General features: G+C 70.6%; 50 protein-coding genes and 1 pseudogene (1 of these 51 running past the window's edge). 16 read left to right on the forward strand and 35 right to left on the reverse strand.

The features are described 5' to 3' along the window. The 4 genes from ACIHFD_RS39460 to ACIHFD_RS39475 all read right to left on the reverse strand — a co-directional run. On the reverse strand, nt 1-335 hold the beginning of the coding sequence (locus ACIHFD_RS39460) for a hypothetical protein (protein ID WP_397371293.1). Its footprint begins 2,368 nt before the window's first position; the window shows 335 of its 2,703 coding nt (coding positions 1-335); the start codon lies at nt 333-335; the stop codon falls past the left edge of the window. Between the two features lie 128 nt (nt 336-463). After that, entirely contained in the window at nt 464-1,417 is a 954-nt protein-coding gene (locus ACIHFD_RS39465) for a hypothetical protein (protein WP_397371294.1), read from the reverse strand. A 426-nt stretch (nt 1,418-1,843) separates the two neighbouring features. Then, nucleotides 1,844-2,482, reverse strand: coding sequence for a protein-L-isoaspartate(D-aspartate) O-methyltransferase (locus tag ACIHFD_RS39470; protein WP_397371295.1), 639 nt, complete (start codon nt 2,480-2,482; stop codon nt 1,844-1,846). 77 nt (nt 2,483-2,559) lie between these two features. After that, entirely contained in the window at nt 2,560-4,221 is a 1,662-nt protein-coding gene (locus ACIHFD_RS39475) for a DUF1996 domain-containing protein (RefSeq protein WP_397371296.1), read from the reverse strand. A gap of 354 nt (nt 4,222-4,575) precedes the next feature. On the opposite strand from ACIHFD_RS39475, the gene ACIHFD_RS39480 reads away from it, so the two are divergent. Beyond that, nucleotides 4,576-5,490 carry a CHRD domain-containing protein gene (locus ACIHFD_RS39480; RefSeq protein WP_397371297.1) on the forward strand — a complete coding sequence of 305 codons (915 nt, stop codon included), beginning with the start codon at nt 4,576-4,578 and terminating at the stop codon, nt 5,488-5,490. 60 nt (nt 5,491-5,550) lie between these two features. Here ACIHFD_RS39480 and ACIHFD_RS39485 read toward each other — a convergent pair whose 3' ends face one another. Beyond that, entirely contained in the window at nt 5,551-6,072 is a 522-nt protein-coding gene (locus tag ACIHFD_RS39485) for a hypothetical protein (RefSeq protein WP_397371298.1), read from the reverse strand. 334 nt (nt 6,073-6,406) lie between these two features. Here ACIHFD_RS39485 and ACIHFD_RS39490 point away from each other — a divergent pair, with 334 nt between their 5' ends. Beyond that, a complete protein-coding gene (locus tag ACIHFD_RS39490) occupies nt 6,407-6,886 on the forward strand; it encodes an ATP-binding protein (RefSeq protein ID WP_397371299.1) in 480 nt (159 codons plus the stop codon). 52 nt (nt 6,887-6,938) lie between these two features. Here the strand turns inward: ACIHFD_RS39490 and ACIHFD_RS39495 are convergent, their stop codons facing one another. After that, a complete protein-coding gene (locus ACIHFD_RS39495; RefSeq protein WP_397371300.1) occupies nt 6,939-8,342 on the reverse strand; it encodes an MFS transporter in 1,404 nt (467 codons plus the stop codon). An 81-nt stretch (nt 8,343-8,423) separates the two neighbouring features. On the opposite strand from ACIHFD_RS39495, the gene ACIHFD_RS39500 reads away from it, so the two are divergent. Continuing rightward, nucleotides 8,424-8,894: a winged helix-turn-helix transcriptional regulator gene (locus ACIHFD_RS39500; RefSeq protein WP_397371301.1), complete on the forward strand. Its 471-nt coding sequence runs from the start codon at nt 8,424-8,426 to the stop codon at nt 8,892-8,894. A 15-nt stretch (nt 8,895-8,909) separates the two neighbouring features. Here ACIHFD_RS39500 and ACIHFD_RS39505 read toward each other — a convergent pair whose 3' ends face one another. The 10 genes from ACIHFD_RS39505 to ACIHFD_RS39550 form a co-directional block, all read right to left on the reverse strand. Beyond that, the gene (locus ACIHFD_RS39505; protein WP_397371302.1) at nt 8,910-10,661 is read right to left on the reverse strand and encodes a hypothetical protein; all 1,752 of its coding nucleotides are present in this window, start codon (nt 10,659-10,661) and stop codon (nt 8,910-8,912) included. Between the two features lie 6 nt (nt 10,662-10,667). Beyond that, a complete protein-coding gene (locus ACIHFD_RS39510; protein ID WP_397371303.1) occupies nt 10,668-11,339 on the reverse strand; it encodes a polysaccharide deacetylase family protein in 672 nt (223 codons plus the stop codon). 65 nt (nt 11,340-11,404) lie between these two features. Continuing rightward, a complete protein-coding gene (locus ACIHFD_RS39515; RefSeq protein WP_350731117.1) occupies nt 11,405-12,103 on the reverse strand; it encodes a class I SAM-dependent methyltransferase in 699 nt (232 codons plus the stop codon). Between the two features lie 3 nt (nt 12,104-12,106). After that, nucleotides 12,107-13,318, reverse strand: a complete 1,212-nt coding sequence (locus ACIHFD_RS39520) for a glycosyltransferase (RefSeq protein WP_397371304.1) — start codon at nt 13,316-13,318, stop codon at nt 12,107-12,109. A gap of 109 nt (nt 13,319-13,427) precedes the next feature. After that, nucleotides 13,428-15,566: a hypothetical protein gene (locus ACIHFD_RS39525; protein ID WP_397371305.1), complete on the reverse strand. Its 2,139-nt coding sequence runs from the start codon at nt 15,564-15,566 to the stop codon at nt 13,428-13,430. After that, on the reverse strand, nt 15,563-16,783 hold the full coding sequence (locus ACIHFD_RS39530; RefSeq protein ID WP_397371306.1) for an acyl-CoA reductase: 1,221 nt from the start codon (nt 16,781-16,783) through the stop codon (nt 15,563-15,565). The genes ACIHFD_RS39525 and ACIHFD_RS39530 overlap by 4 nt, the downstream gene beginning before the upstream one ends. Further along, on the reverse strand, nt 16,783-17,808 hold the full coding sequence (locus ACIHFD_RS39535) for an acyl-protein synthetase (RefSeq protein ID WP_397371307.1): 1,026 nt from the start codon (nt 17,806-17,808) through the stop codon (nt 16,783-16,785). The genes ACIHFD_RS39530 and ACIHFD_RS39535 overlap by 1 nt, the downstream gene beginning before the upstream one ends. A gap of 16 nt (nt 17,809-17,824) precedes the next feature. Then, nucleotides 17,825-19,132, reverse strand: a complete 1,308-nt coding sequence (locus tag ACIHFD_RS39540; RefSeq protein ID WP_397371308.1) for an AMP-binding protein — start codon at nt 19,130-19,132, stop codon at nt 17,825-17,827. Beyond that, complete coding sequence (locus ACIHFD_RS39545; RefSeq protein ID WP_397371309.1) at nt 19,132-19,890, reverse strand: SDR family NAD(P)-dependent oxidoreductase; 759 nt, start codon at nt 19,888-19,890, stop codon at nt 19,132-19,134. The genes ACIHFD_RS39540 and ACIHFD_RS39545 overlap by 1 nt, the downstream gene beginning before the upstream one ends. Continuing rightward, nucleotides 19,865-20,113, reverse strand: a complete 249-nt coding sequence (locus ACIHFD_RS39550) for an acyl carrier protein (RefSeq protein WP_350731131.1) — start codon at nt 20,111-20,113, stop codon at nt 19,865-19,867. The genes ACIHFD_RS39545 and ACIHFD_RS39550 overlap by 26 nt, the downstream gene beginning before the upstream one ends. A 441-nt stretch (nt 20,114-20,554) precedes the next feature. Here ACIHFD_RS39550 and ACIHFD_RS39555 point away from each other — a divergent pair, with 441 nt between their 5' ends. From ACIHFD_RS39555 to ACIHFD_RS39565, 3 genes are read left to right on the forward strand one after another with little or no spacing between them, the layout of a single operon-like run. Next, nucleotides 20,555-21,112, forward strand: coding sequence for a hypothetical protein (locus tag ACIHFD_RS39555; RefSeq protein ID WP_350731133.1), 558 nt, complete (start codon nt 20,555-20,557; stop codon nt 21,110-21,112). Beyond that, complete coding sequence (locus ACIHFD_RS39560; protein WP_397371310.1) at nt 21,088-22,716, forward strand: hypothetical protein; 1,629 nt, start codon at nt 21,088-21,090, stop codon at nt 22,714-22,716. The genes ACIHFD_RS39555 and ACIHFD_RS39560 overlap by 25 nt, the downstream gene beginning before the upstream one ends. Before the next feature lie 59 nt (nt 22,717-22,775). Beyond that, nucleotides 22,776-24,662, forward strand: coding sequence for a glycosyltransferase family 2 protein (locus ACIHFD_RS39565; RefSeq protein WP_397371311.1), 1,887 nt, complete (start codon nt 22,776-22,778; stop codon nt 24,660-24,662). Here ACIHFD_RS39565 and ACIHFD_RS39570 read toward each other — a convergent pair. Continuing rightward, a complete protein-coding gene (locus ACIHFD_RS39570; protein ID WP_397371312.1) occupies nt 24,659-25,783 on the reverse strand; it encodes a DegT/DnrJ/EryC1/StrS family aminotransferase in 1,125 nt (374 codons plus the stop codon). The two genes, ACIHFD_RS39565 and ACIHFD_RS39570, sit on opposite strands and share 4 nt — an antisense overlap. Then, the gene (gene pseB, locus ACIHFD_RS39575; RefSeq protein WP_397371313.1) at nt 25,783-26,760 is read right to left on the reverse strand and encodes a UDP-N-acetylglucosamine 4,6-dehydratase (inverting); all 978 of its coding nucleotides are present in this window, start codon (nt 26,758-26,760) and stop codon (nt 25,783-25,785) included. Before pseB ends, ACIHFD_RS39570 begins: the two co-directional genes overlap by 1 nt. A gap of 104 nt (nt 26,761-26,864) precedes the next feature. On the opposite strand from pseB, the gene ACIHFD_RS39580 reads away from it, so the two are divergent. Next, nucleotides 26,865-27,593, forward strand: a complete 729-nt coding sequence (locus ACIHFD_RS39580; protein WP_397371314.1) for a cytidylyltransferase domain-containing protein — start codon at nt 26,865-26,867, stop codon at nt 27,591-27,593. Then, nucleotides 27,590-28,555, forward strand: coding sequence for a hypothetical protein (locus ACIHFD_RS39585; RefSeq protein ID WP_350731145.1), 966 nt, complete (start codon nt 27,590-27,592; stop codon nt 28,553-28,555). The genes ACIHFD_RS39580 and ACIHFD_RS39585 overlap by 4 nt, the downstream gene beginning before the upstream one ends. Here the strand turns inward: ACIHFD_RS39585 and pseI are convergent. Together pseI and ACIHFD_RS39595 are read right to left on the reverse strand one after the other, a co-directional pair. After that, nucleotides 28,536-29,579, reverse strand: a complete 1,044-nt coding sequence (gene pseI / locus ACIHFD_RS39590; protein ID WP_397371315.1) for a pseudaminic acid synthase — start codon at nt 29,577-29,579, stop codon at nt 28,536-28,538. The two genes, ACIHFD_RS39585 and pseI, sit on opposite strands and share 20 nt — an antisense overlap. Continuing rightward, the gene (locus ACIHFD_RS39595; protein WP_397371316.1) at nt 29,576-30,067 is read right to left on the reverse strand and encodes a GNAT family N-acetyltransferase; all 492 of its coding nucleotides are present in this window, start codon (nt 30,065-30,067) and stop codon (nt 29,576-29,578) included. The genes pseI and ACIHFD_RS39595 overlap by 4 nt, the downstream gene beginning before the upstream one ends. Before the next feature lie 147 nt (nt 30,068-30,214). On the opposite strand from ACIHFD_RS39595, the gene ACIHFD_RS39600 reads away from it, so the two are divergent. From ACIHFD_RS39600 to ACIHFD_RS39610, 3 genes are read left to right on the forward strand one after another with little or no spacing between them, the layout of a single operon-like run. Next, nucleotides 30,215-31,663 (forward strand): glycosyltransferase family 2 protein, encoded by a 1,449-nt coding sequence (locus tag ACIHFD_RS39600; protein ID WP_397371317.1) that lies wholly within the window; start codon nt 30,215-30,217, stop codon nt 31,661-31,663. 48 nt (nt 31,664-31,711) lie between these two features. Continuing rightward, nucleotides 31,712-32,539 carry a CDP-alcohol phosphatidyltransferase family protein gene (locus tag ACIHFD_RS39605; protein ID WP_397371318.1) on the forward strand — a complete coding sequence of 276 codons (828 nt, stop codon included), beginning with the start codon at nt 31,712-31,714 and terminating at the stop codon, nt 32,537-32,539. A gap of 20 nt (nt 32,540-32,559) precedes the next feature. Continuing rightward, the gene (locus tag ACIHFD_RS39610; RefSeq protein WP_350731155.1) at nt 32,560-33,597 is read left to right on the forward strand and encodes a sulfotransferase; all 1,038 of its coding nucleotides are present in this window, start codon (nt 32,560-32,562) and stop codon (nt 33,595-33,597) included. Nucleotides 33,598-33,617: 20 nt separating this feature from the next. Here the strand turns inward: ACIHFD_RS39610 and ACIHFD_RS39615 are convergent, their stop codons facing one another. The 8 genes from ACIHFD_RS39615 to ACIHFD_RS39650 all read right to left on the reverse strand — a co-directional run bounded on the left by ACIHFD_RS39615 (nt 33,618) and on the right by ACIHFD_RS39650 (nt 43,745). Then, on the reverse strand, nt 33,618-34,682 hold the full coding sequence (locus ACIHFD_RS39615) for a glycosyltransferase (RefSeq protein WP_397371319.1): 1,065 nt from the start codon (nt 34,680-34,682) through the stop codon (nt 33,618-33,620). Next, entirely contained in the window at nt 34,679-37,309 is a 2,631-nt protein-coding gene (locus tag ACIHFD_RS39620; RefSeq protein WP_397371320.1) for a CDP-glycerol:glycerophosphate glycerophosphotransferase, read from the reverse strand. Before ACIHFD_RS39620 ends, ACIHFD_RS39615 begins: the two co-directional genes overlap by 4 nt. A 109-nt stretch (nt 37,310-37,418) precedes the next feature. Continuing rightward, a complete protein-coding gene (locus ACIHFD_RS39625; protein ID WP_364243559.1) occupies nt 37,419-38,114 on the reverse strand; it encodes an SRPBCC family protein in 696 nt (231 codons plus the stop codon). A gap of 83 nt (nt 38,115-38,197) precedes the next feature. Continuing rightward, nucleotides 38,198-39,052 carry an FAD binding domain-containing protein gene (locus ACIHFD_RS39630; protein ID WP_397371321.1) on the reverse strand — a complete coding sequence of 285 codons (855 nt, stop codon included), beginning with the start codon at nt 39,050-39,052 and terminating at the stop codon, nt 38,198-38,200. Then, a complete protein-coding gene (locus tag ACIHFD_RS39635; protein ID WP_397371322.1) occupies nt 39,049-41,409 on the reverse strand; it encodes a xanthine dehydrogenase family protein molybdopterin-binding subunit in 2,361 nt (786 codons plus the stop codon). Before ACIHFD_RS39635 ends, ACIHFD_RS39630 begins: the two co-directional genes overlap by 4 nt. Next, a complete protein-coding gene (locus tag ACIHFD_RS39640) occupies nt 41,406-41,888 on the reverse strand; it encodes a (2Fe-2S)-binding protein (protein WP_397371323.1) in 483 nt (160 codons plus the stop codon). The genes ACIHFD_RS39635 and ACIHFD_RS39640 overlap by 4 nt, the downstream gene beginning before the upstream one ends. Before the next feature lie 71 nt (nt 41,889-41,959). Further along, nucleotides 41,960-42,163 carry a hypothetical protein gene (locus ACIHFD_RS39645; RefSeq protein WP_350731169.1) on the reverse strand — a complete coding sequence of 68 codons (204 nt, stop codon included), beginning with the start codon at nt 42,161-42,163 and terminating at the stop codon, nt 41,960-41,962. After that, the gene (locus tag ACIHFD_RS39650; protein ID WP_397371324.1) at nt 42,153-43,745 is read right to left on the reverse strand and encodes a PspC domain-containing protein; all 1,593 of its coding nucleotides are present in this window, start codon (nt 43,743-43,745) and stop codon (nt 42,153-42,155) included. The genes ACIHFD_RS39645 and ACIHFD_RS39650 overlap by 11 nt, the downstream gene beginning before the upstream one ends. Before the next feature lie 113 nt (nt 43,746-43,858). On the opposite strand from ACIHFD_RS39650, the gene ACIHFD_RS39655 reads away from it, so the two are divergent. The 3 genes from ACIHFD_RS39655 (at nt 43,859) to ACIHFD_RS39665 (ending at nt 47,192) form a co-directional block, all read left to right on the forward strand. Continuing rightward, complete coding sequence (locus ACIHFD_RS39655; RefSeq protein ID WP_350731173.1) at nt 43,859-45,067, forward strand: PspC domain-containing protein; 1,209 nt, start codon at nt 43,859-43,861, stop codon at nt 45,065-45,067. Further along, the gene (locus ACIHFD_RS39660) at nt 45,064-45,696 is read left to right on the forward strand and encodes a response regulator transcription factor (protein ID WP_185070757.1); all 633 of its coding nucleotides are present in this window, start codon (nt 45,064-45,066) and stop codon (nt 45,694-45,696) included. Before ACIHFD_RS39655 ends, ACIHFD_RS39660 begins: the two co-directional genes overlap by 4 nt. 521 nt (nt 45,697-46,217) lie before the next feature. After that, nucleotides 46,218-47,192: a L,D-transpeptidase gene (locus tag ACIHFD_RS39665; protein ID WP_397371325.1), complete on the forward strand. Its 975-nt coding sequence runs from the start codon at nt 46,218-46,220 to the stop codon at nt 47,190-47,192. A 68-nt stretch (nt 47,193-47,260) separates the two neighbouring features. On the opposite strand, the gene pcrA is transcribed toward ACIHFD_RS39665, so the two are convergent. After that, complete coding sequence (gene pcrA, locus ACIHFD_RS39670) at nt 47,261-49,480, reverse strand: DNA helicase PcrA (protein ID WP_397371330.1); 2,220 nt, start codon at nt 49,478-49,480, stop codon at nt 47,261-47,263. 125 nt (nt 49,481-49,605) lie between these two features. On the opposite strand from pcrA, the gene ACIHFD_RS39675 reads away from it, so the two are divergent. After that, on the forward strand, nt 49,606-50,325 hold the full coding sequence (locus ACIHFD_RS39675; protein ID WP_350731177.1) for a PIG-L deacetylase family protein: 720 nt from the start codon (nt 49,606-49,608) through the stop codon (nt 50,323-50,325). A 6-nt stretch (nt 50,326-50,331) separates the two neighbouring features. Here the strand turns inward: ACIHFD_RS39675 and ACIHFD_RS39680 are convergent, their stop codons facing one another. The 6 genes from ACIHFD_RS39680 to ACIHFD_RS39705 all read right to left on the reverse strand — a co-directional run bounded on the left by ACIHFD_RS39680 (nt 50,332) and on the right by ACIHFD_RS39705 (nt 54,382). After that, a complete protein-coding gene (locus ACIHFD_RS39680; protein ID WP_350731179.1) occupies nt 50,332-50,763 on the reverse strand; it encodes a PIN domain nuclease in 432 nt (143 codons plus the stop codon). After that, entirely contained in the window at nt 50,757-50,957 is a 201-nt protein-coding gene (locus tag ACIHFD_RS39685) for a type II toxin-antitoxin system VapB family antitoxin (RefSeq protein ID WP_364243537.1), read from the reverse strand. Before ACIHFD_RS39685 ends, ACIHFD_RS39680 begins: the two co-directional genes overlap by 7 nt. A 220-nt stretch (nt 50,958-51,177) precedes the next feature. Beyond that, entirely contained in the window at nt 51,178-51,861 is a 684-nt protein-coding gene (locus ACIHFD_RS39690; RefSeq protein WP_397371326.1) for a lysostaphin resistance A-like protein, read from the reverse strand. A gap of 111 nt (nt 51,862-51,972) precedes the next feature. Then, nucleotides 51,973-52,230, reverse strand: coding sequence for a WhiB family transcriptional regulator (locus ACIHFD_RS39695; RefSeq protein ID WP_192790004.1), 258 nt, complete (start codon nt 52,228-52,230; stop codon nt 51,973-51,975). Between the two features lie 101 nt (nt 52,231-52,331). Beyond that, nucleotides 52,332-52,976, reverse strand: a complete 645-nt coding sequence (locus ACIHFD_RS39700) for a neutral zinc metallopeptidase (RefSeq protein ID WP_350731185.1) — start codon at nt 52,974-52,976, stop codon at nt 52,332-52,334. Further along, nucleotides 52,973-54,382 carry a glutamate--cysteine ligase gene (locus ACIHFD_RS39705; RefSeq protein ID WP_397371327.1) on the reverse strand — a complete coding sequence of 470 codons (1,410 nt, stop codon included), beginning with the start codon at nt 54,380-54,382 and terminating at the stop codon, nt 52,973-52,975. Before ACIHFD_RS39705 ends, ACIHFD_RS39700 begins: the two co-directional genes overlap by 4 nt. 1,218 nt (nt 54,383-55,600) lie before the next feature. Here ACIHFD_RS39705 and ACIHFD_RS39710 point away from each other — a divergent pair. Continuing rightward, a pseudogene (locus ACIHFD_RS39710) lies at nt 55,601-56,396 on the forward strand (IS200/IS605 family accessory protein TnpB-related protein); the annotation flags it as partial.

The raw sequence follows: 56,396 nt of genomic DNA on the forward strand, positions 1-56,396 counted from the left end.
GCCTCGAAGCGGGGGAAGACGAGGGGGAGCCGGTAGGCGGGACGCGAGAGCCTGTGCGCGACGGCCCGCAATTCCGCCGCGAACTGCGACAGGTCGGCGTTCGGCGGGGTTGTGCACGGCTCGTTGATCGGCAGGACGCTCGAATACTCTTCGTAGTACTCCGCGGGCCACGATCGAATCGCCTCGAGGTCGGCCGCGTGGTAGTCCGAGGGCTCGCACTGAAGGACCAAAGGCCCGGTCCGGCGGCCGAAACGGACCTTCCTCCGGCGGAGCCGGCGGAGGATCACCAGCTCCGCCAGCGCCGCGTTCAGGTGCTGAGCCACCTCGGCCCCCATCGTCGTCATCCCTGCGCCAGCGAGTGGGTTGGACTTTAACCGGTCGTGACCACGTCGTCACTGGATTTGGAGAAATGCCGAGGTCCTGTACGGCGGCGCTCGCCGTACAGGACGAGGGTTATGCGGGGTCAGTTGGCTTTCTTGTCCTTGTCGGCGAGCGTGCCGCAGGTGAAGCCCTTTTCCCGGTCGGGATCGAGCTGGATGTCGATCAGGATCGTGCTCTCCGAGAACTTGCGGAAGGTCATCAGCTTGTCGCAGTCGTAGAAGGCGTATCCGCCCTCGAACTCGCCCAGCAGCATCATCCAGCGCCCGTCGTAGAGCGTCTTGCCGCTGCTGTCCTGGAGCCTGGCCCACTGGTCCTGGAAGCCGAGGCTGTCGAGCAGTGCGTTGGCCTGCCCGGTCTCCTGCACCTGCACGGCGCCGAAGACCATCTGGATGATGAGCGCGTATCCCAGCCCGACCCCCGTGAAGGCCCCGATCAGGACCTTCATCCCGGCGCGGCCGATCGACTTGCGGCGCAGCAGCCGGAAGGGCACCACGTAGGCCAGGAAGCCCAGCAGGATCGCGAAGACGACCTCACCACCCCCCAGGTGCTCTTCCACCGCGGTGTACACGTAATAGAGGAATCCCATGTAGGACAGACCGGCCCAGACCGCGGCGATCACGGCGACGATCCACGGGCGCTTCCGGACGGCCTGGAACAGGCGGCCGGCCCAGCCGCGGGTGACGAGGTTGAGCAGCCAGCCCAGGCTGATGAGCAGGCCGATACAGGAGGCGGCGATCAGCGTCAGAGGCAGCAGGGAGCCCAGGAGCCGCCCGAAGAGCACGGACTGGTCTATGCCGGCCTGCTCGGGCGTGATGCCGAAGACGCTGTACATCTCCTTGAAGCCCATGTACAGCAGCGCGTACAGGGTGACACCGGCCGGGACCACCACCGAGCCGATCTTCTCGAGTACGTCGAGGACGCCGCCGCTGTCCTCTTCGCCCTCTGCCGTCGCCTTGACGGTCTCGGCCGGGGGAGCGTCCGGCGTCGCCGGCTGAGCCGGAAGCGGCTGATCTAACGGGTAAGACTGATAAGTCATGATAAATCGGAATCCATGCCTGTTTGACGGAGTACGGGAGCAATTGCAAGATCATTGGCCGCTTGAGGGCAGTGCGGATTGACCCCATCCCGATCGCCCTAATGGCGATCCAGCACAAAGCCCTCAAAGCGGGCGGGCCAGGATCTCGGCAAGAGTAGGGGGACGCGGCGACGCCGCAGTCGTCACTTCAACTTCCTCGAAATGTTCCCCTGATCTTCGCTGATCGTCCGAGGTCGCCGCCTCGGCGGCGGCGCTCAGCCCCATACCGTAGCGGTCGAGGCGGCACAGCCGCGACAGAACCCCCTTGATGCCGATATGTGGCTGTAAGCCGCCCGACGCTGCCACAAGTGCGCGGCGTTTTTACTGACTCGCACATTTACCTGACCGGTCCTGTGGTCAGTTGGAGTCATTCGTGTCATCACGTATTCACCGGCCGGGTGTGTCGTCCGCGTGTTCGCCGATCAGGGGGACGAACCGGGCGGGTGTCAGCAGGCGCTCCTGGACCAGGCGGTCGTGCCGCTTGCCGAAGAGCACGACGGTCTCGTCCAGCTCCTCGTGGATCGGCATGACCAGCCGTCCGCCCTCGGCGAGTTGCTCGGCGAGGGGGGCGGGCACCGTCCGGGCCGTGGCGGACACGACGACGGCGTCGAAGGGCGCGTGCTCGGGCAGTCCGGCGGTGCCGTCGCCCACCAGTACCTCGGCGCCGGTCACCCCGGCCCAGGCGAGGTTGGCCCGCGCGTGCCGGGCCAGGTCGGCGTGGCGTTCCATCGAGTACACCCGGCGGGCCAGGCGGGCGAGCAGGGCGGTCTGGTAGCCGTACCCGGTGCCGATCTCCAGGACCGTCTCCGTGCCCGACAGCCGCAGCGCGTCGATCATCTGCGCGATCAGGGACGGCTGCGAGGTGGGCTGGCCGTGACCGATTGGGATCGGTTCGTCGAAAGGGGCGCGGTCGGCGTAACGCGGCGGCACGAACCGGTCGCGCGGTGTGGTGGCGAGGGCCGCCAGCAGCCGGGGATCTTCCACCCCGGCCCACTGGGCGGCCTTCACCAGCGTCTCGAACTCCATCGGCGGTCACCCGCCGACGTGCTGCTCCGAGCCATGCCCACCTGCTTCCCCACAGGCCGGGCTCGATGCTGTCGGTGTCAGCAGTTCTTGCCGCTGTTGACGCAGCGGACGACGGCGTTCATGAGCCTGTGCGACATCACGCCGATGGCGCCGGCGTGGTCGGTGCTCGGGTCGTTCTGCTCGCTCGCGGGTCCGTCCACCGCGAAGGGGACGTCTCCTGAGGTGGGCACGTCGTCGTAGGTCAGCGTCATCCGGAGCTGCGGCACGGCCTCGGTGCCGCTGGGGCAGGCGCCGGTCTCGTCAGGGAAGACGAGGTGCGTGCGGTGGTCGGCGCTGTCGAGGTTCTGACCGTCCCAGCAGCTGGGCATGTCGAAGACGCGGACCAGGTCGCTGCCGGAGGGGCAGATCGGATACTTGTCGGTCAGCCGGTCGGTGAAGCCCGTGCAGGTGAACGTCGGGCGGGCGTTCTCAGCGCCGTTGCTGGCCGCCCGGGCGTCGCCGGAGATCATCCTGAGGAACCGCGGCGCCGCCGTCACCTCCGAGGTGAGGTTCCCGCGGTATTCGAGCTTCACAGACGTCGGCTGTACGGGGGTGCCGACGTTGTTCGTGTCGTCCCCGGCCGCGGATTCGTCGTCGGATCCGCGTACGCGCAGGGTCGGCCAGAAGTAGGCGGACCGGTCGTCGCTGGTGCGGCAGGTGGTGTCCGCGGCGGCCAGGCTCTCGTTGGTCGAGAACGCGTCCGTGGACATGTTGCCCACGTAGTCCTGCCTGAGCTGGGCCCCGTCCGACATGCCCGGGGCGAGGATGAGGTTGTCGGTGTTGGAGTGACCGTCGCGGTTCGTGCCGCATCGGGAGGCGTACGTGCCCGTTGAGGCGTTCTCGCCTGCCTCTGGCTGCTCCGCCTTGGGGACGTCACGGATGTCGACGTAGTCGTCGGCCGTGGGCCCGGCGTCCGCCGGGTTCTGGGCGTCGTCGAGCGAGCAGGTGGCGAGTTCGTCGAGGCCGGTGGGGCGTTCTGCGACGCGTCCGATGGCTATGGAGATGCGGTCGATGGCGGCGGCGCGTTTGTCGGCGAGTGGGCCGAGGATGGCGTTCTGGACGAAGTTGGCGCCTCCTTCTCCTGCTGAGGTGGCGAGTCGGTCGTTGGCCTCCTGGAGTTGTTTGTCGAGTTGGGCGAGGTTGCGGTCCACCTCGGCCTTGGCGGCGGCCGGGACGTCGGCCAGCTTGTCCGCCACGTTCGGGCAGACGATGGTCTGCGCCGCCGGGGCCGCGGTCTGGCTGCCGCTGGGATCAGGCGTGGCGGAGCCGGTCGCCGGGGGTGCGGTGGTTTGTTCCGGTGGGGTGGCTTGGTCGGATGAGGTTGCCTGGTCGGTCGGGGTGGCTTGGTCGGTCGGGGTGGCCTCCTGGGATGGGGCGGCGGCGTCGCCGAGCGAGCAGGTGGCGAGTTCGTTGAGGCCGGTGGGGCGTTCTGCGACGCGTCCGATGGCTATGGAGATGCGGTCGATGGCGGCGGCGCGTTTGTCGGCGAGTGGGCCGAGGATGGCGTTCTGGACGAAGTTGGCGCCTCCTTCTCCTGCTGAGGTGGCGAGTCGGTCGTTGGCCTCCTGGAGTTGTTTGTCGAGTTGGGCGAGGTTGCGGTCGACCTCGGCCTTGGCGGCGGCCGGGACGTCGGGCAGCTTGTCCGCCACGTTCGGGCAGGCGATGCCCTCAGTCGCGACCGTGCTCAGATAGACATCCACCGCCCCGGTCTGCGCGTACGGCGGAGAGCCTGACAGGACGAGCGCGACGCTTCCGCTCAGGCAAACCGCCCCCAGCCACGGCCTGAATCGTCTTTCCCCCGATGGACTCCACATGCGACCACTCCCTCCGGTTTCGTCGTGGGCAAGGAAAGTCCGATCTTCGACAGGTACGGGGGTTCTTCCGGGAGGGTTCACCCGCATGCGTCCGGGAGGGGCCGCCAGACCGCCTCCTACCAGCGCGAATGCGTATTTATACATATTTGCGGATTGAACCCGGCGCGAGGCGCGGGTCGTACAACCGGGCGTCGAACACCGCTACGGGCCTCACCTCTGAGGCAACTGAAAGGTTCAATCATGACGAAGCGCATCCTCACCGCCTCCGGCCTCGCGCTCGCCACCGCGCTGATCGCCGCCTCCGTCAGCCCGGCCATGGCACAGGCGGACACGCAGTCGACCACCGACGTCTATCTGGCGGCGACGCTGCTGGGCAAGAACGAAGTACCCGCCCCCGGCGCGAAGGTGGGTGACCGGAACGGCAGCGCGATCGCCGTGTTCCGCATCCACGGACAGCAGGTCGACTATGCGATCCGGTGGCAGAAGGTGGCCGCGCCGACCGCGTTCCACATCCACCGGGGCAAGTCCGGCAAGAACGGCGACGTCAAGATCCCGTTCTTCGGCGCGGCCCTGCCCGCCTCGCTCAGCGCCGTCAAGGGCACCGTTACGGTCAAGGACTCGGGCCTGCTCGCCAGGATCGCGAACAACCCCAAGGGCTGGTACGCCAACCTGCACACGGGCGAGTTCCCCGGCGGCGCCGTCCGCGCCCAGCTGCACCGGGTACGCCCCGTTTCGCTCGACTCGGTGCTGGTCGCCGGCTCGTCCCACCACACGCTCACCGCGCCGGCCGACGGCCGCCAGGAAGTGCCCGCGCCCGGCACCAAGGTCGGCGACCAGGACGGGCGCGCCGCGTGGCTCGTCTGGGTGAAGGGCACCAAGGTGCACTTCGCCACCGCCTGGAAACGCGTCGCCTCGCCCACGAACGGCCACGTCCACCGTGGCGTGAAGGGCAAGAACGGCCCGGTGGTCGTGGACTTCTTCGCCGCCGCCAACGGCCTGCCGGCCGGCGTCAACGGCATCGCCGGCACCGGCACCGCCTCGGCCAAGGTCGCCGACGGCATCAAGCACCACCCCAAGGGCTGGTACGTCAACCTGCACACCGCGGAGTTCCCCGGCGGCGCGGTGCGCGGCCAGCTCCACAACGGTGGCTGGTAGCGGCGCGCACGAACGCGCCGCGCGGGATCTCGCCCGCGCGGCGCGTTCGCGTGTCCCGGCTCAGGCGCTGATCAACGCCACCAGGACGAGGATCGAACCGCCCATCACCACCGTGTGCCGGACGTTCTGCAGACCCGGCATCACCCAGCTCGGGAAGCCGCTGCCGGCCGCCTTCAACAGCGCCGGCACGTCGACGCGCCGGAGCATCGGGTCGCCCTTGCGCTCGAAGGCCTTCCGCACGGACGTGGCGGCGGTCAGCTGGCTGTAGAGGATGAGGACGTTGCCGACGAGCACGAGCGGCTGGAAGACCCAGGACAGGACCGGCCCCCAGTGGTTTCCCATCAGGTTGAGCACGGCCAGGGCCGTCATGATCAGCGCGACCGTGGCGGGCACGATGGTCTCGTGGCCGCTGGCGTCGAAGCTGATGTTGTTCTCTTTCAGGATGCGGGCGGGGACGCCTTGACGCTCCAGCTCCCGCACCGCGGCGACCCCTGCCTCGCGGCCGTAGCGGTGGCGTACGAGGGGGATGCTCACGAAGCCGAGAGCGATGAGCAACTGCAGAACGGCGGCGAAGGTCATCATGGCGGGGGCTCCTCATCGGGGGTGCTTCTCGATGAGGAAGACGATGCCGACCACCGCTGCTCCCGGGCTGACCGCGCGCTGTCACGGCCCCGCCGTCACGTATCAGCGCCGGCCCACCGGCACCCGGAGCCCCACCGTGCGCTGGAACCCCTGACGTGCAGCTACGTAGGTACCTACGTAGTCCGAAATAGGTGCCTGTATGGGGATTTTTCACCTCTTCTCCAGGGGGCCCGCCGAGGCATTCTCGTGGTGTGAGCAATTCACGCTCACCTGAAGAGAGGACCGAAGGGAACCGGACGGCAGCCACCTCAGCTGCCACACGGGGTGCAGGGCAATGAAGAGCGTTACGCGGACCAGCAGCCACACGACGGCCACCAGCCACAGCCCGGCAACACGCTGCACGGCTTCGTGGTGGCTGACGCCTGACCTCAGCTCGGTGCGTACCGCCCGCCGGCTGACCCGCGACAAGCTGACCGACTGGGGCTTCGACGATCAGATCGAAGTCGCGGAGCTCCTCGTCAGCGAACTGGTCGCCAACGCGCTGGACCACGCCCACGGACACGTCCGCCTCGGCTTCTCCGCCGAAAACGGCCTGCTGCGCTGCGAAGTCGAAGACGAGAACCCCCAGCTGCCCACCATGCGCACCGTCGACCTCGACGCCGAGCGCGGACGCGGGCTCTTCCTGGTCGACACGCTCTCCGGCTCCTGGGGCGGTACTCCCACTCCCCGCGGCAAGGCCATCTGGTTCGAACTCCCGGCATTCGCCGAAGCCGAAGCCGACTCCTTCGAGGCGTTCACCCCGATGGCAGCCTGAGAAACAGACGGGCCGGTTCCGCGTGGGAACCGGCCTGTCTGAGGCGGGGCGGTCAGGCGGACACCGCCACCGGCTCCCGGTCCCTGGCGGGCCTGGGGAGCATCGTGAGCGCCGCCGCCAGGCCGACCGCGGCCAGCAAGGTCGAGCCCAGGAACGCCATCCGGTAGCCCGAGACCAGCGCCTCCGGCGCGGGGGAGCCGCCCGTGACCCCGACTGCGACGGCCACCAGCACCGCGATGCCGACCGAGATGCCCACCTGAGTCGTCACGTTGAACAGGCCCGACACCATCCCCGACTCCTCCGGCGAGGCGTCCGAGGTGGCGGCGACGGTCACCGCGCCGACCAGGAGGCCGAAGCCGAAGCCGGTCAGCAGCTCGGCGGGAAGCAGGACCAGCAGGTAGTCGCCCTGCACCCCCACTCGCAGGTAGAGCGCCGCGCCCACCAGGATGAAGGCCATGCCGGCGGCCGTCGTCGTGCGCAGGCCGTACCTGGTCAGCACGCGTCCGCCGAGGAACGAGGCAGTGAGCGCGATCGTCGCGGGGATCGCCAGCGTCGACAGGCCCGACAGGGTGGCGCTGTAGCCGAGCACGAGCTGGGTGTAGAGGCTGAGCAGGAAGGCCACCGGCTGCATCGCCATGGCCACCAGGAACATGACCACGTTGCCCGCGCGGAGCGTGCGCCTGCGGAAGACGTTCAGGGGGACGAGCGGGTTGGCCGAGCGGTGCTCGATGGCGAGGAAGGTGACGATGAGGGCGATCGCGACGGCGCCGACGCCGAGCGTCCTGGCCGAGGTCCAGCCCGCCTCCGCCGCGTCCACCAGGGCGTAGATGAGCAGGCCCAGCCCGGCGGTCGAGGTGACGGCCCCGGCCACGTCGAAGCCGCGGGTCCGTTCGGCGGAGCGTGCGGCGGGCAGCAGTACGAGCGCCAGCGCGGCGACGCCCAGCCCGATGGGCGCGTTCACCAGGAAGACGGAACGCCAGCCGAACCAGTCGGTGAGCAGCCCGCCGAGCACCAGCCCGGCCGAGGCGCCCATGCCGCCGACGGCGCCCCACAGCCCCATCGCCTTGTTGAGCGCCGGGTCGCCCTTGAAGATCGTCATCACCAGTGACATCCCGGCGGGCGCCACCAGCGCGCTGGCCAGCCCCTGCACCGCCCGTACGGCGATCAGCAGCACGCCGGACGCGGCCACGCCGCCGATCAGGGACACCGCGCCGAACAGCAGCATCCCGGCGATGAAGATCCGGCGCCTGCCCACGTAGTCGGACAGCCGCCCGCCGAGCAGCAGCAACCCGCCGAACACCAGCGAGTACGCCGTCGTCGTCCACGACAGGTCCTGGGCGTTCATGCCCAGCTCACGGCCCATGTGCGGCATCGCGATGCCCACGATCGTAGAATCCAGGATCAGTACGAACTGGGTGGTGGCCAGTAGTGAGAATGCGGCCCATTTGTTCTTCATGACCAAGTCTTCCTAAGGGAACGATTTGTAACAGTGGCCATGATGTGTGACCATCGAGGTCAACCGGAAGAAGGCACTTTCATGTCCCAGAGGAACACCGCTGTACCAGAGCAGCTCAGGACGTTGGACGACGCGCAGGCGATGATCGAGCAGGGCTTCTGCCCCATCCCGCCGCGCGAGATCCTGGACAAGATCGCCGGGAAGTGGGCCATCCAGATCGTCGTGGTGACCGCTCGCGGGCCGAGGAGGTTCACGGAGCTGGAGCGGGAGATCGAGGGCATCAGCCGCCGCATGCTCACCCTCACCCTGCGCAATCTGGAGCGCGACGGGCTGCTGGAGCGCACGGTCTATCCGACGGTGCCGCCCAAGGTCGAGTACCAGGCCACGCCGATGGCGCTGGAGCTGTACGAGGCCATGCTGACGCTCACCAACTGGTCGCGGAAGCACAGCGCGTGCGTGGCCGCCTCCCGGGAGCGATACGACGCCCGCCAGACCGCGGAGGACACGCCGGGCTTCGTACCCGCTCCGGGACGCTTCCCCGCCACCGTCTGAGCCCGCCCCGCCGGCCTACTCCCGATCGCCCTCCCGCCCAAGCGCCCCCGTCCCGCCCGACGCGCCCGGGGCTTCCGGCTCGCCCGGGGCTCCTGGTCCATTCGGCTCGCTCGGCTGAGGGTCTGGCGTCACGGGCTCCGAGAGCGACGCCGCACGAGCCGTGCGCTCACCCGGCTCGGGCCCGTGACCCGCAGCCCCGTGAGCCGTGGGCTCGTCCGCTGACGGCGCATCCGGCGCGGCGGCCGGAGGTGCGTCCGGCGCGGGGGCATTCCCTGAGGGCGCGTCCGGGGCGGGCTCGGGGGCGCCGGGCTGTGGCAACGGGGGCCGGGGCTCGGCAGGCTTGCGGCGTAGTGCACGCCCGACCCCCCGTACCGAAGCCACCACCAACCGCCCCACACCCCCCAGCAGCAACGGCACCAGCAGCACCCCCACGAAGATGGGTGAGGCCATGTACCGGAAGTCCTGCGCCGAGATGTTGGCCAGCACCGTGAGCTGCTGCCCGGCCACCACGGCCGCCACCCCCAGCACGTACCGGTTCCGCAGCGCCAGCGCCCCCAGGGCCACCGCCAGGTACGACACGTACGCCCACAACGCCCCCCGCCACAGCACCCAGTCGTACTGCGGCGCCAGCGCCCCGGTCAGCCACGGGTCGGCCACCTGGTTCAGCTCCCACGACTTCGGCCGCAGCGAGTAGACCCACCGTCCCGGGAAGTCGGGCACCTTGTTCGGCCCGACGTAGGTGTCGGCGTTGGGCCGCCGCGAGAACCGGTACGTCATCCCGCCGATGGCGAACTCGTCCTGCACGGGCCGCCACGCGATCGCCCCACGGCACAGCCGGGTGTCGATGATCATGCGGGGTTCGGAGATCAGCAGCCGTTTCCACAGGTCGAGCAGCTCGGAGGCGTGCGCGTCGGCCTGCGGCCAGCTGAAGTCCCGCCGCCAGATCAGCGGGTTGATCGTGTAGCAGGTGCCGCCGTCCCACCACCGCGTCAGCGGCGCCACGGTGGCCATCAACGCCTTGTCCTGCTCGGTGAACAGCTCGGGATGGTCCCGGTACGCCACCGCGATGTCGCCGAAGGCCGTGTGGTACACGTACGTCTTGGACGGGGCCATGATGCCGAACTGCGGGAAGACGAGGTTCGTGAGCAGGAGCGGCAGGGCCGCGGCGAAGGTGCCGGCGAGCAGCAGCCGTACGCGCATGGTCGTGACGATCACCAGCAGTGCGAGGACGGCGACGCCCACGACGAGGAAGCCGTTCGCCCGGAAGAGCCCCAATGTCGTGAAGAGCAGCCCGAGCCCGACCAGCGTGGGCACGGTGACGGCGCGTCTGGCCGCGATCCGGGCGCACACGCCCGCGACGGCGATCGCGCAGATCGTGAACGGCACGTCCTTCCACAGCGTCACCGAGAACGCGCCCACGGGCGGCGCCAGCGGCATGAGCATCGCCACGAGCGTGGTCGGCAGGCGTGGCGCGCCGAGCGCCTTGAGCGACTGCGCCAGGTACGTCAGCGCCGCCGCCATGGCGGTGGTCTGCGCGAACGTGACCGCGCCCAGGTCACCCGTCTTGGTGAAGCTCAGCGACAGCAGCGCGTCGTAGAGCACCGAGTGGTCGCTCACCCAGGGGCCGACGACGGTGTGGCTGAGGTAGAGGACCGAGTCGCGGCTGAACAGGCCGGGGTAGAAGGCCGCCCACCAGCAGGCGAGGACGGCCTGAATGATCAGAAAGGTCGGGATCGCGACCCACGGCCTTGGCTTCGCGGTGCCCATGGCCCGTCAGGGGTAGCTCACTCCGGGCTCGGGTTTCTTGCCGCGTAGCAGGGCCGGCACCGTGACGAGGTGGTAGCCCTGCTTCTTGAGCTCCTTGAGGATGGACGGCATGGCCTTCACGGTCGCCGGGACCGTGTCGTGCATAAGAATCACTCCGTCGCGCTTGGCCAGCCGGAGCACGGCGGCCTTGATCTTCTTGGCGTCACGCAGCTTCCAGTCGAGCGTCGTGCCGGTCCAGAGCACCTGCGCGAGCTCCACCTGGTCGGCCAGGCCCAGCACGCGGTCGTCGGTGTGCCCGTACGGCGGGCGGAACATCGCCGGCCGCAGCCCCGTGGCCTGCTGGATGGCTTCCTGCGTGGTCTTGAGCTCGTCGAGGATCTGGTCGTCGAGCAGTGTCGGCAGGGAGGCGTGCGACCAGGTGTGGTTGCCGATCGCGTGTCCCTGCGCCAGCGTCTGCCTGGCGGTCTGCGGCCGCCGCTCCACCTGCTTGCCGACCAGGAAGAACGTGGCCTTGACCCCCTCCTGCTTGAGAAGCTTGAGCAGGGTCGGGGTGCCCTCGCCCGGACCGTCGTCGAACGTCAGCGCCAGGCACTTGACCCGGTCACAGTCGACCGCCGCCGCCTGGGCGGGCAGCGAGGTCGTGGCCAGCACGGCCGCCAGCAGGGCATGAATCACCACGGATCACAGCCTAGGGCCAATGCGCGCACACCGTGGAACACCCCCACGTCTCGGTCTGAACACGCTCATCTCCCGAGCCGGGCCCGCAGGAACAGCGTGACGCCCTTGAGCGACTTGACCGGCAGATACCGCTCGGCCCGCACGACCGCCGACAGGCCCGCGTTGACCAGGAGCGGCATCTTCCGCAGGTCGCTGCCCCTGGACCGGCGCCGGTGCCGGGCGACGAGGGGACGGAGCAGCACGTTCCAGCTCCAGACGCGATCGACCTTCAGCCCCGCCTGCTCCACCACGACGGTCAGCGATTCGCGGGCGTAGCGGCGCACGTGCCCGACCGCGTCGTCGTGGGCCGACCACAGCGCCATGTCGCACGGGACCGCGATCAGCGCGTGCCCGCCGGGCGCCAGCACCCTGGCGATCTCCTCCACGACCAGGTGGTCCTCGCGAACGTGCTCCAGCACGTCGAACGCGGTCACCAGGTCCAGGCTCCCCGGCTCGAACGGCAGCGCCCGCGCGTCGGCGCGCACCGCCTTGAGCCCGCGCTGCCTGGCGACCTCGACCGCTGTCGCGCACGAGTCCGTCGCGGTCGCCTCCCAGCCCGCCTCGACCAGCACTCTGGTGTTCCCGCCGCCGGCGGCGCCGATGTCCAGCGCCCGCCCGGGACGGCCCAGCCCGCGCAGTTCCCTGCGCAGGATGGCCCGGCGCTCGCGGTACCACCAGTGGCGGTCCTCGAGCGCGATCAGGCGGCGGATCTCAGTGGTTTCCATCGATCAGTTCCTCGTACGGGAGAAGACCCAGCGGTCCAGGGCGGTGAAGCGGATCAAGGTGAGCAGGCAGTACGTGCCGGCGACCGCGCCGACCTCCGTCAGCCGCCCGGCGTCACGGGGCAGCGCGAGCACGGCCATGGTGGTGAGGGCGTAGTTGGCCAGGAAGAGCGTCGCCGCCCGCACGTGCATGGCGGTGCGCCGGTGGAATGTCCAGCGGCGGTTCGCCTCGGTGCCGACGACTCCGGTGAGGACGAGCGCGGCGAAATTCGTCATTGCCGGCGACCAGATATCGCGCAGCGGCAGATAAATGAGCGCGTACAGAATTGCGGAAACAATGCCTATCACGGCGAACGAGGTGAATTTCGCCGGCGTCACCGCGCGGGGCCGCGCCACGACCGCGTCCGGATGCGTGGGCGTCAGCTCGGACCGCGCCACCTCGACGCGGGCCCGGCCCATCGACATCGACCAGGCGACCCTGGCCAGCCCCTTCAGGTCGTCGACCGCCGTCCTGACGATCTTCACGCGCGAGTCGGTGTCCTCGATCCAGTCCACCGGCACCTCGTGCACGCGCAGGCCGTTGTGCTCGGCCAGCAGGAGCAGCTCGGTGTCGAAGAACCACGAGTCGTCCTCGACCTTGGCCATCAACGGCCTGACCACGTCGGCCCTGGCCGCCTTGAAGCCGCACTGCGCGTCGCTGAAGCGGACGCCGAAGCCGTACCTGAGCAGGGCGTTGTAGCCGCGCGAGACCACCTCGCGGCGCAGCGAGCGGCGGGTGCGCGCGCCGCGCGCGAGCCGCGTCCCGATGGCGATCTCGGAGTGGCCGCCGGCCACCGAGGCGACCAGCGGGAACAGGGCGCCGAGGCCGGTGGACAGGTCGACGTCCATGTACGCCACGATGTCGGCGGGGCTGTCCTGCCAGGCCGCGCGCAGCGCCGCGCCCCGGCCCCGGATGTCGAGCCGGCGGACGTGTACGCGCTCGAACTGCCCGGCCAGCTCGTTGGCGACCGGCCAGGTGGCGTCGGTGCTGCCGTTGTCGACGATCGTGATGCGCCACGGCAGCGGGAAGCCGTCGCCGAGGAAGCGGGCCAGCGTGCGGACGCAGCCGGGCAGGGCGCGTTCCTCGTTGAGCACGGGGATGACGATGTCGACGCTCGCCAGCCGGGCCGTGGTGTCGAGAACGCGGGGGCTCGGCTCCGTCGCGGCACGCGTTTTCATGGGAGTTCCTGATCCTGATCGGTTGCCGTACGTCCACGGAAATGCTCCTGGGGCCGTCCAGCGTGGCGCGGGCCGTTTCTCCGCAGCATTCCGTGAGGGGGAGAGACTTTTACCGGGCGGTGAGCCGGTAAACGGAGAAGGACGAATTGCGGAAGCGCAGCCGCGCGTATTTCCCCAATTCCGGGTTCATCCCGGTGAAGAGCCACTTGACGCCGTAGACCTCGGCGAGGCGCCGGACGTTCTCCGCCGTGGGCGCCCGGAAGACCGCGTCGTTCGCCGCCAGCCGTACGGGATCCGCGAAGGGCACCTCGAGATACGGCGAGACGAACAGCTCGGCCCGCGACAGCGTGCTCTCCGCGTACGCCCATCCCTCGACCAGCACCCGCCGCTCGGTGAACCCCGACACCCAGTAGTGCCGGCTGTCGCACCCGGGCGCTTCGACCGGGCGGCAGTGCAGGTCGGTGGCCACCACGTCGCCGGGCGAGGAGTGCGCACGCAACCACCGCCCCGCCCTCAGCGCCCCCGCGGGGATCTCCGCCTCGCGGCCCTCCGGCACCACCCGCAGGACCAGCTCGCGCGCGGAGGCCGGCACCGCGTACCCCGCCAGCAGCGCCACCACCGCCAGCACGGCCCCGCGCCGCCACACCAGCACCGCCGCCGCCACCACCCCGAGCACGAGGTACGGCACCACCACCCGCACCGCCGCGTCCCCGGGCACCACGATCCACGTGGCGAGCAGCGCGACCCCCGCCCCCGCCGCGACCATGCCGACCGACATGGCCCACGGCACCCGCCGCCCGGCCACCCCGCACACCGCGGCGATCGACAGGTAGGGCCGGACGCTCTCCAGGAAGTAGAGCTGCGAGTCCGACGGATGCCCGAGCAGCACCGCCGCGCCGACCCCCGCCGCCCCCATGCCGAGCAGCAGCGACATGGACGGCTCCAGCGCCCGCCGGCCCAGCGCCGCCACCCCGCCCCACACGCAGAGCAGGCAGAACAGGTGCACGACGGTCAGGACCAGCAACGGCGTCACCGGCACGGCGGCCAGCTCCGGCGCCGCCACACCCGTCACCAGCCCCCAGAGCCCCCGCATCGCCGCGAACGGCGCGATGGTCGTCCCCTGGGACCCCCGCCCGAACACCACGAACTGCGCGACCAGCAGGCACGCCAGCGTGATCCCGGCCACGCCGAGCCACGCGCCCGGCACCCGCCGCTCCACCGCCCACCGCACGGCCACCACGACCAGCAGCCCCGCGAGCAGCAACGGCAGGAACGTGGCCTTCGCCCCGGTCAGCGCCAGCAGCAGCACGACCAGCGCCGCCCAGCACCGCCGCCCGCCGGTCAGCAGCAGCACCACGGGCGCGAACAGCAGTGCCCCGAACGTCTGCGTCGGGCTGGCCCAGGCGGTGAACATCGGCCGCGTCGTGAAGACCACGTCCTCCTGAAGGACCGGCCCGAGCAGGAAGTACGCAACCCCGGCCGCCGCCACCCCGGCGCCCCAGCTCCCGCCCAGCCGCCGCCCGAGCACCGCCACCAGCACGACCATGGCCGCCGTCATCGGCAGCGTGGCCAGCCGGTAGACCAGCGTCACCGGCTCGATCCCGGTCACCCAGCTCGTGGCGGCCAGCTCGGCGTAGACGAACCAGTGGTAGGAGAGCCGCTCGCCCAGCACGGACGGCAGCGTGGGCGGCACGTGGTGCTTGACCTCGCCGACCAGCGCCAGGTGGTAGGGCAGGTCCACGTACGCGGCGGAGACCGGCACGCGGTAGAGGTTGAGCGTGCTCCACGCGATCAGGTAGGCGACGACCGCCGCCAGCGCCCACGCGCACCACCCGGGCATGCGCTCCCCGGCGGTCCCGCCCCGCCAGTGCCGCCGCAGCCGGGGCACGCAGGCGAACGCGCAGAGCACCCCCGCGGACGGCACCAGCACGAGCAGCGGCACTCCGGCCGCCCTGGCCGCGAGGTAGGCCAGGACCTCGACCGCGTACCCCATCGCCAGCCCGGCTGCCACGTCCTCGGCCGTCGACCTCCCGCCGCCGGTCAGCGCCCGCCACAGCAGCGTCCCCGGCAGCGCCACCCCGGCCCCGAGGTAGGCCGCGAAAACGGCCAGGTCGCGGGCGGAGACCCCGCAGCACAGGAACACCACCACCGCACCGGCGCACACGACCCCCGCGGGCACCCACCCGAGCCACCGCCCGGACGACGCCGGCCACCGGGCGAGCCAGGCCGTGGGGGGCGCGAACGTCATCTGATCACGGTCACCAGTCGCGTGAACTCGGCCGGGAGATCGAACCCGTCCCACACCCGATGGAAGCTCAGCGCGCTCCCGATCGGCACCATGCGATCGACGCCGCGCCCGCCCAGCTCCCTGGCCAGCCGCTCCAGCTCGGCCCTGGCGAACCCGAAGTGCGTCATCGTCTGGTCCCGCCGCTCGACCAGCGAGCCCAGCTCGGCCAGCGACCCGAGCCTGGCGTGCGCGAACGTGCCGGCGCCCAGCCACTGCCTGGGCGCGGCGGCGGCGGCCGACAGCGTGACGTTGGCCAGCGCGTTGCCCCGGAACTCGATGCTCTCCGCCAGCCCGTCGGCGGCCAGGCCGTAGGTGGAGACCCGTTTCTCCACGGCCATCGCGGCGTCGACTCCCCACCCCCGGACCGTGACCACGCGCGACACGTGCTCGCAGAAGTCGGCCCGCGCCGTGTCGCAGTCGCCCTCCGCGCCCACCCAGAACACCGTCCTGGGCGAGGAGCAGGCGGCCTGGTCGAACCAGTAGGTGTCGTTGACGAAGCCTTCGGCCACGGTGACCCGCGCGGCCCTGGGCGCGCACAGCCAGGCCGCCGCCCCCACGACGGCGAACGAGGAGCGGTCGGGGAAGACCAGGTCGCGGGCGTGCGGGGCGAGTGAGTGCCGCCGCATCTCCTGTACGGTGCGGTCGCCGCCCCACACCACCCGCAGGTCGCAGGCGGCGGAGAGCGCGGCGGTGACGGAGTCGCTGCGGCCGTAGGAGACGATGCGCTGGGTCGCCGCGATGACGGGGTCGGCGTCGGCCAGCGCGTCGTGCAGCGTCTCCAGGATGACCTCGGCGACCGCGCCGGAGCGCGGCGAGAGGCGCACGATGTTGCGGTTTCCCATCAGGGCCGACAGGGCCCAGGAGTAGACGAAGACGGTGTCGACGTTGGCGGGCGGGATGTGGAAGACCATGCCGCGCGGGACGCGTACGTGCTCGTTGGCGAGGCCGTCGACGGTGCGGGCCAGCTCGCTGGGGCGCAGGAAGAAGCCGAGCGAGCCCAGCTCGGGATGGCGCCGCGCCAGCGCGGGCCGCAGCAGCCGCTTGCCGAAGCCCGAGAGGAACTCGCGCACCCGCTCGTCGCCCACGTCGAGCCCGCCGCGCAGCTCACCCAGCAGGTCCTCGGCGGACACCGGAGCGGCGGCGGGGAAGCGCACGTCGAGCTTCGGGTCGTCCAGCATCAGCCCCGCCCCATGGTGTCGCTGCAGCCGCGCGCCTCGGCCCTGGGCAGCCTGCCCAGCACCTCGAACCGCTTGCCCGGCCAGCACCCGTCGTCGACACCGTGCACCACGCCCAGGTCCTCGGTCAGCAGGACGTGGCCCGGGTAGGACGTGGGCAGTGTGCTGACGACCTCGATCAGCCCCGGCTCGCCGACGGGGACCTCCTGCCAGGTCTCCGGGTCGCGGACCACGACATCGGCGAAGTCGGGGCAGTAGAGCCCGTCGCCGTCGGGTCCCTCCAGGAAGACGGTCCCGATCTGCTCGACCATCCCGTAGAAGTTGTGCACCCGGGTCAGCCCGCACTCGGCCGCCAGCCGCCGCCGGAACTCGGCGTTGTCGACCGCCTGCTCGGCCAGCCGCTTCCACCCGCCGGAGTGGACCAGCACCCCCTGCGATAGGTCCGCCCCGAGGTCGCGCAGGTGGAGCCAGACCATGAACGTGAACCCGAAGATCAGGAACCGCTCGCCGCCGTAGCGGGCCAGGAACCCCTTGACCGCCTCGGCGTCCACCCGGCCCCGCTCGTCGAGCACGAACGTGTGGTCCCTGCCGAAGTTCATCATCCCGAGCACCCCGGCCCCGCGGGCGCTCAGCGTGGGGTCACGGACGACCGAGCGGCTGTCCACGACCAGCATCGGCAGCCGCCGCCCGCCCAGCACCTCCCTGAGCGTGGCCGCCAGCATCCGCGGCTGCGTCGCGGCGGCCTCGCGGTCGAGGTAGACCCGGCTCGGCCGCTGCCCGGTGGTCCCGCTGGAGGTCAGCACCCTGAACACCTGGTCCTCGGGCACGCTGCGCAGCTCGTGCGTCTTGAACAGCCGCACCGGCAGCCAGGGCAGGTCCGCGAGCCGCTCGTACGGAGGGGCGGCCTGAATGGCGTCGAGCACCCGCCGGTAGGGGGTGCAAGCCCGCCGATGCCGCTCGGTCAGCGCCGCCAGCTCGCCCACCAGCGCCGCCTCCCGCTGGGGCTCCGCCAGACTGAAAACGCTCATCCGCCACCCTCCGCCGTCATGTGCGGGACTCCAGGGCGCGGTAGTCGATCTTGCCGGTGGCCAGGAGCGGGAGGCTGTCGACGGCGCGCACGTCGAACCCGCTCCAATGGACCCGCAGCTCGGCGCCCAGCTTGCGGGCCAGGCCCGCGCGGCCGGTCGCGTCGAGGCCCTCGGCCCACACCGTCACGCGGTCGTCGCCGCTGGTCGCAGCCACCGGGACGGAGCCGCGCAGCAGGCGTTCGACGTCGTCGAGGTTGACCCGCACGCCGAAGATCTTGGCGATGCGTTTCAGCCGCCCGGTGAGGTAGAGGAAGCCCTCGGAGTCGAGCCGGCCCAGGTCGCCGGTGCGCAGCACCCCGCCCAGGTCGTCGCCCCTGGCCAGGTCGGCGGCCGTCTCGGCGTAGCCCATCATGACGTTGGGCCCGTGGTAGACGACCTCGCCCTCGTCGACGGTCAGCCGCCCGCCGGGGATGGCCGGCCCGGCGGAGCCCGGTTTGTCGGCCAGCCGGTCGGGAGGCAGGACGGCGATCCGGGCCGTGGCCTCCGTCTGCCCGTACATCACGAAGAACCGGTCGGCCTGGCCCGCGAACTCCTGGACCAGGTCCTGGCCGAGCCGCCCGCCGGCCTGCGTGAGCGTGGCGAGCGCGGGGTGCTCGGAGCGGTCGTAACGCAGCCTCCGCAGCATCTCGTACTGGTAGGGGACGGCGGCCAGCGACGTGCACCGGTGGGCGTCCAGATGGGTCCAGAACGACCGCTCCAGCAGCCCCGCCTCCGTCAGCATCACCGTCGCCCCGACGATCAGGTGGCTGTTGAGCACGGACAGCCCGTAGCTGTAGTGGAGCGGCAGGCTGGTGGGCGCGATCTCGTCGGGGACGATGGCCAGGGCCGTGGCGATGGCGGTGGCGTTGGCCAGCACGGCCTGGCGCGACAGGCGTACGAGCTTGGGGTTGCCGGTCGAGCCCGAGGTGGCGAGGAGCACGGCGAGGTCGGGGTGCGGCTCGGGCACGTCGCGGCGCGGCGGCGGCGAGCCGTCGGCCGCGTGCGTGAACCCGAGCAGCGCCGCCGGCCTGAACCGGCCCACCAGCTCGGCCAGCGCGCCGGGAGCCAGGTCGGGGTCGAGCAGCGCGATCGGCCGGCCCGACCGCCAGGCGGCGAGGTAGCGCAGGACGGACGTGAGGTTGTTGCGCATGCCGCAGAACAGCGGCCCGGGCCGCAGCCGGGTCAGGGCCTCCGCGGTGCGCGCGACGTGGCCGGCCAGCTCGTCGCCGCCGAGGCCCGCCGCCTCTCCCGCGACGACGAGCCGGGCCTGTGGGTGCGGGAACATCACAGCACCAGCCCGCCGTCGACGCCGATGACCTGGCCGGTGACGAAACCCGCGTCGGGCGAGAGCAGGAACGCGGTCACGCGGGCGACGTCGGCGGGCGTGCCGAGCCGCCCGAGCGGGGTCGCGGCGACCGTGGCCACCCGGCTCTCCTTGTCGAGCGTGGCGAGCATGTCGGTCTGGATGTAGCCCGGGGCCACGGCGTTGATCCGGATCCCGGCGGGCCCCAGCTCCTTGGCGGCGGCCTTGGTGAGGCCGATCACGGACGCCTTGGTGGCGGAGTAGACCGCCTGGCCCGCGCCGCCCATGCGGCCCATCATCGAGGCGACCAGGACCACCGCGGGGGAGCTGCCCCGCCGCAGCAGCCTGAGCGCGGACTGCAGCGTGTACGTCGCGCCGACCGCGTTGACCTGGAAGAGCCGTTGGACCGTGTCGTGGTGGGCCATGCCGAGCGGGCCGGCCGCGTGGATGCCGGCATTGACCACGAGGGCGTCGAGGCGGCCGTGGCGCTGGTAGATCTGCCGCATCACGGCCGAGACGGCGGCGGGGTCGCCGACGTCGCAGGCGACCGAGTCGGTCACCCCGCCGGTCTCCTCCGCGACCTCGGCGGCGGCCTTCGCGGCGCGCTCCTCGCCGCGGCCGTGGAGCACCACGTCGTGGCCCGCCCCGGCCAGCGTGACCGCCACGGCCCGCCCGATGCCCGCCGTCGAGCCGGTGACCAGGACGACCCTGGGCTCAGCCGGCGGCGGCGCCGACGCCATGCTTCTCCAGCAGCCCGGCCGCCTTGGCGAACGAGCTCATGTCGATCATCTCGTCGGTGTCGATCATGACGGAGAACTCGTCCTCCATCGCGGCGATCAACGCCATGTGGGCCAGCGAGTCCCACTGGGGGATGGCGCGGTATTCGAGCCCGTCGACGTAGGTGTCGGCCGGAAGGTTGAGCGCGCTGCGGAAGACGGCCCGCAGGCGGTCGAGATGACTCATGATCACTCACTCTCTGTCCTCAAGCCACGACGTAGTGTAGCGGGAATTGCGCGCCAGGAGAAAACCAAGACCCCCTCTCGGGTAATGGAACCGTATAACGAGGCGTGGCACCCGTTGAGGGCTGGGAATGTCGGACGGGACACGGTCCACCGTACGGGGGGAATGATGGACGAATCCAATCACTGGTACGGGCACTCTCGCATAATCGGCCGATACTGCGGCCTTCCGGATGAGACGCCGAAACGCATCCAGGGCTTCCTTCAGCACGGATGGAACTATCTCCACGGATTTCCGCCCAATGACCACTGGTGCAGCCCTGGATATCCCCGTTTCATCTGGTCTGACGTGCTACGTCGCCGGGGCTGGTCGATGGGCCGCAGGGGGCACTACCTCATCGGCGCGCCATGGATATACCTCCTTCATCTGGAGCCTGAGCTGGGCGTGGTCCCCGAACGCAAGGGTACGATCTGGTATCCCTTTCATGGCTGGGAAAAGCATTCCGTCAGTGGTGACCATGCCCGGTTGGCCGACGAAATCCGAAATGTCGAGACCGGTCCGGTCACGGTCTGCCTTTATTGGCTGGAATTCGCGAATCCGGACATTCGGCGAGCGTACGAATCGAGGGGATTCCGGGTCACCTGCCATGGCGAGCGCGGCTCCCGGTGGGAGGGAAAGGGACGCGACTTCCTGCGCAAGCAGCTGGTCCAGTTGCGACGCCACCGCAGGGTGGCCTCCAACCGGCTCGGCAGCGCGCTGTTCTACGGCGCCTCGGTGGGATGCGAGGTGGCGGTGTACGGGGATCCGATGCAGTTCGAGGACGAGCGTCCCGAGTACGGGGGGACGGCACGCCGCATGCGGCTCTGGCCGGAGCTGCACGGCACGCGCGTTGACACCGAGCTGGCGTCGGAGGTGGCGCGGCGCGAGCTGGGATTCGAGTATCAGGCGACACCGGAGGAGCTACGGCGAATGTTCGGATGGAAACGGGGGGCGCGCACGTGATCACGGGGGAGGCGCCCGAGAACGTTCGGTTGATCGGCGGGGAGATGCTGCTGTGGTCCGACATGTCCAACATGCGCGGCATAACGGACTGGCGGGGGACGGCACTGGAGCTGGTCGGCCGGCTCGTCCCCGACAGCGGCAGGGTGCTGCTGGTCGGCCCGCATCCGCAGGTGCTGGTGGACGACGTGGTCGCGCGGGCCCCGTCGGCGGCCGTGCTGCTGCGCTCCTACCCTGACGCCTGTGCCCTGGGCGAACGGCACCCGGGGCTGGCGGTGTTCTGCGGGCGGCTGGAGGTGTTCGCCGCGGAGCAGCCGTACGACCTGGTGCTGGCCCTCGACGGGCTGCTGCGCACGCACTCCGCCGAGGCTTCGGCGGCGGCGTGGAGCGAGTCGCTGGCGGCGCTGGCCGAGCTGGTCGCGCCCGGGGGGCGGCTGGTGCTCGGCGTACGCAACGACCTGGGCGTCGATCGGTTCCTGGAGGCCAGGCCCGCGGACCGGGAGGGCGCCGACGACCAGTGGGCGCCGCACGGCTTCGACCCGAGTTACCCCAGCGGGCCCGAGGCGCTCGACCGCGGGCTGGAGTCGGCGGGGCTGCGCGTGCGGCGGTGCTACGCGGCGTATCCGGGCAGGCAGGCGCCCCGGGCGCTGCTGTCCCGCGAGGCGCTGGCCGCCGACCTGCCGGACGCCCTCACGTTCCCGCTGAGCGCGCGTGGCGGCGACCGCATGCTGGTGGCCGACCCGCTCCGGCTGACCCGCCTGGTGTTCCGGCACGGGCTGGGCGAGGAGCTTGCGCCGCTCTGGCTGGCCGTGGCCACCGCCGCTTCAGACGATGACGACCACGTGGAGCTGCCGCTGGGGCTGGTCGAGGAGGGCTCCGCCCTGTACGAGCTCACCGCCGGCGGCGCCAGGCGGCTGCCGGACGGCGAGGAGCTGCCGATCCCGGCCGGCCGGGTCGTCGAGGAGATCCTCGTCGAGGCGTGCGCCCGCGAGGACGTCAGGACCGTGCGCGAGCTGCTGGCCCGGCTGGCCGAATGGCTGGAGGCGGGCGGCGACGTGACGGCCGCGACCGACAGCCTGGTGTACGACGGCGAGCGGTTCGCGGCCATCAGCCCAACCGCCGAGCCGTCCACCCCGCCCGGCCCGAAAGTCGTCCTGTGCCGGATCCTGTGGCGGTTCGCGGTCAGGCTGCTGGCCGCCGGTCACCACCACCCGTGGCCGTGGCCGCTGGAGGCCGACCAGCTCGCGCTGACCCTGTGCGGCATGGCCGACCGTCCCTGCGACCAGGGCGACCTCGACCGTGCCCGCAAGCTGGACGTGGAGCTGGGCTGCCCCGCCGAGGTGGCGGAGCACGCGCCCACGTACCGGGATCTGCTGGGCGCCCGGGACCGCCTGGCCGACCAGCTCACCGCGGCGCTGGCCAGGATCTCGCGCCTGGAGACCAAGCTCTCCTACCGCGAACGCGAGCTGGTCAGGGCGAAGGCCAAGCTACGCAGGACCCAGCGCAAGGCCAGCGCCTTCCGCAGGACGCTCGGATATCGCCTCTCCCGCCGCCTGGCGCGCCCCGGCAAGGTCGCCCGCAAGGTCATCCGCCTCCTGTCCGGCTGACACAGCAAGGACGCAGACGCAGGGCGGAAGGACGAAGGACAAAAGGAAGAGGAATAGGTGTGCCGGTTCTTTCGGTGATCGTTCCGTTCTACAACGTCGAGAAGTACATCGGACCCTGCCTGGATTCCATCGCCGCGCAGACGCTGGGCGATCTGGAGGTGATCTGCGTCGACGACGGCAGCGTCGACGGCGGCCCGGGGGTCGTCGAGTCCAGGCAGGCGGCCGACCGCCGGATAAGTCTCATCAGGCAGGACAACATGGGCGTGGGCCGCGCCCGCAACGTGGGCGTACGCCGGGCGACCGGCCGCTACCTGGCCTTCGTGGACGGTGACGACACCGTGCCGCGCGACGCGTTCAAACGCCTGGTGACCTCGCTCGAGTCCACCGGCTCCGACCTGGCCTGCGGCAACGTCATGCGGCTCTACCGCAACCTGCTCATGCCGTCGTGGGCCCACCGGGAGGCGTTCGCCAAGCCGGTGAAGACCACCCACATCACCCGCCACCCGCTGCTGATCCGCGACCGCATGTTGTGGAACAAGGTCTACCGCCGCTCCTTCTGGGAGCGCCTGGGCCTGAGCTTCCCCGAGCGCATGTACGAGGACCAGCCCGTCGCGATGGCGGCCCACGTGGGAGCGAGGTCGGTGGACGTGCTGGCCTCGGTCGTCTACCACTGGCGGCAGCGCGACGAGCCGGGCAGCTCGATCACCCAGCGCTGCCTGGAGCCCGACAACCTGCGCGACCGCCTCCTGTCGGTGCTGGAGACCGCCTCCCTGCTGGGCCGAGGGGCGCCGGCGCTCAAGGCGGACTTCGACCGCGACACGCTGGACATCGACATGGCCGTCGCCGTGGAGGCCATGGCCGCCATGGGCACGACGGCGGACCCGGCCCTGCTGGACATGATCGTCCGCTACCTCGACGGCGTGTCGCGCGAGGCCTGGCACAGCATCCCGTTCGCGCAGCGCCTCCAGGTCCACCTGCTGCACCGGCGCCGCCTGGGCGAGCTGGCGTACGTGTTCACCCAGGACCGCTGCGGGCAGCTGCAGCCGCGTGTCGGCGCGGCCGGGCTGCTGCGCAGGCGCTGGTACGCCAGGCACCCGTCGATGCCGCCGCACCTGGCGGAGGTCTCCGGCGAGCTGGCCCTGGTCCCCCGGCTGGTCGACCTCGACTGGCGCGACAGCGTGCTCTGCGGCGCGGGCCGGGTGGCGGTGGGCCGGTTCGACGTGGGGGAGCTGCGCCGCATGCGGGTGCGGGTCTGGCTGGAGGAGCGCAGGACCGGCGCGACCATCCCGCTGTCCGACGAGGAGAGCGCGCCCACCTGGGAGAACGTGGTGCAGGAGGACGGCGGCGCGCTGCCGGAGCACGCGTTCCCGTTCCGCTTCGCGTTCGACCCGGCCGTGCTGACATCCGCGCAGCTCGCCAGGCGCGGCCGCTGGGACCTGCGCGTGCAGCTCAGAGGGCATGGGCTGCGGCTGGACGGCCGGGTGGCCGGGCCGCGCTGGCTGCCGCCCCTGATTCCCGCGCCGAGGCGCAGATCGGGCGTGTGGGTGGTGCCGATCCGCAGCGCCAAGGGTGCCTGGGGCCTGCGCCTGCGCAAGGCGCGGGCGGTCATCGGGGAGTGCCGGGTGGACGGCGGCGACCTGGTGTTCTCGGGGGAGATCACCGACATCGGCGACGGCGAGCCGGTGCTGCGGCTGCGGCGCAGGAGCGACGGCGAGGAGATGTACTTCCCGGTGACGCTGGCGGGGCGCGACTTCCACGCGCGGGTGCCGCTGGCCGACATCGACGAGAGCGTCGGCCACGAGTCGTGGTGGGAGGTCGTCATCGACCAGGGCACACCCATCCGCCCGCTGGTGCGGACCGGGCAGCGGCCGATCGCGACCGTCGCGGCCAGGCGCTTCCTCGTCGATCGGGGCGAGGACGGCTGCCTGCTGCTGGCGGAGCGCTAGCGCAGGATCGCCGCCAGGGTCTCCACGACCCGGTCCTGCTGGGCGTCGGTCAGGTCGGGGAACAGCGGCAGCGACAGCTCCTCGGCGTAGTACGCCTCCGCCCGCGGGCAGAGCCCGCGCCGGTAGCCGAGGTCCTCGAACACCGGGTGCCAGTAGGCCGGCACGTAGTTGACCTGCACGCCGATGCCGGCGGCGCGCATGCGGTCGTAGACCTCGCGCCGCCGGCCGTCGCGGACCCTGACCGGGTAGAGGTGCCAGCTCGGCCGCACGTACGCGCGCTGCGCGGGCAGCGTCAGCCCAGGCACGTCGCGCAGCAGCGCGTCGTAACGCGCGACGAGCTCGCGGCGCCGCTCGCGGAAGCCCTCCAGCCGCCGGAGCTGGCTGACGCCCAGCGCGCACAGCACGTCGGGCAGCCGGTAGTTCAGCCCGAACTCGTGCACCTCCTGGTGCCACCCGCCCACGTCCGGCTCGCGCTGGTCGGCGGGCTCCCTGACCAGGCCGTGGTTCCTGAAGCGGGCGGCCCGCCGGAACCGCTCGGGGTCGGCCGCCGCCACCGCCCCGCCCTCCGCCGTGGTCACGGTCTTGGTCGGGAAGAACGAGAAGGTCGTCAGGTCGGCCAGCGCCCCCACGGGCCGGTCCTTGTACGCGGCCCCGATCGAGTGCGCAGAGTCGGCCATCAGCACCGCCCCGGCCGAGGCGGCGAGCGCGCGCAGCTCGTCGTAGTCGGCGGGATGGCCCGCGTAGTCCACCGCCGTGACGACCCGCGTCCTGGAGGTGAGCAGGGCGGCGACGGCGTCGGGGTCGAGGTTGCCCGTGTCGGGCTGCACGTCGGCGAAGACCACCCGCGCGCCCAGCAGCGCGGCCGCGGCGGCCGTGGCCACGAACGTCAGCGGCGAGGTGACCACCTCGTCGCCCGCCCGCACCTCGGCCGCCACGTAGGCGACGTGCAGCGCGGCCGTCCCCGACGTGACCGAGACGCACGGCACGCCGCCGGTCCAGCGGGCCAGCTCCGCCTCGAACCTGCCGACCGCGGGCCCGGTGGTCAGCCAGTCGCCGCGCAGCACCTCGGCGACCGCCTCGATGTCGGACTCGACGATCGACTGCCGTCCGTAGGGGAGCATCAGCGGGCCACCATGGCGCGCAGGTCGTCCACCGAGAGCCATTCGTCGTTGGTGTCGGAGCGGTAGGAGAAGCCCTCGGGCAGCGGCTCGCCGGTCTGCGGCGGCGTGTAGCCCCAGGTCGCGATCGTGGGCTGGACGATGTAGCGGTCGGCCAGGCGCAGCGTCCTGCGGCCGTCGTCCGACCCGATCATCTCCTCGTGCAGCTTCTCGCCCGGCCTGATGCCGATCTCGTAGATCGGGCTGTTCGGCGCCAGTGCCTCGGCCAGGTCGGTGATGCGCATGCTCGGCAGGCGCGGCACGTAGAGCTCGCCGCCCCGCATCAGGTCGAACGAGTCCACCACGAACCGGACCGCCCGGTCGAGCGTGATCCAGAACCTGGTCATGCGCTTGTCGGTGATCGGCAGGCTGGCGCCCTGCTCGGCCAGGCGCAGGAAGAGCGGCACCACCGAGCCCCGGCTGCCGACGACGTTGCCGTAGCGGACGACGGAGAAGCGGGTCTCGTGGGCGGCGGCGTAGTGGTTGGCGGAGACGAAGAGCTTGTCGGCGACCAGCTTGGTGGCGCCGTACAGGTTGATCGGGCTGGAGGCCTTGTCGGTGGAGAGCGCGACCACCTTGCGCACGCCGCTGTCGATCGCGGCCTCCACCACGTTCTGTGACCCTGCGACGTTGGTGCGGACGTACTCGAACGGGTTGTACTCGGCCGTGTCCACCTGCTTGAGCGCGGCCGCGTGGACCACGTAGTCCACCCCGTGCATGGCGCGGGCCAGCCGGTCGCGATCCCTGACGTCGCCGATGAACCAGCGCAGGCGCTCGTCGTCGCCGAAGAGCTGCCTGGTCTCGTACTGCTTGAGCTCGTCGCGGGAGAAGACCACCAGGCGCCGCACCCCCAGCGAGTCGAGTGCGTTGCGGATGAACGCCTTGCCGAAGGACCCCGTGCCTCCGGTGATCAGAATCGACGATCCACTGAGAATGCTCACGTGGCCCCCTGGGTTCGCGCTTACGCGCAGTAGTCGTTCGAGCAGGGCGGTAGCATAGCGCGATCGATAAGCGACACACGGTCACACGGGGGATTGGGGCATCGGTGCGCATTGTCGGGATTGTTCAGGCGCGGATGGGCTCGACACGCCTGCCGGGCAAGGTGCTCCGGGAGCTGGGCGGCCGGTCGGTGCTGGAATGGGTGGTTCGCGCCGCCCGCGAGGCGGGCACGCTCGACGAGCTCGTGGTGGCCACCACGACGGAGCAGGCCGACGACGCGGTCGTGGCCGAGTGCCGCCGCCTCAGCGTGTCGTGGCACCGTGGGCCGGTGGACGACGTGCTGACGAGGTTCATGGAGGCGCTGGCCGGGCGGCGGTGGGACGCGATGATGCGGTTCACGGCGGACTGCCCGCTGCTGGACCCGGCCGTGATCAGGGAGGCGGCGCTGGTGTTCCGCGCCGTACGCGGGCTCGACTACCTGAGCACCGCTCTGACGCGGACGCTGCCGCGCGGGCTCGACGTGGAGATCGTGGGCAGGGGCGCGCTGGAGCGGGCCGACACCGAGGCCGCCGACTTCCACCGCACCCACGTGACCTCCTATGTCTACTCGCATCCGGACGACGCTCGGCTGCTCGGGCTCGCCTACCAGCCGGTCGCCGGCGACCTGCGGGTGACGCTCGACACCGAGGACGACTGGCGGCTCATCACCCGGGTGGTGGACGGCCTCGGCGACCGGTGCGTGCCGTTCGGGACGCTGGTGAGCTGGCTGCGGGAGCGCCCCGAGGTCTGCGGGCTCAACGCCCACGTCCAGCAGAAGGAGCTCCAGGACGCGTGATCCGGGTCGGCTTCCGGTGTGACGCCGGGGTGCGCAGCGGGGTCGGCCACCTGGTGCGGTGCGTGGCGCTGGCCGAGGAGCTGCGCGCGCGGGGCGTCGAGGTGACCTTCCTCGGCGAGGTGCGCGGGTCCGCCTGGGCGCGGGCCCAGCTGCGCGAGCGCGGGCTGCCGCTGGTGCCCGCCCCCGAGGAGCCGTCCCGGCTGGCGGCGCTGGCCCGGGAGCTCCGGCTGGACGCCGCGGTCCTCGACTCGTACGAGCTGCCGGAGGGGACGGGGGCGGCGCTGCGGGGAGCGGGCCTGACCGTGCTGGCGATCGTGGACGGCGACCCGCTGGGCCAGGAGGCCGATCTCTACCTGGACCAGAACCTCGGCGCGGAGCGCCGCCCCTTCCCCGTGCCCGCCCGGCGCCTGGCCGGGGCGCGTTACGTGCTCCTGCGTGACAGCGTGCGCGGGCTCGGGCGGGCACGGCCGGCGGGGCCGGTGCCGCGCGTGCTGTGCTTCTTCGGCGGCACCGACAGCGCCGGCGTGGCCCCCGCCTGGGCGGGGGCGCTCCTGGCGGCCGGGGTGCCGTTCGAGGCGACGGTCGTCAGCCCTGCGCCCTTCGAGGCGGGCGGGCCGATCGCCGTGATCCCGCCGACGGACCGGCTGCCCGAGCTCATGGCCGGGGCCGACCTCGTCGTCACCGCCGCCGGCTCGGCCGTCTGGGAGCTGCTCCACCTCGGCGTCCCCACCGCCCTGACCTGGGTGGCGGACAACCAGCTCATCGGCTACGAGGAGCTCGTCGGCCGGGGCGTCGCGGCCGGGCTCGGGCGCGCGGCCGACGCCGCGGCGGTCGGCGTGCTCGCCCGCCTCCTCGCCGGCCCCGCCGCCCGCGAGGAGCACGGGCGGCGGGGCCGCGGCCTCGTGGACGGCAAGGGCAGGGAACGCGTCGCCGACGCGCTCCTTAGATCAGATCCCAGGTGAACGGCGTGCCGTAGGGCACGTCCTTGGTGAACTGCCGCCCCATGACCACCGTGGCCGTGTCCGGGGGCAGGCCGCCCGCCGGCCGGATCGACCGTACGTTCGCCGGGGACACCACGTCGCCCTTGCGCACGTCCTGCACCACGTAGAGCGACCGGCGGAACCGCAGCCCCTCGCGCTCCGACGGCCGCGGTCCGATGATCACCTCTCCCAGCGACAGCCACGCCCGCCGGCTCTCCACCACCAGCGCCGCCAGCTCGTCCGGCTCCAGCGAGAAGGCCGAGTCGACCCCGCCGTCGGCGCGCGACAGGGTGACGTGCTTCTCGATCATGCACGCCCCCAGCGCCACCGCGGCCAGCGGCACCCCGATCCCGGGCGTGTGGTCGGAGAGCCCGACCTCCACGCCGGTGAGCGCGCTCAGCGCCATCAGCGACCGCAGGTTGCTCTCGTCGGGGGAGGCGGGGTAGCTGGCCGTGCAGGACAGCAGGGCCAGCTGGCTGGTGCCCGCTTCCAGCGCGGCGACCAGCGCGGCGTGGATCTCGCCGAGCGACGCCATCCCGGTGGAGATGATCACCGGCTTGCCGGTGGCGGCCACGAGCCTGATCAGCGGCAGGTCCACGATCTCCGACGAGGCGATCTTGTACGCCGGCACCTCCAGCTTCTCCAGGAACTCGACCGCGGTGGGATCGAAGGGTGTGGAGAACGCGATGAGCCCGTGCTCGCGCGCCCGCTCGAAGATCGGCTGATGCCACTCCCACGGCGTGTGGGCGCGCTGGAAGAGCCGGTAGAGGCTCTCGCCGCCCCACAGATCGTGCCCGTCGCCCACGCGGAACGCGGGCCCGTCGCAGTCGATGGTCAGCGTGTCGGGCCGGTAGGTCTGCAGCTTCACCGCGTGCGCCCCGGCCGCGGCGGCGGCGTCCACGATGGCCAGGGCCCGCTCCAGGCTCCCGTTGTGGTTGCCGGACAGCTCGGCGACGATGAACGGCGGGTCGTTCCGCGAGATCGGCCGCCCCTCGATGGAGATCATGACTGCTCCTTCACAAGCCGGATGGCGACGACGTCGCGGGACTCGCCGTCGACGTCCCGCAGGTAGGCCCCGACCTCCAGGAAGCCGAACCGCCTGTGCAGCCGCCTGACCGCCTGGTTGCAGGCCAGCACCTCGCCGCGCAACGTCGTCAGGCCGAGCGTCCCGAAGGCGTGGTCGATCGCCGCCCGCTCCAGGCCGATCCAGGCCCGCAGCAGCTCCCCCGACTGCTCAAGCCCCTCCAGGTCCAGGTAGAAGCCCCAGGAGGCGCTCTCGGACGACAGCCCGAAGAAGGTCACCACGCCCGAGGGGGTTCCGTCGTGCTCGTAGATCAGCACGCGCTTGCGCGCGTCGGCCCGGGTGGCCTCCCACCACTGGGCGTGCTCGTCCTCTCCGATCTTGTGCGTGGCGAAGCTGGCGGCTCGTACGCGCGGATGATTGCGCCATCGCCGCATGGACGGCAGATCTTTGTCCTCGACGCCTCTCAGCACCTCTCCCCCTACTGTTGGTGTCCAATCAATTGCTCAACGTAGCCGATTATGCGTCCGGTAAAGAGCTGATCAGGGACACGGAATCCGCGGAGTGGTCAAGGCATGCTGCCCTCGAACCCACATCCCGAGAGCCAAGGAGCAAATCGGATGATCCCCCTGCTCAGCGTGGTCGTCCCGATCTACAACGTCGAGCCGTACATCACGGAATGCCTGAAGTCGCTGGCCACCCAGACCCTGGACGACATCGAGGTCATCCTGGTCAACGACGGCTCCGGTGACGGCAGCCGGCGCGTCGCCGCCGACTTCGTCGCGCGGGACGGCCGCTTCGTCCTCATCGACCAGCGGGACAACCTGGGGCCGGGTCCCGCGCGCAACGTGGGGATCCGGCAGGCCCGCGGCACCTATCTCGCCTTCGCCGACAGCGACGACGTCGTGCCGCCGGAGGCGTACGAGCGGCTCGTCGGCACGCTCGCGGAGACCGGCTCCGACCTGGCGTGCGGCGCGGTGGCGCGGCTCGTGGACGGCGTGCTGGAGGAGTCGATCCTGCACGAGAAGGCGTTCAGGCGGCCGGAGCTGTGCACCCACATCACCGACAAGCAGGTGCTGGTCAGGGACCGTACGGTGTGGAACAAGGTCTACCGGCGCGACTTCTGGGAGCGCAACGCGCTGGCCTTCCCCGCCGGCATCTACGAGGACGTGCCCGTCGCCATGCAGGCGCACGTCCTGGCCGGCAGCGTCGACATGGTCGGCGACGTGGTCTACCACTGGCGCAAGCGGGACGCGGGGGAGACCTCGATCACGCAGCGCCGGGCCGAGCTGCCCAACCTGTGGGACCGGCTGGCCGCCATCCGCGCGGTCCGCTCCTTCCTCGATGAGCGGGCGCCCGAGCTGCTCGACGGCTTCGACGCGCTGGTGCTGGAGAAGGACATCGTGTTCCTGTTCCAGGCGCTGGAGGGGAGCGATGAGCCGGGGGCGCTGCTGGAGCTGGCCGACGCGTGGCTGGCCACGCTGAGCCCGAAGGCGCTGGCCACCGCGCCGTCGCTGCGGCGCCTGGAGCTGCACCTGGTCAGGCGCGGCCTGGTGGCCGAGCTGCGCAAGGTACGCGAGTTCCGGCGCACCTGCGAGGACGGCACCCGCATCGTGCCGCGGGGGCTGCGCGTCACCAACTGGTACGGCGACTATCCCTTCTTCCGCAGGCGCCGCCGGCTCCGGATCCCCGACGAGGTGTTCGACGCCCGCGACGAGCTCAAAGTGGTCGCCAGGGTCGAGGAGTGCGCGTGGACCGGGTCCGAATACCGCCTGCGCGGGCAGGTGGCGATCCACCGGGTCGACCGCAAGGTCGGCAAGGTCAGCCTGTGGCTCAGCGACGGCCGTCGCCGGGTGCCGCTGGAGGTGCGGCGCGCCGGCCGCCACGGCGTCTCCGCCGCCTTCGACCCCAAGCGGCTGGAAGGCGGCGGGCCGACCTGGCGCCTCATGGTGCGCGCCGAGACCCGCGGCCTCGTGCTCAAGAGCTGGTTCAGGGACGGGGACGCGAACTCCGCGTGGCGGTTTTCCGTGCCGGGTTGGTCAAGAAGCGGCATGGACATCACCCAGTAGTTCCAGACAGTAATCGATCAGGCGCGTCGCGTGGTCATGCTGGAGTCCATGAGGACCTATTCGCTCGATGACGTCTTCGAGACACGCAAGCGGAGAGATTCCTGGTGGACCGTTTACTTCGTGGACCCGGTCGCCTGCCGGGTCGCCCTTCCCATCGCCAACCACACCCAGCTGACGCCCAACGGCCTCACCGTGCTCTCGCTGGTCCTCGGTGCGGTGTCGGCCACCTGTTTCGCCCTGAACCACCACGTAGCGGGCGCCGTGGTTTTCTATCTCAGCTTCATGATCGACTGCGTGGACGGCAAAATCGCCCGGCTGAAGGGCACGGGCACGCCGTTCGGCCTCTGGCTCGACTACGTGGGGGACCGGGTCAGGGTGGTCCTGTGTGCCGGGGGGCTGGCATACGGGCAGTACGCCCTCACCTCGGATGTGCGCTACGTCGTGCTCGGGGCGGCGGTGGCCGTACTGGACCTCTTCCGGTACGTCAACGCGCCGCAGATGAAGCGCGTCCGCGATGCCGTCAGGGAGGAGCGGGGGGAGCGCGAGCCGGAGCCCGAGTCCGAGGAGGACGTCGACTCTCTCGAGCGGGTGGCGCTCGTCCCGAGGCCACGCCGGCCGCGCAGCTTCCCCAAGCGGTTCAACAGGTTCCTGGCCCGGCACCGGGTCCGCTCGCACCTGATCAGCGGCATCGAGTTTCACGCCGCGGTGTTCGTGGTCGCGCCCCTTGCGGGGGCATGGGCGCTGATCCCGCTCGCCGCGGTGGCCGGGGCGCTGCTGCTGGTCAACGAGGTCTTCCTTGTCTACCGGTTGTGGCGCTTCACGCGCAGGCACGGCGTGCCCTCCTCTCAGGAGAGCCGAGAGCACGTTCTCGTCTAGTTTTCGGGGGTTACTACGAAATGTCCGACCGGCCAGTCTTCGTCATTGGATGTCCGCGGTCCGGCACCACGATGCTCCAGCTCATGCTCCACTCGCACCCCCGCATGGCGGTGCCGCCGGAGACGCGATTCCTCATTCCCGCCTACTACCGCCGCCGGACGTGGGGCGACCTGCGGATCGTCTCCCGCCGCCGCGCGCTGGCGCAGTGGATCGCGACCGACCGCAGCACGAAGTTCCGCGAGCTCAAGATCGACAAGGACGACTTCGTCAGGCAGGCCGTGGAGGGGCCCGGCTCGCTGGGATCGGTGATCGGGACGGCCTTCCGCATGTACGCCGACCGGTTCGACAAGGTCCGCTGGGGCGACAAGCGGCCCAGCTACGTCAAGCAGGTCGACCTGCTGCTCAGGCTCTTCCCGGATGCCCAGTTCATCCACCTCATCAGGGACGGCCGCGACTGCGTGGCCTCGCTGAAGGAGATGCCCTGGTACACGCTGGACTCCTTCCACGCGGTCGCCACCTGGGCCGAGGCCATCGACGCGGGCGGCCGGCTCAAGCGCACGCTGGGCGAGGACACGTACTACGAGCTGCGGTACGAGGACCTCACCGACGACCCGATGACCGAGCTGAAGAAGCTCTGCCACTTCCTCGACGAGGAGTTCTCGGCCTCGATGATCTCCCCGCGCGAGGCGGCCAGCGTGGCGGTGCCCCAGCACAAGGTCTGGCACAGCAACACGCACGGCGAGGTCATCCGCAGCCGCGTCGGGAGCTGGGCGAACCGGCTGGACGACTGGGAGATCGCGCTGTGCGAGCACATGCTCGGCGACCGCCTGGAGTCCATGGGGTACGAGCTGACCGGCGCGCCCAAGCCGGCCAAGGAGCACGTGACGGCCTGCCAGAAGACCATGCAGAAGCGCAAGGCCAGCCGCATGCGCAAGCAGATGCGCGACCGGTTCAACCGGCTGCGCGAGCCGAGCCCCGTGGGCGCGATGCTCACCGCGCGCCAGCGATCCCTGGCGGGCGTGCCGCAGCACCGTACGGAGCTGGCCGAGCCCGTCTGAAAAGCGCCGTCCGGTGCCGTCTAGCGCCGGATGTGGGCGAACAGCCGCTCCCAGCCGTCGAGCACGTGGTCGAGGCGGAACGCCTCGGCCCGTGCGCGGGCGTCGGCCCCCAGCCGCCGCCGCTCCTCCCAGGAGGCGACCAGCCCGCCCAGCGCGGTCGCGAACGCGTCCACGTCTCCCGGCGGCACCAGCAGGGACCCGGCGGAGCGCACGCCGCCCGACACGTCGAACGCCACCGACGGCACCCCGTGCGCGGCCGACTCCAGCAGCACGACGGGCAGCCCTTCGTGCCCGCTGGTCAGGCCCAGGACGGAGGAGTTCAGGTATTCGGCGGGCATCCGGTCGCTCGGCACCAGCCCCTTGAAGACCACGCGGTCGCCGACGCCCTCCCCGTGCGCGTGCTCGCGCAGCCGGTCCAGCTCGGTGCCGTCGCCGATCAGGTGCAGCTCCCACGGGGGCGGCGCGCCCGAGCGGGCGAACGCGCTGATCAGCCGGTCGAACCGCTTGACCCCTTCCAGCCGGCCCACGCCGAGGACGCGGGGCGCGTCGAGCGCGGAGAGCTCCTCCGGCCAGTGGGCCAGGGGGTTCGGCAGGGCCCAGGCGTTGGGCAGCAGCGCGTGCTCGGAGAACAGCCGGGCGTCGTCCTCGCTGAGGAAGACCGCCTGGTCGAGGCCGGGGTAGTGCCGTTTGATGGAGCCGAGGTGCCAGCAGCCGCGGGCGTGGTCGTACGAGCCGTGATACTGCCCGATCGGCCGGAATGCCGCGGGCAGCAGCCTCGACACCCGGGCCACCGCGGCCGGCGAGGTCATCACGGCGTAGCCGGGCCGGATCTTCCCGAGCAGCTCCTTCAGCCGATGGCCGGCTCTCTTGCGGGCCAGGAGGCCCTGCGACTGCGTCGGCCGCCGGCTGATCACGTGGTGGTGGTAGAGCGGGCGGTCCACGTACCGGAACGGCGCCGCCGCCCGGTGCAGTCCGATCACGTGCACCTCGTGGCCGCGCCCGGCCAGCCCCTGGGCGAGGGTGTGCGTCACCCGCTGGACGCCGCCGAGCGTGTCGGCGTCCACGCAGGCGAAGACGACGCTCATCGCGCACCTTCGAAGAAGTCGTCCACGATCCTGGCGGCCGCGTCGCCCCGCTCGTCGGCGCACCACAGGTCGCGGAAGGCCGCGTACCGGCCGGCGTAGGCGTTGTGCAGGTCGGGCAGCCGCCTGAGGGCGTCCACCAGCTCGGCGGTGGTCGACACGCACGGGCCCGGCGCGATGGCGGGCAGGTCGTGGTACACCCCGCGCTCGGCCAGCCGGTAGTCGTCCCAGTCGTCGATGTAGAACAGCATCGGCTTGCCGGTGAGCGCGTAGTCGCACATCACCGAGGAGTAGTCCGTCAGCAACGCGTCCGAGGCCAGCATCAGGTCGTTGATCTCGGGGTACGACCCGGCGGACCGGACGAAGTGCTTGAGGTGCTCGGGCGGGCTGTAGCGCTCGACCGGGTGCGTACGCAGGATCAGCACCCACTCGCGGGCCAGCTCGTCGGCCAGCAGCTCCAGATCCACCCGTACGGACTGGCCGCTGCCTTTGACGCTATCCCTGTACGTAGGCGCATAAAGCAGGATTTTTCGGCCGGGTGGGATCTCCAGCCGCTCCAGCACGTCATCGGCCGGCTCGGCCCGCACCAGCGCGTCGCACCGCGGCGTCCCGTACCGGTAGACCTTCCCCGCATAGCCGTTGGACGGCAGGAACACCCGCGAGAACTCGGCGCTCGGCGAGACCAGCGCGTCCCACCGCGCGACCGCGGCCCGCCACTGCGCCCGCGGCCCGTCGAAGTCGGTACGCAGGTCGGGCGCGTCGAACCCGATCGACTTGATCCCCTGCCCGTGCCAGGTCTGCAGGTAGCGGGTGCCGTGCGGCTTCGGGTAGTCCAGCGGGAACCCGTGGCTGTCCACCCAGATCCCGGCCCTGGCCATCGTCCAGACGTAGGCCCAGCTCCCGCGCCGGACGAGCCGCGCGTCGGCTGGGAAGTTCCGGCGCCCCTTGGCCACCGACCAGACCACGTCGATCGGCAGGTCGCGGCGGCGCAGCTCCTCGTAGATGGCCCGGGGGCTGCCGCTGTAGCCCTTGCCGACGTCGGACTCGAACAGGGCGAGGTTCTGCCGGGGCGGCACCACCTTGATGAGCAGCTTGTAGGCCCGCAGCTTGTTCGCCGGCGTGTTGAGCCGGCTCATCAGCGCCTGCTTGACCCGCCGCAGCACCGAGCGGGTGACGGAGTCGGGACGCACGCACAGGTACGCGGCGCACCCCTCGGCCTTCACCGTGCACCCCGGCAGCTCGACGGGCCGCAGGCGCGGGTCGGCGAGGATGCGGTCGGCCGTGGTGTGCCCGTCGGAGGTCCTGGTGAAGACGATGCGCGGCTCGCACCTGCCCGTGGGCTTGCAGACGACGTCGGTGACGTAGCCTCCACCGCCGGACGGCTGCGGCTTTATCGGGATTTTTAGGGATCCGAGCTCCAGGACCGCCGTCCAGTCCAGCGGCAGCGCCCCGAACGGGTCGTACGTGTGCACGGTCATCCGCACCCGCTCGCCGTCCGAGAGCATCTCCGTCAGCTCGTGGCGCAGCCTGGACTCGGAGAAGGGCAGCTCGGCCAGCCGCAACTTCGTGATGTCCATGCCGGGCGAGACCGTCGTCCCCCAGTACGTGCGCCCGTTCAGCCGCACCGCCGACCGCGGGGCGGCCCTCGGCCCGGTGAGCGAGGCCGCGGCCACCCGCAGGTCCTCGGTTCGGTCGTCGAGGATGAGCTGGCAGCAGACCCGGTCCAGCGGCTCCAGCTCCTCCAGCACCCAGCGGGGCATCTCCTCCATGTACGGCCGGACCACCGCGGCGAACTCCTTGACCCACACCGGCTCCCGCGCCGGCAGCGGGTTGAGGTAGACCCGCAGGTCCTGGCGCACGAACCGGCGCTGCCGCTGGGGCACCAGGTCCCCGGCCCCGTGGGCGCGCAGGACGTCGTCGCTCAGCCGGGCCGCGATGACCCGCTGCCGCACGTTCTCCAGGTCGTCGACGCTCAGCGAGATCGAGTCGTTCGTCGCCGCCCGGTGCCAGAGGTAGACCGTCCACGGCACGATCGCGAACCTGCGCGAGACCGCGTAGAGCCCGGTCGAGAAGACGTGGTCCTCGTAGTGGATGTCCTCGGGGAAGCGCAGCGCGTGGCCCCGCAGCCAGCCCACGTTGTAGAGCTTGTTCGTGCTGAAGCAGTCGAGGAACAGGTCGGGTTCCTGGCGGATCCCCTCCACCACCCTCCGCCTGGCGAACAGCTCGGGATAGTAGGGTCTCAGCCGCCCGTTCGACTCGAACAGCCGCGAGATCTGCCCCGACACGAAGTCGGCCCCGGTCCGCTCGATCTCGGTGAGCAGGCTCTTGCAGGCGTGCTTGGGCAGCTCGTCGTCGCTGTCGAGGAACATCACGTACGGCGCGGCCGCGGCGTCGAGCCCGTCGTTCCTGGGCGCGCCGCAGCCCCCGCTGTTGACCTGTCTGCGCAGGTAGAGCACCCGCGGATCGCCGTCCATGAGCCGGGCGGCCACCTCCGGCGTGCCGTCCGTGCTCGCGTCGTCCACGATGATCACTTCGAGGTCGCGCAGGGACTGCCCGAGCACGGAACGCACGGCCCTGGGCAGGCGGGCCGCGTCGTTGTAGGAGATCACGACCACGGTGCAGTCCGGCATCCCACGTCCCCCCGCTGGTTCGACCACCTGCGGAAATGGGACTTCCCCCAGCTCGGGCGAAGTGTCCGGACTTGATGGAGTATTTGCTGAAAATCAGCCCTTTAGGCGATCAGCGCCGCAGCCGGCGGATCACCCACACGATGACCAGCAGCGCCACGAGCGCGCCCGCGACGGGCGCCAGGCGCTTCAGCAGCGGCTGCCCGGCGATCTCCAGCAGGTCCAGCGCCTCCTCGTCGGCCGTGCGCGACGTGCGGGTCGTGCCCGCGGGCCGCGACTCCGGCTCGGGCGGCGTCGGCACCGCGGTCAGGTGCCGCTCCTCCTCCGGTCCCGGCGCGGCGGCGACCAGCTCCACCGTGGGCTCGGACAGCAGCTCGGCCAGGTTGGCCGCGAACTTCTCGATGAGCTTGCCGCCGACCTCGGCCATCACGCCGCGCCCGAACTGGGCGGGCCGGCCGGTCACGTTGAACGACGTCTCCACGGTCACCCGCGTGGCCTCGTCGACCGGCGCCAACCGCGCCTTGACCGTGGCCGAGGCCGTGCCGGAGCCCCGGGCCTCCTTGCCGGACGCCCGGATGGTGAGCGTGTAGGAGTCCTTGTCGACGTCCTCGAACCTGGCCGAGCCCTTGTAGGTCACCACGATCGGGCCGACCTTGACCTTCATCCTGCCGGTGAACTCGTCACCCTCGAAGATGTCCAGCGTCGCCCCCGGCAGGCACGGCGCGACCCGCTCGACGTCGAGCAGCACCGCCCACGCCTGCTCGATCGGAACTGGAACAGTGAATTCGTGCTCGAACCGCATCGCCATCGATCCGCTCCTTTTCCCGCTGGTTGCGACACTACGTCGGGGTGGGGGCGCCCCGGAAGAGGCGCCCCCTCGGACCTCGGTGGTCAGGGCGATCCGGCCGCCGTGCGTACCGCGCGGTGGGTCAGGACCCTGGCCAGATGCCGCCGGTAGTCCGGCTGTGCGTGCAGGTCGGACGGCGGCGAGGTGCCGGCCGCCGCCTCCGCGCACGCCTGGCGCACCTGGTCGCCCAGCTCCACGCCCTCCAGGGCGGACTCGGCGGCGTGGGCGCGCAGCGGCGTCGAACCCATGTTCGTCAGCCCGATCCTGGCCTCGGCGATCGACCCGTTGGAGCGCCTGACGGCGGCGGCCACGCCGACGATCGCCCACGCCTGGGCGGTCCGGTGGAACTTCTCGTAATGGAAGCCCCAGCCCGCGCCCAGTTTCGGGACCTTCACCCCGACCAGGATCTCGCCGGGATTCAGCGCCGACTCCCAGTAGTCGACGAAGAACTCGGCGGCCGGGATCTCCCGCTCACCCTCCTGCGACCAGGCCACGAACACGCCGTCCAGCGCCAGCACCACGGCAGGCAGGTCGCCCGCCGGGTCCGCGTGAGCCAGCGAGCCGCCGAACGTGCCGCGGTGCCTGATCGCCGGATCCGCCACCTGGGCGGTGGCCAGCGCGACCAGCGGGCAGTCGGCCCGGACGACGCCGGAGTGCAGGATCTCGTCGTGCGTGGTCATCGCGCCGATGAAGACGTGGTCGCCGCGGTCGTGCACGCCCTTCAGCTCGGGCAGCCGGCCGACGTCGACCAGCTTCGACGGGTACGCCATCCGCAGCCGCATCAGCGGCAGCAGCGACTGCCCGCCCGCCAGGACCTTGGCGTCCTCGTCGGAGGCGAGCTCCTGGCAGGCCTCCGCCAGCGAACCCGGCCGCACGTAGTCGAACTGCGCGGGGATCATCGCCGCACTCCTTCCATGGCACGCCATACGCGTTCGGGCGTGCACGGCATCTGCACGTCGTGGATGCCGTGCGGGCGCAGGGCGTCCACGATGGCGTTAACGACGGCCGGGGTCGAGGCGATCGTGCCCGCCTCGCCCACGCCCTTGACGCCCAGCGGGTTGCTGGTCGCCGGGGACTCGGTCCGGTCGAGCTGGAACGCCGGCAGGTCCGCCGCCGACGGCAGCAGGTAGTCGGCCATCGTCGTGGTCAGCAGGTTGCCCTCGGCGTCGTAGACGGCCTCCTCGAACAGCGCCTGCGCGATGCCCTGCGCGATGCCGCCGTGCACCTGGCCCTCGACGATCAGCGGGTTGACGACCTTGCCGACGTCGTCGACCGCCACGTACGAGCGGATCTTCACCATGCCCGTCTCGGTGTCCACCTCCACCGCGCACAGGTGGGTGCCGTGCGGGAAGGAGTAGTTCTCCGGGTCGAACGTGGCGTCGGAGTCGAGCCGCGCCTCCACGCCATCCGGCAGGTCGTGCGCCGTGAACGCGGCGTAGGCCAGCTCCTGGATCGTCTTCTGCGCGTCCGTGCCCCGCACCTTGAACGCCCCGCCCGCGTACTCCAGGTCCTCGGGCGAGCACTCGAGCACGTGCGCGGCGAGCTTGCGGGCCTTGTCCTTGACCTTCTCGCACGCCTTCAGCACGGCGATGCCGCCGACGACCAGCGAGCGCGAGCCGTAGGTGTCCATGCCCTTGTGCGCGATGGCCGTGTCGCCGTGCAGCACCGTGACGTCGTCGAACGGCACGCCGAGCGCGTCCGCCGCGATCTGGCTCCACGACGTCACGTGGCCCTGCCCGTGCGGCGAGGTGCCGGTGATGACCTCGACCTTGCCCGTGGGCAGCATCCGCACCGAGCCGTGCTCCCAGCCGCCGGCGCCGTAGTTCGCCTCGCCGAGCATCCTGGACGGGGCCAGGCCGCACATCTCCGTGTACGTGCTGACACCGATGCCGAGCTGCACCGGGTCGCCCCGGTCACGCCGGTCGGCCTGCTCCGCGCGCAGCTTGTCGTAGCCGAACAGGGCCAGCGCCTTGTCCGTGGCCGCCTCGTAGTTGCCCGAGTCGTACGTCAGGCCGGAAATGGTGGTGTACGGGAACTCGTCGTGTTTGATCCAGTTGCGCCTGCGCACCTCCACCGGGTCGATCTTCAGCTCGGCGGCCAGCTCGTCCATCATCCGCTCGATGCCGAAGGTCGCCTCGGGCCGCCCCGCGCCCCGGTAGGCGTCCGTGGGCATCTTGGTGGTGAACACGCCCGTGCAGCCGAACTCGTACGCGTCCATCTTGTAGATCGCGTTGAACATCGACGCGCCGAGCAGCGGGATGCCCGGCGTGACCAGCATCAGGTACGCGCCCATGTCGGCCAGCAGGTCGACCTGCAGCCCGCGGATGCGCCCGTCGGCCTCGGCGGCCAGCCGGATGTGCTGGATCTGGTCGCGGCCGTGGTGCACGGTCAGGTTGCCCTCGGAACGGGACTCGGTCCACTTGACCGGCCTGCCGAGCTTGCGGGCCAGCAGCAGGCAGAGCACCTCCTCCGCGGTGACCTGCAGCTTCGAGCCGAACCCGCCGCCCACGTCGGGGGCGATCACGCGGATCTTGTGCTCGGGGATGCCGGTCACGACGGCCAGCATGACCCGCAGGACATGGGGGATCTGCGTGGACGACCAGATCGTGAACGCGTCGCCGTCGGTGTCGGCCATGACCGCCCGCGGCTCCATCGCGCTCGGGATGAGCCGCTGCTGGATGTACGTCCGGTCGATGACGACGGGGGCGTCCCTGAACGCGGCCTCGAGGTCACCGGAGTTGATCTTGACGCTGAACGCCTTGTTGCCCGCCTCGTGCACCTTCGGGCTGCCGTCCGTCAGCGCCTCGTTCATGTCGAGGACCGCGGGCAACGGCTCGTACTCGACGTCGATGGCCTCGAGCGCGTCGGCGGCGCGGTAGCGGTCGGTCGCGATCACGCAGGCCACGGCCTCGCCGACGTACCTGACCTCGGACACCGCCATCGGCGGGTGGTCGGGGATGACGACGTCCTCGCTCACCGGCCACGCGCACGGCAGGCTGCCCTGCTCGGCGGCGAAGTCCTGGCCGCTGAAGGCCGCCACGACCCCGGGCAGCTCGCGCGCCCCCGACACGTCCACCCTGGTGATCCGGGCGTGCGCCATCGGGCTGCGCAGGAACATCACCTGCAGCATGCCCGGCCGGACGAGGTTGTCCGTCCACTGCGTGCGCCCCGTCAGGAGCCTGGCGTCCTCTTTGCGCTTCCTCGGCCTGCCGATTTCCTGGCCGATTTCCTGGCCGGCCTCCTGCTGGACGGTCATGGCGTGGTCACCGCCCGCCCCATCTCCTGCGCGCCCCGGCGGACGGCCTTGACGATGTTGCAGTAGCCGGTGCAGCGGCAGAGATTGCCTTCCAGGCCCTCCCTGATCGTCTCCTCCGACGGCTCGGGATCCTCCCTGAGCAGGTCTATCGCGGCCATGACCATGCCGGGCGTGCAGTAACCACACTGCAGCGCGTGTTCTTCGTGGAAGGCCCGCTGCATCGGGTGCATCGACCCGTTGACGCCCAGGCCCTCGATCGTCAGGACCTCGCAGCCGTCGGCCTGCACGGCGAGCACGGAACAGCTCTTCACACTCGTGCCGTCGAGCATGACCGTGCAGGCGCCGCAGTTGCTGGTGTCACACCCGATGGGGGTGCCGGTCTTGCCGAGCCGCTCTCGTAGCAGATGTACGAGCAGGAGCCGCGGCTCCACGTCCTCCTCGTACTTGATCCCGTCGACGGTGACGGTGATTCGGGGCATACGTCCTCCCTCAGGAGCAGGGGATTGGCGGACACACCCGAAACTACGCCGGTGTCTTTCCCGGTCAAGGGTTACTTACCGCGAACCACCCTGGCGATGATCGCCACCAGCCCCGCGAACGCCAATCCCAGCACCAATACCCCGATCAGGACCAGCGGATCCGTGATCGCGCGTGTCACTATGAGAATGCCCAGAACCACGAAGAGCACACCGCTGAGCAGCGCCATCCAGTCCGTACGATGCAGGCGCCGCGGCCTTTCGACGTCACGCGGCACGCCGCACCTCCATGTCCCCGAGCCCGCCCCGCAGGTTGAGGACGATGGTCGAGACCTTGCCGTCAGGCTTGACCTCGGGCTCGAGCACCTTGTCGTACCGCACGTCCACGCCGCCCCTGACCGAATGGTCGACCTTGACGTCTCCGACCTTGTTGGTGGCGTGCACCTCGATCCTGGCCGTCGGCGGCACGATCACCATCAGCTCGCCCATCGTCACCGCGGCGTTGAACGTCACCTCGGTGCCCGGCTCCAGCTTCAGCTCCGACAGGTCCAGCCGCCCGTCGCCGACCCCGACGTCGTACAGCATGGTCGACTGGGTCACGCTGGTCGGCGCCCAGTCCGACTCGCCGATGTTCCGCGGGATGCCTCCGAGCACGAAGCCCAGGGCCACGATGACCGTCACGAGCGTCCCCGCGGCCACCAGTCCGGCCCCGCGTCCCCACCAGGCGGCGATGAGCAGCCCGGCGCCGATCGTGATGAGCACGGCGCCGCCGACGATGGTCGGGCTCACTCCGGCGGCCGACCTGGCTTGGACCGCCACGACGATCCCTCCAATGATGATTGCCAGCAGGATGGTGATGGCGCCGATGAACGACCTCGGGCGCGGCTTCCGCTCCCTCTTGGGGACCGGACGGCCGTACAGGGCTGGGTCGTACGGCGAGTAGCCTGCTGCCCGCTTGGCCGGGTCGAGCGGCTGGTAGGGGCCCTTCGGCGCGAACGGCTCGCCGTACGGGGTGTAGTCGAGGCGGGTTCTGGGCTGCGACTGGTACGAGGGGACCCGGTGCTCGGCGGTGACCTTGGCATCCTCACCGGCGGGCACGTCCTTACCGGCGGGCGCGGGCGCGGGCGGGGCGGGCGGCGCGGCCTCGTGCACCCGGGTCGGCGGCTCCGGCTCCCGTTCCGTCTCCCGAACAGCTTCCTGCGCCGGCTCCGGGACGACCGCCTCCTGCACCGGCTCGGGGACAGAGGGCTCCTTGACCGGGGGTGGCCCCGCCGCGGGTGCGGGCGTGGGCGGGGGTGTGGGCTGTCTCACCGGCGACGGCTCCGGGGAGGACCATACCGGCGACGGCTCCGCGGGCGGCGTGGGCCTGACCGGCGGGGTTTCGGGAGCGGCGGTCGCGTGCCGCTGCCTCCTGCTCAGCCGTTCGGGCATCGAGCGGGCCAGCCCCAGCAGGTCCACCCCGCTGGAGTGGGCGGCGAGCAGCGAGACGGCGAGCAGGACGGCCACCACCAGGGTGCCGACGTCGAGCCACACCGTCGCCAGGTTGAGCGCCAGCCCGAACGCCAGCACCGCCGTCATCAACGCCATCACGGCTTCGGCGTCGAAGTCGCGGCGCGTCCACTGCTCGATGATCCCCGGCTTGCCGTTCGGCTCCTTCATCAGCAGGAACGCCGCGAGATAGAGGAACAGGCCGATGCCGGAGCCCAGCAGAAGCACGGCGAAGGCCACGCGGAACACCACGGGGTCGATGCCGGTGTGCCGCCCAAGACCGGAACAGACCCCCATGAGGAAGCGCCCCTCGCTGCTGCGTCGCAGCGACCGGGGTGGGGCGGCCGGTTCTTTGGGCGGAGCTTCTGTCATGTCACCATCGTGGACCTACGTGTGGTGTGCTCGCATCCGGGACACCCCTGACCCGACCCGGGGGTTGTTCCCTGATGCCCGAAGTGCCCCCGACATGTGACTATGGCGATGTTATGGCTGACCAGAAGACTCTCGCCGAGCCGACCGGCGACGCGCCTTATCGGCGCTTGATACGCCCCATGGAGGGCCGCCTGCTGGGCGGTGTCGCCCAGGGCCTCGCGACGCAGCTCTCGCTCGATCCCGTGGTGATCAGGCTGATGTTCGTGCTGCTCAGCGTGGTCGACGGGGTCGGCATGGTGGCGTACGCCGTGTTGTGGATGGTCACGCCGCGGCAACCGTACGAGGGGCAGCCGCCGCAGCGGGACTGGAGCCAGCTGGCCGCGTTCAGCGCGATCGGGGTGGCGCTGTTCGCGGCCAGCTGGCTCACGGGGGCGTCCAAGGGCGGGATCGGCATGCTTCCGTTCGCCGTGGGCGGGATCGGGGCGCTGATCCTCTGGCAGCAGGCCGACCCGGAGCGCCGTAAGAGCTGGGTGCAGGGCGCCACCACGAGCATCAGGAAGAACCGGGTTCGCACGCTGCTCGGCGTGGTGCTCGTGGTGATCGGTGCGGCGGGTTTCCTGTACGCGGAGGGCGAGCTGAACCAGGCCAAACCCGGCCTGCTGTTCACCGTCGTGGTGGTCGGCGGCCTGGCCGTCATCGCCGCGCCCTGGCTCGCCGGCCTGTGGAAAGAGCTGCAGCTGGAGCGGCGCGAGCGCATCAGGCAGGAGGAACGCGCCGAGGTGGCCGCCATGGTGCACGACTCGGTGCTGCACACGCTCACGCTCATCCAGCGGGTCGCCCACGATCCGCGCGAGGTCACCCGGCTGGCCCGCTCCCAGGAGCGCGACCTGCGCAACTGGCTCTACCAGCCCGCCCAGGACGCCGACGCCACCGTGGCGGCCGCCGTACGCCGGATCGCGGCGGAGGAGGAGGACGCCCACGGGGTGCCCATCGAGGTCGTCTGCGTGGGGGACATCGCCCTCGACCCGGCGGGTAAGCTGGCCGCCCAGCTCAAGGCGGCCCGGCAGGCGATGGTCAACGCGGCCAAATACTCTGAGAGTCCAGCTATTTCCGTCTATGCCGAAGTAGAGGGTGAAGAGGTCACGATTTTCGTGAAGGATCGTGGCAAGGGGTTCGACCTCGACGCGGTGCCACTCGACAGGATGGGCATTCGGGAGTCCATCATCGGGAGAATGGAACGCCACGGAGGCACGGCCCGGGTACGCACCTCCGTCGGTGAGGGCACGGAAGTGATGTTGACCATGAAGGTGGAGAAGGCATGACGCGCGTGTTGATCGTCGACGATCACCGGCTGTTCCGCTCCGGCGTACGCGCCGAACTGGGTGACTCGATCGAGGTGGTGGGCGAGGCCGAGGACGTGGAGACGGCCGTCAAGGCGATCGCCGAGCACCAGCCCGACGTGGTCCTGCTGGACGTGCACATGCCGGGCGGCGGGGGCCAGGAGGTGCTGCGCCGGGTCCTGGGCGCCGGCTCCCAGGTGCGTTTCCTCGCCCTGTCGGTCTCGGACGCCGCCGAGGACGTCATCGGCGTGATCCGGGGCGGGGCGCGGGGCTACGTGACCAAGAACATCAGCGGCAAGGAGCTGACGGACGCCATCCGCCGGGTGGCGGAGGGGGACGCGGTCTTCTCGCCGCGGCTGGCCGGGTTCGTCCTGGACGCCTTCGCCTCGTCGGAGGCGCCGTCCATCGATCCCGAGCTGGACTCCCTGACGCAGCGCGAGCGCGAGGTGCTGCGCTTGATCGCGCGGGGGTACGCGTACAAGGAGATCGCCAAGGAGCTCTTCATCTCCGTCAAGACCGTGGAAACCCACGTCTCGTCGGTCCTGCGCAAGCTCCAACTCTCCAACCGCCACGAACTCTCCCGCTGGGCCACCGCCCGCCGCCTCGTCTAACCCCCACACCTCCGCACCCCACCTGCCGCCCCGCCCAACCCCCAACTTCCTCCACCCCTCACCGGGACCACCCCTTCACGTCCTCCACACTCCTTCACGTCCTCCACACCCCTCACCCCGGCCCGCTTCACCGCGCACCGTGGCCCACCTGACCCCTCACCGCGGCCCGCCTTACCGCGCACCGTGGCCTGCCTCATGCGGCCACCCCCTCACCGCGGCCAACCCTCACCCGGCCGGTCCCTCCCGTCGCTCCCACACCTCGGCGCTCCCACGCCCGTCGCCGGCACATCACCGTCCCACCAGCCCAGCGCCGTTCCGCCCGTCCCGCGCCCTGCCGTGCTCCAACGCCCCCGTAATCCCGGCACCAGGCACCGCGTCGGGCGCGGGTTCCCCGTGGGGAGGGGGTTCATCCGTGCCGGTTTGGAACGTTACGGGATAGTTATCGTTGGTACGCCCACAAAACTCCCGCCTCAGTTGTCACACATAAAGGAGAAAAAGCACATATCCCAGGAGTAGCCCCCTTGAATCGCGTCCCCCGGATGCTGCCGGTCCTGGTCGCATTGGCCGCCATGACGGCCTGTGCGGCGGAGAACGTCCCCGTTCAGCAAACGCAGCAAGCCTCGGTGGTCCGGGCCGCCGGCGCGGCGAGCGTCACGGCCCCGGATGAGCCGGACAAACCGGCAAAGAAGGTCAAGCTCGATATAGCCGACATCACCCCGATGGGGGAGGCGACGGAGAAGGTAGGCGTCGGCTTCCCGATCATCGTCACGTTCGACCGCGACGTGAAGGACCGGGCGGCCGTGGAGGCGCTGCTGGAGGTGGAGGCGGAGAGGCCGGTCGACGGCGCCTGGCGCTGGGTGTCGGCGCGCAAGGTCATCTACCGGACGAAGACGTACTGGAAGCCTCACCAGAAGGTCCTCTTCACCGCCCGCCTGTCGCAGCTCCCCGGCAACACCGGTGCCAAGGACGTCTCCCGCCGCTTCGCCGTCGGCACGTCGCAGATCTCCGTGGTCAACACCCGTAACCACCAGATGAAGGTCTACCGCGACGGCAAGCTGACCAAGAAGATCCCGATCAGCGCAGGCAGGGGCGGGCTGATCAAGAACGGCGTGGACGTCTACCTCACCACCAGCGGTATTCACCTCACCATGGGCAAGAAGTCCGTGGAGACCATGACCTCCTCCTGGATGGGCGTGACGGATCCCAAGGATCCGCGCTACTACAAGGAGGAGATCCCGTGGGCGGTCCGCATCTCCGACAGCGGTGAGTACGTCCACCAGAGCGCCGGCTACTACCAGTTCCTCGGCCGCTCCAACCAGAGCCACGGCTGCGTGCGGGCCACCCCCGCCGGAGCAAAGTGGTTCTACGGCATCGCCCAGCGCGGCGACGTCGTCAAGATCACCGGTACGAAGCGCAAGCTGCAATGGAACAACGGCTGGAGCTACTGGCAGCTGAACTGGACCCAGTGGAAGAAGGGCAGTGCCCTGAAGGGCTGACCCCGTAAAGACATCAGGGCCGCCCTCCCAAGGCCAGGGAGGGCGGCCCTGCGGCCGTCAGGGGCCGGTCAGAGCTTGTCGATGGGCGCGTACGCCAGCAGCAGCGTCTTCTCCCCGCCGCTGCCGAAGTCGATCTTGACCTTGGTCTTCTCCGCCACCCCGTCCACGGACACCACGGTGCCCAGCCCGAACGCGTCATGCGTCACCCGGTCGCCGGGCGCCAGCGAAGGCACCTTCCGCCCGCCGGTCTTGGCGGGTGGGCGGGCGGCGGGCTCCTTGCGGGTGGCCGCGCTCCAGGCGGACTTCTCCGGATCCGTACGCCAGTCGATGAGCTGCCCCGGCACCTCGTTCACGAACCGCGAGGCCGGGTTGAACGCCGGCGCCCCCCAGGAGCTGCGCACGGCCGCCCGCGTGATGTAGAGCCGCTGCTGCGCCCTGGTGATCCCCACGTACGCCAGCCGCCGCTCCTCCTCCAGCTCCTTGGGCTCCCCGAGCGAGCGGATGTGCGGGAACACTCCGTCCTCCATGGCCGTCAGGAAGACGACGGGGAACTCCAGCCCCTTGGCCGTGTGCAGGGTCATCAGCGTGACGACCCCCTGCCCGCCGTCGGCCTCGGGGATCTGGTCGGCGTCGGCCACGAGCGACACCTGCTCCAGGAACTCCACCAGCGTCCCCTCCGGATTGGCCTCCTCGAACTCGGAGGCGACGGAGATGAGCTCGTTGAGGTTTTCCAGGCGCGACTCGTCCTGCGGGTCCTCCGACGCCTCCAGCTCGGCGCGGTAGCCGGTGGCCACCAGCACCTCCTCGGCCAGCGCCGACGGCGGCATGCCCTCGGCCTTGGCGATCAGCTCCTCGAGCATCGCGACGAACTCGCGTACGGCGTTGAGCGAGCGCGTGGCCATCCCGTACGCCTCGTCGGCCCTGCGCAGCGCGTCCCAGAACGGGATGCGCTCGCGCGACGACAGCGCCTCGACCGTCGCCTCGGCGCGGTCGCCGATGCCGCGCTTGGGCACGTTGAGGATGCGGCGCAGCGAGACCACGTCGGCCGGGTTGGCCAGCACGCGCAGGTACGCCAGCAGGTCCTTGACCTCCTTGCGCTCGTAGAAGCGCACGCCCCCGACCACCTTGTACGGCAGCCCGGTGCGGATGAAGATCTCCTCGAACACACGGGAGGCCGCGTTGGTCCGGTAGAAGACGGCCACCTCGCCCGGCTTGACGTCTTCCTCGTCGCTGAGCCGGTCGACCTCCTGGGCCACGAACATGGCCTCGTCGTGCTCGTTGTCGGCGACATATCCCACGATCTTGGGCCCGTCGCCCTGGTCGGACCAGAGGTTCTTGGGCTTGCGCGACTCGTTGCGCGCGATGACCGCGTTGGCGGCGGCCAGGATGTTCTGGGTGGAGCGGTAGTTCTGCTCCAGCAGGATGGTGCGCGCGTCCGGATAGTCGCGCTCGAACTCCAGGATGTTGCGGATCGTCGCGCCGCGGAAGGCGTAGATGGACTGGTCGGCGTCGCCCACTACGCACAGCTCGGACATGTCGGAGCCCGTCCGGACCAGCTCGCCGTCGGTCGTGCGCAGCTCGGGATGCCCGACCAGCTCCCTGATCAGGATGTACTGGGCGTGGTTGGTGTCCTGGTATTCGTCGACCAGCACGTGCCTGAACCGCATCCGGTAGTGCTCGGCCACGTCGGGGAAGAGCTGGAACAACGTCACCGTGTTCATGATGATGTCGTCGAAGTCCATCGCGCCGGCCTCGGTCAGCTTGAGCTGATAGGCCTTGTACGCCTCCGCCAGCGTCTTCTCCAGATGCGAGCCCGCCCTGTCAAGCGCGGTCTCGTAGTCGATCAGCTCGTTCTTGAAGTTGCTGACCTGGGCCGAGAAGGAGCGCGGCGGGTAACGCTTGGGATCGAGCTCCATCTCCCTGCAGACCATGGCCATGAGCCGCTGCGAGTCGGCCTGGTCGTAGATCGAGAAGCTCGACGGGAACCCCAGCCGCTTGGCCTCCCGCCGCAGGATGCGCATGCAGGCGCTGTGGAACGTCATCACCCACATCGCCCTGGACCGCGGGCCGACCAGCTTGTCGATGCGCTCCTTCATCTCGCGGGCGGCCTTGTTGGTGAAGGTGATCGCCAGGATCTCGCCCGGGTGCACCTCACGCTCGGCCAGCAGGTACGCGATGCGATGCGTGAGCACCCGCGTCTTCCCGGAGCCCGCCCCCGCCACGATGAGCAGCGGACTGCCATGATGGATCACGGCCTCGCGCTGCTGAGGGTTGAGGCCGTCGAGCAGAGGGTGGTCAACAGAGACTTGGGTCGGCACCTACCTAGGTTAAGACGCCCCACCGACAATCGGCGCCCGGAATGCCTTCGGCGGGGGGCCGGTTGTCTTTTCGTAGAACTTCAGAAAGGGGAGTCATGCTGCCGGAAGCCGAGATCAACCGGGTCCTCGTGGTGACCGCCCATCCGGACGACGTCGACTTCGGCGCGGCGGGGAGCGTGGCGCTGTTCGTCGACAAGGGCGTCGAGGTCACGTACCTGCTGGTCACGGATGGCGACGCGGGCGGTAACGAACGTACGTTGGACAACTCCGGCATGGCCGAGCTCCGCAGGACCGAACAGCGGGCCGCCGCCAAGGCGGTCGGCGTCACCGACGTGCGGTTCCTCGGCTACAAGGACGGGCTCGTGGTGCCCTCGATCGAGCTGAGGCGCGACATCTCCCGCGTGATCCGTCAGGTCAGGCCGGACCTGGTCATCACCCACCACCCCGATCGCAACTACCACAACGTCGCCCCCAGCCACCCCGACCACCGCGCGGTGGGCGGCTCCGCCCTGGACGCCGTCTACCCGGACGCCCGCAACCCCTACGCCTTCCCCGAACTGGTGCGGGAGGAGGGCCTGGAGGCGTGGACCGTACGTGAGGTCTGGCTGACGGGCGGCTCGACCCCCAACCACTGGGTGGACGTCACCGAGGCCATGGACCGCAAGCTCGCGGCCTTGCAGTCACATGTGAGCCAGGTCGCCCACGTGGAGGGCTTCGTCGACTTCGTCAAGACCCGCTTCGCCGCCTGGGCCGACCAGGCCGGCTTCGCCTCGGGCCACTACGCGGAGGCCTTCCAGGTCGTCCCCACGGGCTGACCCTCCCTAGGGCACCGACCCTGGGGACACGACCCAGAGCGAGGGCTGGCCGGTGACCTCGGAGATGACGTCGAAGTCCCGGTCGTAATGCAGGATCGTCGCCCCGTGCACCTCGGCACAGGCGGCGATCAGCAGGTCGCTCGGTCCGACGGCCCGGTGGTGCGATTTGCGCGCGAGGATCGCCTGGACGTCCAGCGCCCGGGCGGCCGCCTCCTTCTCATGGATCGACAGGAGGCGGAAGCCCTCGCGCAGGTAGTGGGCGTCGCGCTCGTAGCCCGCCGGGTCACGCGCGCTGAAGAGGACCTCGAGCTGCGTGACCTCGCAGATGGCCAGCATCTTGTCGAGCATGAGCGGCTCGAGTGCGCGGTGGACCGCCGGGTGCGGCATGCGCGCCAGTGCGCTCTTGTCGATGAGGTAGACCACGCCGGTGGCTACCACGCATGCTTCATGATCTCCGGATCCAGGAGATCGGAATAGTCCCGGGTGCGCCAGTATTCGAACGCTTCGCGACGCTTTGCCCTTTCGGCGATCTCCTCCAGGGCCGCGTTGACCGTCTCCTTCATGGTCGAAGTCCCCAACTCGTGCTGGGCGACCTCCAGCAGCTCCTTGTCGATGTCGATTACCGTACGCATGCAACACCACCTCCGTGCCTCCATCGTATATCAGAACTCATGATCTTGATATACGCATTTCCCGACCTCGGGAAGCGCGCGCTGGAGACGTTAAAGCATCGAAGTGGGACGTGCATGGAACGCTCCAATCCAAGGTGAAGGATCTTCCCCCTTCGGGTCAGGAATCCTCATCCTCGGCTGATCAAAGATCCACCGGAGTGCCGGAAATGCTCACGTTCCGTCACTTTCGCTTGGCGGCGAGGCGAGCGAAGAGATAGCCGAAGGAATTGGTGGCCAGGTGCAGCATGGCCGGGGTCAGGAGACCGCCGCGGCGCCGGAGCTCGCAGAACAGCACCCCGGCCGCCGCCGTGGACACCACGCTCCCCGCCACCACCCGTGCCGTGTCCAGGCGGGCCGGGGAGTCGGCCGACGTCAGGGCGCCGAGGGCGGGGTTGGCGTGGGCCATGTCGATGGCCGGGAGGATGTGCCAGAGGCCGAACAGGGACGACGAGATCGCCGTGGCGGCCACCGTGCCGTGATCCTTGCGCAGCATCGCGTACAGGGCGCCCCGGAAACCCACCTCCTCCAGCAGGACCGTGCCCAGCGGGACCTGGAGCAGGGCCTCTTCCAGGACGCGGGCGCGCGAGAGCGACAGGGCACGCTCGTCGTGGAAGAGCTGCCTGGTGCGGGGGTTGGCGATGCCGACGGCATAAACGGCCGCCACCGCCGCCGCCAGCGCGCCTCCCGCCACGGCGCCGCGCCGGCCGTGCTCGAACCCGAGCTCCTTCCACGACAGGCCGGACCTGCGGGCCGCCGCCACCAGGGCGGCGGTCGCGGCGGCCGAGGTCAGGGGGGCCAGGCGGGGGGCCACCTTGTTGTTCAGGAGGTTGGCTGCGGTGAGGATCGCGATCGAGCGGAGCAACACCCTTGCCAGGCTACGTCGCTCACCTCATCTTCGCCCACGCACTCCACCCACGCCGTCGGCTCCGTCCATGCTCACGCGGTCGGCTTCGCCCGTGCCGCCGGCCGATTGGCGTCAGGAGGCGGCTGGGCGGCGCCAGCCTGTGGGGAAGCGGCTGCGGCGGCGCTCCTCCGGGGTGAGGCCGCCCCAGATGCCCTCCGACTCGCCCGAACGTAACGCGTACGCGCGGCACTCCTCGATGACCTGGCAGCGCGCGCAGACCGCTTTGGCGCGGGCCTCCTGCAAGGGGGTGGGGGCAAGGGGGAAGAAGAGGTCAGGGTCGCTGGATCTGCACGCACCCCTTCGCAGCCAGCCGATCTCCTCCAATGGCATGGGTCAACGGTAGAGCGTGGGCATGATCAGATACATCATCCTCTGGGTTGACCCGCGTATACATCCTGGGGTCCGATCCGCGCCCCTCGTGTACGCCCCGGTCAGCATGCGTTCACGCCGTCCCGGTAGCCGGTCGCGAACGACGTCTGGCGCTGCTCGGCCGTCCCGTGAGCCGACGGGTTCAGCCAGTCGTCCGTCGGGTCGCCCGCCGCCTCCAGGCTCGTGAGCAGCTCGTCCTCGTCGCCCGGTTGCGTGTCGAGCACGCCCGAGCGCACGAGCGCCGAGAGGGTCCCGCCCGCATAACAGTCGGCCTGGAGCTCCATTTGTACGTTGAGCTGGAAGTTCGTCTGGAGCTGCGCCTGGATCGCGTGCCCGAACTCGTGGGGAATGATCACGTAGACCGACCCGTCGCCCATCTCGTTCCAGAGCGACTCCATCCAGGTCTGGTCAAAGGCGATGAAGTGGCCGATGGGGCAGTAGAAGGCGTTGTTCGGGACGGCGGGCTCGTTGCCGCAACTGGGTCCGGAGTTCCCGGAGTAGGGGACGAAGTCGGAGATAGGCCGATAAGTCCGCCCGCTCTGCTGGAACTGCTGCGTCCAGAACGCCTCCGTCAGCGTACGGGCTGTGCGCACATCGTCCTCGAACGAGTCGGCCCCCTGGGTGTCCATGGACGGCCGCCTGCCCAGACCGCAGGCGCCGACCAGGAGGACAAGGGCGAGGACCAGGATGCGCTTCACGGGCTTCACGCGTCCCAAGTGTGCACGGGTTCGTTGGTGTGCATCCGCTCGATGTACTCGACCGTCATGGACCGCAACGCCTCGTGCCGGTCCCCGGAGACTTCTTCGTGCGCGCGCACGCGTTCCACCTGCCAGCTCGCCCCCGTACGGCCGGTCAGGCAGCGCCCCTCGATGATGCCGAGCAGCCGGTCGGCCACGGGACCGTCCACGCCCCACCTGGCCAGCCCTTCGCGCGCCATGGGCAGCAGGCGCCGCAGGATCAGCTCGGCCGCCGGCACCTCACCCATGCCCGGCCAGTACAGCCGCGCGTCCAGCCCGTGCCGCGCCGCCGCGCCGAGGTTGTCCTCTGCCGCCTGGAACGACATCTGGCTCCAGATCGGCCGCTCGGCGTACGGCAGCACGCGCATCAACCCGTAGTAGAACGCCGCGTTCGCCGCGATGTCGGCCACGGTGGGCCCTGCGGGCAGCACGCGGTTCTCCACGCGCAGGTGCGGCACCCCGTCCACCACCGCGTACACCGGCCGGTTCCACCGGTAGATCGTGCCGTTGTGCAGGGTCAGCTCGTGCAGGTGGGGGATGCGGCCCTGTTCGAGCTCGGTACGGGGGTCCTCGTCCTCGCACAGGGGCAGCAGGGCCGGGTAATAGCTGACGTTCTCCTCGAACAGATCGAAGACGCTCGTGATCCACCGCTCCCCGAACCACACCCTCGGCCGCACCCCCTGCGTCTTCAGCTCGGCCGGCCGCGTGTCCGTGGCCTGCTCGAACAGGGTGATCCTGGTCTCGCGGTGCAACTCCTTGCCGAACAGGTACGGGGAGTTGGCCGCCACCGCCACCTGAGGCCCGGCGATGGCCTGGGCCGCGTTCCAGTGCGAGGCGAACGCGTCGGGGCTGACCTGCAGATGCAGTTGCACGCTCGTGCACGCGGCCTCAGGGGCGACGCTGTCCGCGTGGGTGTCCAGGCGCTCGACGCCCTCGATGCCCAGGTGCAGGTCCTCGCCTCGGGCCGCGAAGATCTGCTCGTTGAGCAGGCGGTAGCGGGGGTTCGCGGAGAGCGTGCCCTCGCCGATGTCCTGCTCGCGCAGCGTGGGCAGGATGCCGATCAGTACGAGGTGACCGTCCTGGGAGCGGGCGCGTTCCTCGGCGTGGTTGAGCCGTGTCCTGACGTCGTCCTCCAGGCGGAGCGCGCCGTCGCCGCCCAGCTCCTGCGGCTCGATGTTGATCTCGATGTTGAACTGTCCCAGCTCCGTGGCCCAGTCCGGCTGCTCGATCGCGGCCAGCACCTGGGCGTTGCGCATGGCCGCCTCGCCGTACGCGTCCACGATGTTGAGCTCGATCTCCAGGCCGGCGAGGGGGCGCTCGATCTCAAAGCGGGACTCGCGCAACATCTGGGCGAAGACGTCGAGGCATCGATACACCTTTTCCCGATATTTCCGTCGGTCGTCCCGGCTGAAGACAACGCTTGGCACGTCTCTGCCCATATCAGGAAATGTCGCACGCCAACACCAGACCCAACAAGCCCAGACGATGTGGTCGAGGTGCGGTGGCGAGTTCGGCTGTGACGCCGGGGCGTGTCTGCGCTGATGGCGGTGGGGCTCCTGCGGCGCGGTGGCGAGGTCGGTTATAGGAGCGGTCCGGGGTTTGGGGCGTAGTTCTGGCGTGGCTGTGAGGGGCGGGGTCGCGCCGAGCGTGGTTCGGGGTACGGCGTGATGGGGGAGGAGCAGAGGCGCAAGTGAGCCGGACCCAGCCGGACAAGCTGATCAAGGGGTGCAGAGCTGTTCGTGTTTGAGCGTGCATGACATGGGTCTGGTCACGTCATCGCCGGAGTGCGGATTCGACGGCATGTGTGCACGCAGGGGTAGTCCTCGCTCGGCGTATCGCTGTCGCACCGGGTCCGCTCTGCTCGGGTTCCGGCTTGGTCAGTGGGGCTGCGTTGTGCATCTGCCGAGGCTAATCGCGCACATGTTCTACCCGGCAGCGCAAACGCTTGGTATCTTTGTGATCACGCAACGTGAAAACCCGGGAGAGTGAGTGCCAGTCATGTCGGCGTGCCCGTTCGACCGCGATCCGCAGGCACCGACCGTGTGGTGCCCTCGTCGGTCGGCTATGGACCACGACGGCATCACGGCGGAGGTCGGCGAGCATGGCTGAGCTGCGCCCGATCGCCCCCGCCTTCGTCGTGTCCGGCCCATCCGGTGTGGCCGTCCGCGACCGGCTCAAGCGCCTCACGCCTGAGGACGACAGAGTGTTGCGGCTGGTCGGCGCGCATCTGGGCACGCTGGCCTCCGCCGATCTGAAAACCAGGTGCGCCGACGGGCTGGGGCACTCCTCTGACACCTGGGCGGCGCGCAAGCGCGAGTTGACCGTGCAGTCGTCGGCGCGCTGGGCCGGGGCCATCACCAAAACCTCACACGGTCAGTGGGCGCTGGCCCGCCGCTGCCAGACCGACCACATTCGCGACCTCTCCGCCGCCATAGTCACGATCACCCGTCGGCTGTCCCAGCCCGTCGGGAAGAAGGGCACCCGCAAGGAGCCGGGCGGCTACCGCTCGACGCAGGAGTGGTTCGCCAAGTCCCGCCGCCTGCACCTCCTGCAAGACCGGCTCGCCCGCCAGCGAGCCGACCGCCAAGCCGCGGGTGCGTGTGGTGCGAGGCGGCAACCAGCTCGCCCGCGCCCGGCACAACCTCGCCCAGGCACAGCTCGCCGAACCGGAGCGGCGGCAGCGGTGGGAGGCCGAGCGCTGGTTCCTGGCCGCCGACGGCGAGTCCGGCAAACGCTTCGGTAACGAGACCATCCGCATCACCCCCGACGGCCAGGTGTCAATCAAGATGCCCGCGCCGCTGGCGCAGCACGCGAACGCGCCGCACGGCCGCTACGTGCTCGCCGCCCGGGTGCGTTTCGCCCATCGCGGCACCGAGTGGGCGGATCGGATCGAGGCCAACCGGGCGGTGGCCTACCGCATCCACCTGGACGCGGCGCGCGGACGCTGGTACATCACCGCCTCCTGGCAGCGACCTGCTTTCCCAGCCATCCCCATGGCTGCCGCGCTCGCCCACGGGGTGATCGGCGTGGACACCAACGCCGACCACCTGGCCGCCTGGCGCCTGGACGCCCACGGCAACCCCATCGGCAACCCCCGCCGCTTCGCCTACGACCTGTCCGGGTCGGCAGACCATCGTGACGCCCAGGTCCGCCACGCCCTGACTCAGCTGCTGCACTGGGCACGCACCTGCGGCGTGAACGCCATCGCCATCGAAGACCTCGACTTCCGCACGGAGAAAACCCGGGAGAAACACGGCCGCCGCAAACGCTTCCGCAAGCTCATCTCCGACATGCTCACGAGCAAGCTCCGGGCCCGGCTCACCTCGATGGCTGACCAGACGGGTATCGCGATCATCGCCGCCGACCCGGCCTACACCTCCCGATGGGGCG

This window comes from Nonomuraea sp. NPDC051941 (assembly GCF_044593615.1).

Coding starts and splice junctions, on each gene's coding strand:
- ACIHFD_RS39615 (WP_397371319.1), bottom strand. CDS start 34,682: ATGAGCGTCGTCTTCGCCTGCGTGGACGCCGACACGCTCGGCGGCGTC.
- ACIHFD_RS39635 (WP_397371322.1), bottom strand. CDS start 41,409: ATGACCGTCCAGCAGGAGGCCGGCCAGGAAATCGGCCAGGAAATCGGC.
- ACIHFD_RS39570 (WP_397371312.1), bottom strand. CDS start 25,783: ATGCTCCCCTACGGACGGCAGTCGATCGTCGAGTCCGACATCGAGGCG.
- ACIHFD_RS39485 (WP_397371298.1), bottom strand. CDS start 6,072: ATGATGACCTTCGCCGCCGTTCTGCAGTTGCTCATCGCTCTCGGCTTC.
- ACIHFD_RS39695 (WP_192790004.1), bottom strand. CDS start 52,230: ATGCCATTGGAGGAGATCGGCTGGCTGCGAAGGGGTGCGTGCAGATCC.
- ACIHFD_RS39620 (WP_397371320.1), bottom strand. CDS start 37,309: ATGCCGGACTGCACCGTGGTCGTGATCTCCTACAACGACGCGGCCCGC.
- ACIHFD_RS39605 (WP_397371318.1), top strand. CDS start 31,712: ATGAGGACCTATTCGCTCGATGACGTCTTCGAGACACGCAAGCGGAGA.
- ACIHFD_RS39640 (WP_397371323.1), bottom strand. CDS start 41,888: ATGCCCCGAATCACCGTCACCGTCGACGGGATCAAGTACGAGGAGGAC.
- ACIHFD_RS39685 (WP_364243537.1), bottom strand. CDS start 50,957: ATGCGTACGGTAATCGACATCGACAAGGAGCTGCTGGAGGTCGCCCAG.
- ACIHFD_RS39540 (WP_397371308.1), bottom strand. CDS start 19,132: ATGTTCCCGCACCCACAGGCCCGGCTCGTCGTCGCGGGAGAGGCGGCG.
- ACIHFD_RS39490 (WP_397371299.1), top strand. CDS start 6,407: ATGAAGAGCGTTACGCGGACCAGCAGCCACACGACGGCCACCAGCCAC.
- ACIHFD_RS39515 (WP_350731117.1), bottom strand. CDS start 12,103: ATGGAAACCACTGAGATCCGCCGCCTGATCGCGCTCGAGGACCGCCAC.
- pseI (WP_397371315.1), bottom strand. CDS start 29,579: ATGATCTCCATCGAGGGGCGGCCGATCTCGCGGAACGACCCGCCGTTC.
- ACIHFD_RS39630 (WP_397371321.1), bottom strand. CDS start 39,052: ATGATCCCCGCGCAGTTCGACTACGTGCGGCCGGGTTCGCTGGCGGAG.
- ACIHFD_RS39505 (WP_397371302.1), bottom strand. CDS start 10,661: ATGGGCACCGCGAAGCCAAGGCCGTGGGTCGCGATCCCGACCTTTCTG.
- ACIHFD_RS39465 (WP_397371294.1), bottom strand. CDS start 1,417: ATGACTTATCAGTCTTACCCGTTAGATCAGCCGCTTCCGGCTCAGCCG.
- ACIHFD_RS39500 (WP_397371301.1), top strand. CDS start 8,424: ATGTCCCAGAGGAACACCGCTGTACCAGAGCAGCTCAGGACGTTGGAC.
- ACIHFD_RS39655 (WP_350731173.1), top strand. CDS start 43,859: ATGGCTGACCAGAAGACTCTCGCCGAGCCGACCGGCGACGCGCCTTAT.
- ACIHFD_RS39545 (WP_397371309.1), bottom strand. CDS start 19,890: ATGGCGTCGGCGCCGCCGCCGGCTGAGCCCAGGGTCGTCCTGGTCACC.
- ACIHFD_RS39470 (WP_397371295.1), bottom strand. CDS start 2,482: ATGGAGTTCGAGACGCTGGTGAAGGCCGCCCAGTGGGCCGGGGTGGAA.
- ACIHFD_RS39520 (WP_397371304.1), bottom strand. CDS start 13,318: ATGAAAACGCGTGCCGCGACGGAGCCGAGCCCCCGCGTTCTCGACACC.
- ACIHFD_RS39525 (WP_397371305.1), bottom strand. CDS start 15,566: ATGACGTTCGCGCCCCCCACGGCCTGGCTCGCCCGGTGGCCGGCGTCG.
- ACIHFD_RS39550 (WP_350731131.1), bottom strand. CDS start 20,113: ATGAGTCATCTCGACCGCCTGCGGGCCGTCTTCCGCAGCGCGCTCAAC.
- ACIHFD_RS39650 (WP_397371324.1), bottom strand. CDS start 43,745: ATGACAGAAGCTCCGCCCAAAGAACCGGCCGCCCCACCCCGGTCGCTG.
- ACIHFD_RS39535 (WP_397371307.1), bottom strand. CDS start 17,808: ATGAGCGTTTTCAGTCTGGCGGAGCCCCAGCGGGAGGCGGCGCTGGTG.
- ACIHFD_RS39600 (WP_397371317.1), top strand. CDS start 30,215: ATGATCCCCCTGCTCAGCGTGGTCGTCCCGATCTACAACGTCGAGCCG.
- ACIHFD_RS39675 (WP_350731177.1), top strand. CDS start 49,606: ATGCTGCCGGAAGCCGAGATCAACCGGGTCCTCGTGGTGACCGCCCAT.
- ACIHFD_RS39660 (WP_185070757.1), top strand. CDS start 45,064: ATGACGCGCGTGTTGATCGTCGACGATCACCGGCTGTTCCGCTCCGGC.
- ACIHFD_RS39625 (WP_364243559.1), bottom strand. CDS start 38,114: ATGGCGATGCGGTTCGAGCACGAATTCACTGTTCCAGTTCCGATCGAG.
- ACIHFD_RS39495 (WP_397371300.1), bottom strand. CDS start 8,342: ATGAAGAACAAATGGGCCGCATTCTCACTACTGGCCACCACCCAGTTC.
- ACIHFD_RS39560 (WP_397371310.1), top strand. CDS start 21,088: ATGGAAACGGGGGGCGCGCACGTGATCACGGGGGAGGCGCCCGAGAAC.
- ACIHFD_RS39610 (WP_350731155.1), top strand. CDS start 32,560: ATGTCCGACCGGCCAGTCTTCGTCATTGGATGTCCGCGGTCCGGCACC.
- ACIHFD_RS39480 (WP_397371297.1), top strand. CDS start 4,576: ATGACGAAGCGCATCCTCACCGCCTCCGGCCTCGCGCTCGCCACCGCG.
- ACIHFD_RS39530 (WP_397371306.1), bottom strand. CDS start 16,783: ATGCTGGACGACCCGAAGCTCGACGTGCGCTTCCCCGCCGCCGCTCCG.